At 36.7% G+C, this 57,671-nt stretch carries 53 protein-coding genes, 1 pseudogene and 1 riboswitch (1 of these 55 running past the window's edge); of the genes and pseudogenes, 11 read left to right on the top strand and 43 right to left on the bottom strand.

What is annotated here, in order from left to right; translation table 11 throughout:
- Positions 1 to 258: 258 nt before the first annotated feature.
- Positions 259 to 513 (top strand): 30S ribosomal protein S20, encoded by a 255-nt coding sequence (gene rpsT / locus IGJ55_RS09170; RefSeq protein ID WP_010764753.1) that lies wholly within the window; start codon positions 259 to 261, stop codon positions 511 to 513.
- Between the two features lie 184 nt (positions 514 to 697).
- Here the strand turns inward: rpsT and IGJ55_RS09175 are convergent, their stop codons facing one another.
- The 5 genes from IGJ55_RS09175 to IGJ55_RS09195 form a co-directional block, all read right to left on the bottom strand.
- The gene (locus tag IGJ55_RS09175; protein WP_207121583.1) at positions 698 to 955 is read right to left on the bottom strand and encodes a hypothetical protein; all 258 of its coding nucleotides are present in this window, start codon (positions 953 to 955) and stop codon (positions 698 to 700) included.
- A gap of 82 nt (positions 956 to 1,037) precedes the next feature.
- Complete coding sequence (holA, locus tag IGJ55_RS09180) at positions 1,038 to 2,069, bottom strand: DNA polymerase III subunit delta (protein ID WP_207121584.1); 1,032 nt, start codon at positions 2,067 to 2,069, stop codon at positions 1,038 to 1,040.
- A gap of 49 nt (positions 2,070 to 2,118) precedes the next feature.
- Positions 2,119 to 4,461, bottom strand: a complete 2,343-nt coding sequence (locus IGJ55_RS09185) for a DNA internalization-related competence protein ComEC/Rec2 (protein WP_430606213.1) — start codon at positions 4,459 to 4,461, stop codon at positions 2,119 to 2,121.
- The gene (locus tag IGJ55_RS09190) at positions 4,424 to 4,933 is read right to left on the bottom strand and encodes a ComE operon protein 2 (protein ID WP_207121586.1); all 510 of its coding nucleotides are present in this window, start codon (positions 4,931 to 4,933) and stop codon (positions 4,424 to 4,426) included. The genes IGJ55_RS09185 and IGJ55_RS09190 overlap by 38 nt, the downstream gene beginning before the upstream one ends.
- A gap of 167 nt (positions 4,934 to 5,100) precedes the next feature.
- Positions 5,101 to 5,727 (bottom strand): helix-hairpin-helix domain-containing protein, encoded by a 627-nt coding sequence (locus IGJ55_RS09195; RefSeq protein WP_340689701.1) that lies wholly within the window; start codon positions 5,725 to 5,727, stop codon positions 5,101 to 5,103.
- 97 nt (positions 5,728 to 5,824) lie between these two features.
- Here IGJ55_RS09195 and IGJ55_RS09200 point away from each other — a divergent pair, with 97 nt between their 5' ends.
- The gene (locus tag IGJ55_RS09200; protein WP_430606216.1) at positions 5,825 to 6,337 is read left to right on the top strand and encodes a sigma-70 family RNA polymerase sigma factor; all 513 of its coding nucleotides are present in this window, start codon (positions 5,825 to 5,827) and stop codon (positions 6,335 to 6,337) included.
- 91 nt (positions 6,338 to 6,428) lie between these two features.
- Positions 6,429 to 7,253, top strand: coding sequence for a hypothetical protein (locus IGJ55_RS09205; protein ID WP_069640806.1), 825 nt, complete (start codon positions 6,429 to 6,431; stop codon positions 7,251 to 7,253).
- A 62-nt stretch (positions 7,254 to 7,315) separates the two neighbouring features.
- On the opposite strand, the gene IGJ55_RS09210 is transcribed toward IGJ55_RS09205, so the two are convergent.
- The 10 genes from IGJ55_RS09210 to IGJ55_RS09255 all read right to left on the bottom strand — a co-directional run bounded on the left by IGJ55_RS09210 (position 7,316) and on the right by IGJ55_RS09255 (position 16,803).
- Positions 7,316 to 8,377: a SepM family pheromone-processing serine protease gene (locus IGJ55_RS09210; protein ID WP_429949660.1), complete on the bottom strand. Its 1,062-nt coding sequence runs from the start codon at positions 8,375 to 8,377 to the stop codon at positions 7,316 to 7,318.
- Complete coding sequence (gene coaD / locus IGJ55_RS09215; protein WP_069640808.1) at positions 8,370 to 8,870, bottom strand: pantetheine-phosphate adenylyltransferase; 501 nt, start codon at positions 8,868 to 8,870, stop codon at positions 8,370 to 8,372. The genes IGJ55_RS09210 and coaD overlap by 8 nt, the downstream gene beginning before the upstream one ends.
- The gene (gene rsmD, locus IGJ55_RS09220) at positions 8,863 to 9,426 is read right to left on the bottom strand and encodes a 16S rRNA (guanine(966)-N(2))-methyltransferase RsmD (RefSeq protein WP_429949658.1); all 564 of its coding nucleotides are present in this window, start codon (positions 9,424 to 9,426) and stop codon (positions 8,863 to 8,865) included. The genes coaD and rsmD overlap by 8 nt, the downstream gene beginning before the upstream one ends.
- A 104-nt stretch (positions 9,427 to 9,530) precedes the next feature.
- Positions 9,531 to 9,881, bottom strand: coding sequence for a YlbG family protein (locus IGJ55_RS09225; protein ID WP_429949656.1), 351 nt, complete (start codon positions 9,879 to 9,881; stop codon positions 9,531 to 9,533).
- Positions 9,871 to 10,302: a YlbF family regulator gene (locus tag IGJ55_RS09230; RefSeq protein ID WP_069640811.1), complete on the bottom strand. Its 432-nt coding sequence runs from the start codon at positions 10,300 to 10,302 to the stop codon at positions 9,871 to 9,873. The genes IGJ55_RS09225 and IGJ55_RS09230 overlap by 11 nt, the downstream gene beginning before the upstream one ends.
- A gap of 2 nt (positions 10,303 to 10,304) precedes the next feature.
- Entirely contained in the window at positions 10,305 to 11,426 is a 1,122-nt protein-coding gene (locus IGJ55_RS09235) for a CAP-associated domain-containing protein (RefSeq protein ID WP_429949654.1), read from the bottom strand.
- Positions 11,427 to 11,445: 19 nt separating this feature from the next.
- Entirely contained in the window at positions 11,446 to 14,874 is a 3,429-nt protein-coding gene (locus IGJ55_RS09240) for a pyruvate carboxylase (RefSeq protein WP_207121870.1), read from the bottom strand.
- A gap of 62 nt (positions 14,875 to 14,936) precedes the next feature.
- Positions 14,937 to 16,127, bottom strand: a complete 1,191-nt coding sequence (locus IGJ55_RS09245; RefSeq protein ID WP_069640814.1) for an FtsW/RodA/SpoVE family cell cycle protein — start codon at positions 16,125 to 16,127, stop codon at positions 14,937 to 14,939.
- Between the two features lie 3 nt (positions 16,128 to 16,130).
- The gene (locus tag IGJ55_RS09250) at positions 16,131 to 16,433 is read right to left on the bottom strand and encodes a YlaN family protein (RefSeq protein WP_010772713.1); all 303 of its coding nucleotides are present in this window, start codon (positions 16,431 to 16,433) and stop codon (positions 16,131 to 16,133) included.
- Between the two features lie 214 nt (positions 16,434 to 16,647).
- Complete coding sequence (locus IGJ55_RS09255) at positions 16,648 to 16,803, bottom strand: hypothetical protein (RefSeq protein ID WP_167351682.1); 156 nt, start codon at positions 16,801 to 16,803, stop codon at positions 16,648 to 16,650.
- Positions 16,804 to 17,010: 207 nt separating this feature from the next.
- Here IGJ55_RS09255 and IGJ55_RS09260 point away from each other — a divergent pair.
- Positions 17,011 to 18,413 (top strand): annotated as a pseudogene (locus IGJ55_RS09260) (IS3 family transposase).
- Positions 18,414 to 18,526: 113 nt separating this feature from the next.
- On the opposite strand, the gene adhP reads toward IGJ55_RS09260, so the two are convergent.
- The 4 genes from adhP to dnaE form a co-directional block, all read right to left on the bottom strand.
- Complete coding sequence (adhP, locus tag IGJ55_RS09265) at positions 18,527 to 19,546, bottom strand: alcohol dehydrogenase AdhP (protein ID WP_207120520.1); 1,020 nt, start codon at positions 19,544 to 19,546, stop codon at positions 18,527 to 18,529.
- Positions 19,547 to 19,734: 188 nt separating this feature from the next.
- Positions 19,735 to 21,492 carry a pyruvate kinase gene (gene pyk, locus IGJ55_RS09270; protein ID WP_207120521.1) on the bottom strand — a complete coding sequence of 586 codons (1,758 nt, stop codon included), beginning with the start codon at positions 21,490 to 21,492 and terminating at the stop codon, positions 19,735 to 19,737.
- 97 nt (positions 21,493 to 21,589) lie between these two features.
- Positions 21,590 to 22,552, bottom strand: a complete 963-nt coding sequence (pfkA, locus tag IGJ55_RS09275; RefSeq protein ID WP_010772717.1) for a 6-phosphofructokinase — start codon at positions 22,550 to 22,552, stop codon at positions 21,590 to 21,592.
- A gap of 172 nt (positions 22,553 to 22,724) precedes the next feature.
- Entirely contained in the window at positions 22,725 to 26,057 is a 3,333-nt protein-coding gene (gene dnaE / locus IGJ55_RS09280) for a DNA polymerase III subunit alpha (protein WP_430606219.1), read from the bottom strand.
- 109 nt (positions 26,058 to 26,166) lie between these two features.
- On the opposite strand from dnaE, the gene IGJ55_RS09285 reads away from it, so the two are divergent.
- Positions 26,167 to 26,358: a YjzD family protein gene (locus IGJ55_RS09285; RefSeq protein WP_069640818.1), complete on the top strand. Its 192-nt coding sequence runs from the start codon at positions 26,167 to 26,169 to the stop codon at positions 26,356 to 26,358.
- 97 nt (positions 26,359 to 26,455) lie between these two features.
- Here IGJ55_RS09285 and IGJ55_RS09290 read toward each other — a convergent pair whose 3' ends face one another.
- The 4 genes from IGJ55_RS09290 to IGJ55_RS09305 all read right to left on the bottom strand — a co-directional run bounded on the left by IGJ55_RS09290 (position 26,456) and on the right by IGJ55_RS09305 (position 32,448).
- Positions 26,456 to 27,652, bottom strand: a complete 1,197-nt coding sequence (locus IGJ55_RS09290) for a multidrug efflux MFS transporter (RefSeq protein WP_069640819.1) — start codon at positions 27,650 to 27,652, stop codon at positions 26,456 to 26,458.
- Positions 27,653 to 27,782: 130 nt separating this feature from the next.
- Positions 27,783 to 29,189 carry an NCS2 family permease gene (locus tag IGJ55_RS09295; RefSeq protein WP_069640820.1) on the bottom strand — a complete coding sequence of 469 codons (1,407 nt, stop codon included), beginning with the start codon at positions 29,187 to 29,189 and terminating at the stop codon, positions 27,783 to 27,785.
- A gap of 242 nt (positions 29,190 to 29,431) precedes the next feature.
- A complete protein-coding gene (locus tag IGJ55_RS09300) occupies positions 29,432 to 31,708 on the bottom strand; it encodes a 5'-nucleotidase C-terminal domain-containing protein (RefSeq protein WP_430606221.1) in 2,277 nt (758 codons plus the stop codon).
- Positions 31,709 to 31,776: 68 nt separating this feature from the next.
- Positions 31,777 to 32,448: a DUF1361 domain-containing protein gene (locus IGJ55_RS09305; RefSeq protein WP_379896848.1), complete on the bottom strand. Its 672-nt coding sequence runs from the start codon at positions 32,446 to 32,448 to the stop codon at positions 31,777 to 31,779.
- A gap of 118 nt (positions 32,449 to 32,566) precedes the next feature.
- Between IGJ55_RS09305 and IGJ55_RS09310 the strand changes: the two genes are divergently transcribed.
- From IGJ55_RS09310 to IGJ55_RS09320, 3 genes are all read left to right on the top strand, one after another.
- The gene (locus tag IGJ55_RS09310; RefSeq protein WP_069640823.1) at positions 32,567 to 33,379 is read left to right on the top strand and encodes a Cof-type HAD-IIB family hydrolase; all 813 of its coding nucleotides are present in this window, start codon (positions 32,567 to 32,569) and stop codon (positions 33,377 to 33,379) included.
- A gap of 134 nt (positions 33,380 to 33,513) precedes the next feature.
- Positions 33,514 to 34,827: a putative DNA modification/repair radical SAM protein gene (locus IGJ55_RS09315; protein WP_429949639.1), complete on the top strand. Its 1,314-nt coding sequence runs from the start codon at positions 33,514 to 33,516 to the stop codon at positions 34,825 to 34,827.
- Positions 34,817 to 35,566 (top strand): TIGR03915 family putative DNA repair protein, encoded by a 750-nt coding sequence (locus IGJ55_RS09320; RefSeq protein ID WP_069640825.1) that lies wholly within the window; start codon positions 34,817 to 34,819, stop codon positions 35,564 to 35,566. Before IGJ55_RS09315 ends, IGJ55_RS09320 begins: the two co-directional genes overlap by 11 nt.
- Before the next feature lie 114 nt (positions 35,567 to 35,680).
- Here the strand turns inward: IGJ55_RS09320 and IGJ55_RS09325 are convergent, their stop codons facing one another.
- The 10 genes from IGJ55_RS09325 to purC all read right to left on the bottom strand — a co-directional run bounded on the left by IGJ55_RS09325 (position 35,681) and on the right by purC (position 46,152).
- A complete protein-coding gene (locus IGJ55_RS09325) occupies positions 35,681 to 36,175 on the bottom strand; it encodes a prevent-host-death protein (RefSeq protein WP_069640826.1) in 495 nt (164 codons plus the stop codon).
- A 134-nt stretch (positions 36,176 to 36,309) separates the two neighbouring features.
- The gene (gene purD / locus IGJ55_RS09330; protein ID WP_207120526.1) at positions 36,310 to 37,581 is read right to left on the bottom strand and encodes a phosphoribosylamine--glycine ligase; all 1,272 of its coding nucleotides are present in this window, start codon (positions 37,579 to 37,581) and stop codon (positions 36,310 to 36,312) included.
- A gap of 12 nt (positions 37,582 to 37,593) precedes the next feature.
- Entirely contained in the window at positions 37,594 to 39,135 is a 1,542-nt protein-coding gene (purH, locus tag IGJ55_RS09335) for a bifunctional phosphoribosylaminoimidazolecarboxamide formyltransferase/IMP cyclohydrolase (RefSeq protein ID WP_430606222.1), read from the bottom strand.
- Positions 39,132 to 39,716, bottom strand: coding sequence for a phosphoribosylglycinamide formyltransferase (gene purN, locus IGJ55_RS09340; protein ID WP_207120528.1), 585 nt, complete (start codon positions 39,714 to 39,716; stop codon positions 39,132 to 39,134). Before purN ends, purH begins: the two co-directional genes overlap by 4 nt.
- Before the next feature lie 2 nt (positions 39,717 to 39,718).
- Positions 39,719 to 40,759, bottom strand: coding sequence for a phosphoribosylformylglycinamidine cyclo-ligase (gene purM, locus IGJ55_RS09345; RefSeq protein ID WP_430606224.1), 1,041 nt, complete (start codon positions 40,757 to 40,759; stop codon positions 39,719 to 39,721).
- 77 nt (positions 40,760 to 40,836) lie between these two features.
- Complete coding sequence (gene purF, locus IGJ55_RS09350) at positions 40,837 to 42,276, bottom strand: amidophosphoribosyltransferase (RefSeq protein ID WP_430606226.1); 1,440 nt, start codon at positions 42,274 to 42,276, stop codon at positions 40,837 to 40,839.
- On the bottom strand, positions 42,261 to 44,483 hold the full coding sequence (gene purL / locus IGJ55_RS09355; protein ID WP_430606227.1) for a phosphoribosylformylglycinamidine synthase subunit PurL: 2,223 nt from the start codon (positions 44,481 to 44,483) through the stop codon (positions 42,261 to 42,263). The genes purF and purL overlap by 16 nt, the downstream gene beginning before the upstream one ends.
- Positions 44,480 to 45,163: a phosphoribosylformylglycinamidine synthase subunit PurQ gene (purQ, locus tag IGJ55_RS09360; protein ID WP_069640833.1), complete on the bottom strand. Its 684-nt coding sequence runs from the start codon at positions 45,161 to 45,163 to the stop codon at positions 44,480 to 44,482. Before purQ ends, purL begins: the two co-directional genes overlap by 4 nt.
- A 1-nt stretch (position 45,164) precedes the next feature.
- Positions 45,165 to 45,413 (bottom strand): phosphoribosylformylglycinamidine synthase subunit PurS, encoded by a 249-nt coding sequence (gene purS / locus IGJ55_RS09365; RefSeq protein WP_207120555.1) that lies wholly within the window; start codon positions 45,411 to 45,413, stop codon positions 45,165 to 45,167.
- A 22-nt stretch (positions 45,414 to 45,435) separates the two neighbouring features.
- Positions 45,436 to 46,152 carry a phosphoribosylaminoimidazolesuccinocarboxamide synthase gene (purC, locus tag IGJ55_RS09370; protein WP_069640834.1) on the bottom strand — a complete coding sequence of 239 codons (717 nt, stop codon included), beginning with the start codon at positions 46,150 to 46,152 and terminating at the stop codon, positions 45,436 to 45,438.
- 296 nt (positions 46,153 to 46,448) lie between these two features.
- On the opposite strand from purC, the gene IGJ55_RS09375 reads away from it, so the two are divergent.
- A complete protein-coding gene (locus IGJ55_RS09375; RefSeq protein WP_069640835.1) occupies positions 46,449 to 46,835 on the top strand; it encodes a hypothetical protein in 387 nt (128 codons plus the stop codon).
- Positions 46,836 to 46,914: 79 nt separating this feature from the next.
- A complete protein-coding gene (locus tag IGJ55_RS09380; protein WP_069640836.1) occupies positions 46,915 to 47,238 on the top strand; it encodes an inorganic pyrophosphatase in 324 nt (107 codons plus the stop codon).
- A 54-nt stretch (positions 47,239 to 47,292) separates the two neighbouring features.
- On the opposite strand, the gene purB is transcribed toward IGJ55_RS09380, so the two are convergent.
- The 9 genes from purB to IGJ55_RS09425 form a co-directional block, all read right to left on the bottom strand.
- The gene (gene purB / locus IGJ55_RS09385) at positions 47,293 to 48,588 is read right to left on the bottom strand and encodes an adenylosuccinate lyase (RefSeq protein WP_069640837.1); all 1,296 of its coding nucleotides are present in this window, start codon (positions 48,586 to 48,588) and stop codon (positions 47,293 to 47,295) included.
- An 18-nt stretch (positions 48,589 to 48,606) separates the two neighbouring features.
- Positions 48,607 to 49,737, bottom strand: coding sequence for a 5-(carboxyamino)imidazole ribonucleotide synthase (gene purK, locus IGJ55_RS09390; protein ID WP_069640838.1), 1,131 nt, complete (start codon positions 49,735 to 49,737; stop codon positions 48,607 to 48,609).
- On the bottom strand, positions 49,721 to 50,209 hold the full coding sequence (gene purE, locus IGJ55_RS09395; RefSeq protein ID WP_069640839.1) for a 5-(carboxyamino)imidazole ribonucleotide mutase: 489 nt from the start codon (positions 50,207 to 50,209) through the stop codon (positions 49,721 to 49,723). The genes purK and purE overlap by 17 nt, the downstream gene beginning before the upstream one ends.
- Positions 50,210 to 50,376: 167 nt before the next feature.
- The gene (locus IGJ55_RS09400; RefSeq protein ID WP_429949627.1) at positions 50,377 to 51,690 is read right to left on the bottom strand and encodes a nucleobase:cation symporter-2 family protein; all 1,314 of its coding nucleotides are present in this window, start codon (positions 51,688 to 51,690) and stop codon (positions 50,377 to 50,379) included.
- Between the two features lie 2 nt (positions 51,691 to 51,692).
- The gene (locus IGJ55_RS09405) at positions 51,693 to 52,274 is read right to left on the bottom strand and encodes a xanthine phosphoribosyltransferase (protein WP_069640841.1); all 582 of its coding nucleotides are present in this window, start codon (positions 52,272 to 52,274) and stop codon (positions 51,693 to 51,695) included.
- Positions 52,275 to 52,357: 83 nt separating this feature from the next.
- Positions 52,358 to 52,455, bottom strand: a riboswitch (purine riboswitch).
- 124 nt (positions 52,456 to 52,579) lie between these two features.
- The gene (locus IGJ55_RS09410) at positions 52,580 to 53,263 is read right to left on the bottom strand and encodes a hydrolase (RefSeq protein WP_069640842.1); all 684 of its coding nucleotides are present in this window, start codon (positions 53,261 to 53,263) and stop codon (positions 52,580 to 52,582) included.
- 27 nt (positions 53,264 to 53,290) lie between these two features.
- Positions 53,291 to 53,914 carry a glycoside hydrolase family 73 protein gene (locus IGJ55_RS09415; protein WP_069640843.1) on the bottom strand — a complete coding sequence of 208 codons (624 nt, stop codon included), beginning with the start codon at positions 53,912 to 53,914 and terminating at the stop codon, positions 53,291 to 53,293.
- 93 nt (positions 53,915 to 54,007) lie between these two features.
- Positions 54,008 to 54,214, bottom strand: a complete 207-nt coding sequence (locus IGJ55_RS09420; RefSeq protein WP_069640844.1) for a hypothetical protein — start codon at positions 54,212 to 54,214, stop codon at positions 54,008 to 54,010.
- Between the two features lie 20 nt (positions 54,215 to 54,234).
- Entirely contained in the window at positions 54,235 to 54,756 is a 522-nt protein-coding gene (locus IGJ55_RS09425) for a hypothetical protein (protein ID WP_069640845.1), read from the bottom strand.
- Positions 54,757 to 55,032: 276 nt separating this feature from the next.
- Here IGJ55_RS09425 and IGJ55_RS09430 point away from each other — a divergent pair, with 276 nt between their 5' ends.
- A complete protein-coding gene (locus IGJ55_RS09430; protein ID WP_430606229.1) occupies positions 55,033 to 55,986 on the top strand; it encodes a Gfo/Idh/MocA family protein in 954 nt (317 codons plus the stop codon).
- 82 nt (positions 55,987 to 56,068) lie between these two features.
- Here IGJ55_RS09430 and argS read toward each other — a convergent pair whose 3' ends face one another.
- Positions 56,069 to 57,671: the 3' portion of an arginine--tRNA ligase gene (argS, locus tag IGJ55_RS09435; RefSeq protein WP_069640847.1), read on the bottom strand. Its footprint extends 89 nt past the window's final position; the window shows 1,603 of its 1,692 coding nt (coding positions 90-1,692); the start codon falls outside the window, past its right edge — the gene reads right to left on this strand; it ends in the stop codon at positions 56,069 to 56,071.

The raw sequence follows: 57,671 nt of genomic DNA on the forward strand, positions 1-57,671 counted from the left end.
AAAGCAATATTCACATTGACACCACCATTTCATTTTTCCCCTGCTATGATAGCATATTTTTTATAAAAAGTATCTAGTTTTCTGATCAAACTTAAAGTCATTAAAGTTTTTCACATAAAGAAAACCGTAATTTCACTGTTAAGGAAAAAAACTTGTCATCTTTTATTGCAATGCCTGTTTGGATTAGGTATAATGATTAGTGTTGAATTACATATGGATTTTCCTGTGTAAGACCTTAATTTATCGGAGGTGAAAGAAATGCCAAATATTGAATCTGCAATTAAACGTGTACGTACTAACGCTAATAAGAATGCTCAAAATTCATCTCAAAAAAATGCTATGCGTACAGCTATCAAGAAATTTGAAGATGCTGTAGCTGCTGGTGCTGACAATGTTGATGCGTTATATACAGAAGCTATCAAAGCTGTTGATATGGCTGAAACAAAAGGATTAATCCATAAAAACAAAGCAGGCCGTGACAAATCTCGTTTAAGCAAAAAATTAGCAAAATAATGATTTGTAGAAGTTAACATTCGTGTTAACTTCTTTTTTATTAAAAAAGACTGAATTATAAAGCTTAGCATTTTATCATCCAGTCCTTTAAAGCCGAAATTCACAATGGTGCGCACTTTTGTTTCAGTCACATTTCTATAAATTAAAACAGGTCAAAATTTCGTTTGACTCGTTTAAACTACTGCTACTCAATTAGATAAACCGCACTAGCTGATTGAATGATTGTTTCGTTTTTACTTGTTTGACCTGTCTGTCCCCCTCTAACGTAAACCTTTTGATCGTCAGCCAGAATTTCTTGAATTTCTAATCCAAATTGTCCATAAAGTTCAAGTATATCCTTTACATGTTCAATATAATCTTGAGGAGATTTTGTTATGATATACTCATTTTCCGATTGAACTTGATGTGCAATAACCTGTACACGCATAAGATCATACACCACTTAAAGATTGCTCCCTGATCGAACCTCTCTGAAAAATATTTCAATGATTTTCTTCGATTCATTCATAATAAATCCTCCTATTTTAGCGAGTCACTTGCCCAGATAATTTGAGAATAAACAATTCAAAGAGCAACTCTTTGTCCATCTGACCTGTTTTCATTCTAAAATCATTTTCTACTAATTCGTCATAAATTGCTTCTAGACGATCTAACTCAAAGCGTCGCACTTGCTGTAAAGCAAGTTTAATACGATAAGGGTGAATTTTTAAGGTTTCCGCAATATTTGCTTGTTGATACCCTAATTTGGCTAAGATTTTTGTTTGTAAAAATAGGCGGATTTGATTTAATAAAATAGCATTTAATTTAATGGTCTCTTCCCCCTGAAGAAGTAGATCTTCATACAATTGAATTGCTTTCTCACTAGACCCAGATAAGACCTCGTTTGTTAAATCAAAGACATTATGTTCTAAAGATTTTGGTACGAGTTCTTTGACTCCATATAAAGAAATTATTTTATTTTCAGAAGCATATAAAAATAACTTTTGCAATTCACCCATTATTTTTGAAAGATTTAGATCTGTCAGCTGTACTAATAAATCAAATGCTTCAGGTCGTATTTCATACCCCTCACTTTGAATTGTTTGTTCTACATACTGCCTTACTTCACGCTCTCCCATGGGATTTACATCAATGACTTCTGCCTGTTTTTTGATTGCTTTCGTTATTTTTTTACGTTCGTCTAATTTTTCGACATTTGCAATAAAAACTAAGATAGTTGTTGGTGAAGGCTGTTCCAAATACTTAAGCAAACTCTCGATATCATGATCAAGTCCGTTCGTTCTTCTTTCCGCCGTTAAAAAATAAGGATTTTCTATAAATACCAAGCGATAGTCTCCAAAAAAAGGAATCGTCTCAGCTTCCTCTATGGCTATAGATAGGGGAACCTCCTCCATATCAAAAGAAGAATAATTGAACTGATCATCTTCTGTTTTGATTAATTGATCCATCAATTCTGTCTTAAATAACTCGCCCAAATAACTCTCTGTTCCTTGAACTAAATAGACAGAAGCAAACTGCTGTTGTCTTACCTGTTTCAATGCCTCTTGTAAATTCATAAATTCCCTCATTTCTCTTTTCAATCCTATCATGTCATTTTAAGAATTGCTAGTCTTCTTTCAGGATTGTTTTAGCTGGAGACATATCTGAAAACGGAGTCCATTCATAATAAATCATGCCATTTTTATTTGTTTGAAACTGTTTGATTTTAAATTGCTTTAATGTTTCTATAGTTTCTTTATGAGGATGATTAAATCTATTATTACGCCCGCAAGAAATAATGCTCTCCTTTGGCTCAATACTTTGAATAAACAAAGGAGTAGATGACGTTTTACTGCCATGATGTCCAACTTTAAGTACATCAACCTTCAAGGCTGGAAATTGTTTTACTAACTGTTCCTCTCCCTCTTTTTCTAAATCTCCTGTAAATAGGAAACCTCGCCCAGCAACTTTTGTATAAACTACAATTGAGTCTTTATTTTCTCCAGTGCCTAAATGATCTGGGGCAAGGGTTTTCAGTGGAATATGATCACTAACTGAATCTCCAATTAAAATTGGATAACATTTCGTTCCACTCTTTTTTAAGTACTCAATCATAGAGAAAAAAGCTATTTTCTTATCTGTGCCAACAGGAAAATAAATGGAACGAATTGGAATTTTCTCATTAATTGCTACTAAATCACCAAAATGATCGATGTGTCCATGAGTAATCAATACTTTATCTAGATACTTAACACCTTTACTTTTCAAATACGGAATTACTGAATAATCTGCATTGCTTGTTTGCTTTGTTTTAGTCGCCCACTTTTCCTTTTTATAGTCCAATTTCCCACCAGTATCAATCAATATATTTTCTTGATGAAAGGGGGTCTGTATAAATATGCTGTCTCCTTGTCCAACATCAATAAAGGCAATTGTACCATTTGGTGATACATATTTGCTATACATCAACAAGAATAGCGCAATTCCAACCAAATATACTTGTTTGGATTGGTTTAACAACATATGCAAAAATAGAAGCATCAGCGAAAGCATTACGAGAAAAAGTATAGGTGAAAATACCCCTGTAACAATGGTGTGAGTAGTATTTTGACTTAACCATTCAAAAAATGATTGTTGGACAGAAAAATAAATTTCCAAGGTATCAATGATAAAAGTAGCTTTCAGTAGGAATGAACTAAGTAAACTAATACTTAATACTGGCAACATAAATCGTTCAAAAACAGGCACTAATAAAAATGTATATACACTGCTCGTTACCTGCCATTCAAAAAATGTTAACCCCACCAACGGAATGATCGTCAGATTTAACAATAGAGAAAAATAATACGTTTGCAAATAACGATTGCTGACTTTTCTTACAATAGGATAGACAAATAAAATAAAAAAAGATAAACCATAACTTAATTGACCAGCTGCGGAAAAAAGAAGATACGGTTGAAAAAATAAACATAGCATCAAGGTTAAACTCCAACAATCCAATGCAGATAGCTGCCATTTAAATTCTCGATTACTCAAAACCAGCATACACTGAAGCAATGCTCTAACAACACTAGTTGAAAAGCCAGCGAAGCCTGCATACACAATTGAAAATAGTAATTGTAACCAAAATAATTGTTCTAAGGTAAGTCCACATTTTAAAAATATATACCGAAAACGTCCAATAAAAAAAGTTACATGCATTCCAGATAAACTGAATAAATGAAGAATACCTAAATTTGAAAACATTCCTTCTTTTTGAGAAAATTCACTTGATTTAAACCCAAAAATCAATGTTTTAAGATATAAGGTCGTCTCTTTTAAAAATGTTTTATCACAGTGATCGATTCCTTTTTTTCGATAGCTACTTAACCAAGCTAAGAGTTCATAAAATTTTGGTCTCTCTTCTTGAATTTTATGTATCTTCTCAATCGTCAATGTTTGATAGATCCCATTTTCTTTTAAATAGTTTCGATAATCAAACCCATTCAAATTTGTTTTTGACATAGGGGTTTCAAATTCACCTGAAATATTGACTTTCAATGGCTGATTTACTTTTTGCCAACTTTGCTTTTCTTGTTCAGAGGTCAATCGATAAAATGCGACAATCTTCCGCTTTTCTTTATTAGATATCGTAATATTCCCCTCTAATTGGAGGCGATCACCATCGATTTTAACTTGATCGGGTAATACAGATAAGTCTCCAATTATTTGGTGTGTTTCTGGAAATTTCTCTAGTTCTTCTTTTCTCAAAATCCTTACACAGGAAACGATCATAATACACATACATAAAAAACTAGCACCAATAATCCATTTGTTTCCAGTATAGAGGACTCGACTAATTATATAAAACCAAACAATTCCTGTTAATAGAGTTGGTTCTAAAACTAAAAAAACAGTTCCTATTATTACTAAGACTGGAAAAATCCAGTAATTATTGATCAGCTTGAGGTGCTTCTTCCACTGAAGCAATCTCATCTTCTCCTAATTGTAATTCAGCAAAATACTTCTTAGATAAACTGACTTGATCTACTGTAGCTCCTACTTGTTTGATCAAAGCTAAAGCATATTCATCATTGCGATAATCCTTTAAGTAATGAATTTTTTTGATTCCTGCTTGTAAAATCATCTTAGTGCATTGTAGACAAGGAAAATGCGTTACATAAATCTCAGCTCCCTCTGTCGGGATACCAAATTTAGCACACTGTAAAACGGCATTCATCTCTGCATGGATTGTCCTGACACAATGGCCATCAACAATATAACAGCCATCATCGATACAATGAACATCACCACTAACTGAACCATTATATCCGCCAGCAATAATTCGTTTATCTCTAACAATGGTTGCGCCTACTTCTAATCTTGTGCACGTACTTCTTAACGACAACAAAACACTTTGTGCCATAAAATATTGATCCCAAGGGATTCTCTCTAATGTCATATTTTACTCCTTTTTAATGATTATTTATTTTCTAAAATTCATTTTGCTGATTTCAATTTAATATTAGGTTATACAAATAGTAAATTATAGAAAAAGTCTCGTCAAGAACCTATACATGATATTTGTAAAATAATTATTTTCTCTTTTTTGAAAATCGTTATCAATTTTTATAAAGTAATCAAATCTTTTAGTTTTTCAAACGTTTTTTCACCAAAACCTGAAATGTTTTTTAAATCTTCGATCTTTTTAAAACCTCCATTTTCTTCCCGATAGCGAATGATTTCCTGCGCTTTTTTTTGACCAATACCTGGTAAATTTTGTAGTTCACTTTCGCTAGCTTGATTAAGATTGACTTTGCTTGTATCGTTCATTGCTCCATTTTGAGAGTCAGCTTTGCTTGTACTACTTTGAACTTCTTCCCCTACTTTTGGAACGTAAATCACCATCTGGTCAACAACCCGTTCAGAAAAATTGACGTACTTTGTATCAGCTTCATCACTGACCCCTCCTGCAAGCATTACCGCGTCCCAGACTCGCATATTTGCGTTCCCTTCGTACATCCCTGGTTTTTTAACAGCGCCCTTTATATCGACGTATAGTTGCTGAGAAGACGATTCAGCTTCTGATGAATGAGTTGAAATTATTGAGGTCATGGTTCGTTCAGCTTCGGAAACTTCTTTTTGATTTTTTTGAACAAACAAAAATAAAAAAACAACGCTAACAATAATAACAATCATGCTAACAGCAATTGTATAATACTTATCTTTATCTAATAACCTACGAAAATCCATCATTTCCTCCCTTCAAAATTAATATACGCGTTATTTCTATTTTTTCATGATAGAAAAGAACAAATTTGATCGTATAATAGAGTAAGAAGGTGATAAAGAGATGGAGAAGGAAATTGTAGCGTTATTAATTGGTAAAGATTTTTTGGGGTTAGAAAAATTGATTGATCTTTTAGGTACAGATATCGTTAAATGCATCCGCGCAATTTTGAATCATTCTGATGAGATAACTTATCGTAAAGAAGTTGAAAATGAGGTGTTTTATCGTATTTGGCAAAAAATTGATCACTATGACGCACAAAAAAGTAGTCTAAAAACATGGTGTCTGACCCTAACACGCAACATTTGTTTAGATAAAAAACGTGTGATCATCCGTGAACGAAATATTATTCCGATGGAGCAGCTACCAGAAAACACTTTAGTCGAAGACTATTTTGAGAAAGAAAATTTCTTAGATTTATTAAAACATCTAACGGAAGAGGATCAATTGATTTTTCTAAAATACTATTATTATCAAGATAGTCCTAATGATATTGCCAAAGATTTAAAAATGGAGGTTTCACAGGTTTATAATCATCTGTCACGTGGGAGAAAAAAGATTAAAGAATTATTTTGATCCGCCCATCGGACTATCTGGCTTAAAAAAAGATAAAATCCGATTGTGGCAAAAGCACCTGCTACACTTTTATTTTAAGGAGGAATTTAAAATGGTTAATCCATTCAAAACAGTCATTAATCAGTTTAATAATGAAATAAATAATCGTTCAACAAAGGAGCTTAATGCTCAACAAAAAAGGAATTTATTCAATCAAACCAAAATGTATATATTTCTTCAAAGCTTTATTGAGAAAATCAAGCCCTACCTTGAGGAAGGAGAGGAAATCCATGCGTACTTGCCAATGACAAATGATGGACAAAATGCTTCTGTCGTAGGCCTGGGTCTAATGGGAATGTATCATCCTGAATCGCCCGAAGCAAAAGCGTATGTAAAAGATTTTAATGATCTTAGGGGCAACAGGTTGTTGATTTTTACGAATAAAAAAATGATTTTTACAACAATCATTGAATTTTTAGATCAACGAACTTTTTTTAGCTATCCCTATTCAACGATCAAAGCCATCACACTTAAAGAAAATAAAATGACCTATTTTGATTGGGACGAGTCTTTTCCACCTAAACGTGTTGCTCTTTATACCTACACTTTCGACTTTGAATCTGAAAACCATATTTTTTCAGAGTTGTTAGGCCAACGTGATGCAGATATTTTAAAACGGCAATTGCTGGAAATTCCAGCACTGCAAACCATTCTGGTTACGGAGAAAATATATCGCAAACGAACATTTGATAGAGTTGTTAACAACCCTATCTTGGCGTATAAAGTCACTTTTTACTTTTTTAACATTTTAGCTGCAATCGTTTTACTGCTCTTTGCTTTAGGTGGCTTTTTTCATATTGGTCCGTTTAAATTTATCTTTGACCTTTCCACAGCTATTGTTATAAAAAGTAGCATGTTGTTTCATTTAATCTCATAGGCTAGTGTCAACATAAAAATAAGTAGTATTAGCTAGAATAGATTCTAGCTAATACTACTTATTTATTTTTCTTTTAATGTGGCTAGGTAATCTAGTGCATCTTGTACATTTTTTACAGGAACGATTTTCATTTTTGTGCCAATTTTCTCAGCAGCAGCTTTCGCCTCTTCATAGTTCGTTTTGATACCTGGTTCTGCTTTTTTCATTTCTTTAGTAATTTCATCGTCTGGAGCAAAGAAGATTTCTGTCTCGTTTTTGCTAGCAGTGACTACTTTCTTATCAATGCCACCAATCCGTCCGACAACGCCGTCAGTATTAATTGTGCCGGTTCCAGCAATCTTGTGTCCCTTACGAATTCCTTTTTGCGTTAGTTGCTCATATGTTTCCAAAGTGAACATCAGACCAGCTGAAGGACCGCCAATATCCCCAGCATCGATTTCAACCGGAATAGAAGAATTGATCTCAGTATGATCTGTCAAGCCAATGCCGATTCCAGCTTTTTTATCTGTCGACAGTTCGATCAATTTTCCTGTTGCTTCTTTAGACACACCATCTTGCGAATAGTTTACAGTAACTTCTTGCCCGATTTTCTGTTTCTTTACGTAATCGACAAACTCTTCACTGCTTTTAAATGTTTTTCCATCGATTCCTGTGACTGTATCTCCGACAGAAATTTTTCCTTTAAAACTTGAATTGTCATCAACTGCTAAAACATAAACTCCTTTAAATGCCATTTCATAAGGAACTTTAGCAAGTTTCAACGCTTGCTCGATTGCCGCATTTTTAGAAGAGTCCATATAATATTGCTGAATTCGTTCATATTCACTATTTGTACTTGATCCCATCAATTCCTCTTTACTGACCAGCTCTTGAAAATCTGAAAACTTTGCTTTTAAGGCAGAAGCCAACGTTGCTTTACGAACCCCAACGGTCGTTAAATAAAACGCACCCGGTTCTGAATCTTTTTTATTATCCACCGTCACAAACTCTTTTAAATTCTCAGTTGTACCAGGTCCTTCAATATAATAAGGAATTGGGAAAATCATAACAATAATTAATAAAATGATTGCTACAAAAGGTAGCATCGACTTGATTGATAATTTTTTTTCATGCGTATTATTCATCTAGGTTCATCTCACGATTCTTTTGATTTAGTGCTTGATTAACAGACTTAGGTAGATACTGCGAAACATCTCCACCAAATTTCAGCACTTCTTTGATTAAGCTTGAGCTCACGTGTGCATAGGGTTCATCTGCTAACAAAAAAACAGTCTCCAATTCAGGGGCTAAGTGACGGTTCATTATAGCAATATCTTTCTCATATTCATAATCTTTCACATTTCTTATCCCTCGAATTAAAAAAGCCGCGCCTAATTCGGTAGCACTTTCAACAGTGAGTTTGCTTTCTTGGACGATCACTTCAACATTTTTTAAATGTGCTACTGCTTCTTTTATCAGAATCAATTTTTCATCTAATGTAAACAGCGCTGTTTTATTTGTGTTGACAAAAACACCAACAATGACCTTATCAAACATCTTAGTACTGCGTTCAATCATATTGAGATGACCATTTGTCAAAGGATCAAAGCTTCCAGGAAAAAGAGCAATTCTAGTCATGTCTTACCTCCTGTTTGTAAATCGTTATCTGAGTAATCCCATAGGTTGTTTCTCGTGCTTTTTTCAGTATACTGATTCTTTCAGGAAGCTCAATAGATTTATCTGTCTCACATACAATGACTGCCTCTTGCTTTAGTAATCCACCGACAATCATTCGATCAATTTGTTTTTCAATTTCTTGTTTAGCATATGGTGGGTCTAGCAAAACTAAATCAAACGTTATTTTTTCTTCTTTCAAAAAATCTATTGCCTTATTCGCATCCATCTTTTTGACCATAAATTTTTCAGGTTCCTTTGTTACTTCAATGTTTTCTTTAATGATTTTAAGCGCCGCAAAGTTTTTTTCAATACAAACCCCTAGGTCCATTCCTCTGGATACAGCTTCAATTGCAAGTCCACCACTCCCTGCATACAAATCTAAGACTGTTCCACCCTCAAAATATGGTCCTATCATGTTAAAAATTGATTCTTTTACCTTATCAGTTGTTGGACGAGTGTTGTCACCATCTAACGCTTTTAAGCGTCGTCCGCCATATTCTCCAGAAATAACTCGCATCTTTTAACGCCCCTTCACTTGTTTCAATCTATTTTAACCATATAACAAATATACAGAAAAAAGATGAAAAATGTTTGAAGTTCGTTCACATTTTCCATCTCAATTTACACATTTTCAGCTAAACGAATTTTAGTACTTAATTCTTCTACTTCAAAACCTTCTTCTTTTTCATACTGATAGGCTTCTTTTGTACCGATCTTTTCAGCAAAGTTCATTTCTACATCTGGACGATACGAGCGTTCTACCTTACGAACAAAATGCAAGCCATTTATTTTAGCTTCTGAGCTTTCGATTGCTTCTTCATCCATATATATCACAACATATTTCATTCGACGAGAAACATAATGTATCAGTCCATAACGCTTTAATGTTTTTAATTGTTTTAGGCTGTATACCCAGACAATTAAACAACGACGTTTTTGGATGGTGAGTTCTTTTTCTTCACTAACTTGCATGACAACTACCCCCACATCCTGAATGTTTTCCTTTTTCAAAGAAAGGATTTCCAGCATCTACTTTGATATCATCTGAGATTGTTTTAGCGACAGCCATACCAACTAAATCAAGAATTGTCTGAATCTCTGTTTCAGCAAATCGAAACTCAGCAACTTCTTCGCTCATATCCAATGCTCTTTTAGCTTGGCGAACTGCTCGTTGCTTTGTTCGAAAATCCGGTGCATGATTACCATAGGCTTCAATCCGTTCAAAAGAATCTTTTGCATCTAAAAAAGCCTTTTGCTTTTCTCGAACATCTTTTGACTCGTACATTGACATACGATTCTTTTTATAAGAATCCATACTCTCACTTGTTAAAATCGCTTGAACAAGCTTTTCTGTCTGATCTTCTATTTCAAATAGTTTTTCTGTCACTATCATACTTATTCACTTTCCTCTGTTTGAGATATTTCTTTTTCAGTTTCTTGCATTAAGACTAACATACTTGCTTTAGAGAATGCAACGCCAATATTTTCCTTCTCTTCATGAGAAAACCTAGAGTGGTACAAAGAATCTGAAAACCAAGAAAGTACTGTGAATGTTGGATCATAGATGGGTTCAGCATACATACCTGTAGCCTTTTTCTTGTCTAATTGTCCAACTTTCAATAATTTTTGATACTCCTCATTTGTTAGTGTAAAAATAGCCGTTGTGGCCATTTGTTCTTTGCTGAATTGCCAACTTTCTGCTCTCTCAGATGATAGAATATTTTTCTGATTTTTGTTTAAAACTTCAAAAAGTTTTTGAGCATTTTTTTGACTTTCAGTGTTCACTCGATAGGTTGGCAGGCCTTCTTTGATTCTTAATAAATTGATGATTCGAATCACTTGATTGCTTTTAACTGCATCAAATCCCATTATTTGTTCCTCTGTAGAAAATGGGATTACTTCACCTTCAAGTAATTGATATGGCATCAAGGTCAATAAAGTTTCTTTATTTAAATAAGTCACTGCTGCAAGCTTACTTGTGCCATGGTTAAAAAATAATAATGCAAAAGTTTTATTATCAAAAGCAATCAATGGACGATAGTTCATATCTTCTTCCATCAGTTCAATGTTATACTTATTTTCTTTATATGTAAATGCAAAATTTGAATAGATCGTCATTAATTCTGATACATCTGATAATTTCATCCCAATTGAGAATGGTGCCGTTTCTTTTGAGTCATTGAAGGCTTTGATCATAGAAATTTTTTCATCTTTTACAGTTATCTCTAGATAGTCAGCATCTTTTTTTCCATATATCAGTACTTCATAACCCATACCAGATTTTTGTTGCTCAATTGGTTCCCCAAAATCAGCTGTAAAATCAACAGCCTTCTTACCTATGTATTCAGCATATCCTGATGTTGGAATTTCTTCATAAGGTAAAGCAGTATGGGAGACAGCATGCCTCCCACCCTCTACTTCTTGCCGTGTTTTTTCAGCAGGGAAAAAGACCGGTTGTAAATAACCAACTAGTAAGACTACTAAGAAAACACCTAGAAAAGCTAATACTCGCTTCATCTTCTTCCCCACTTTTCGTTTAATTTTCTTTAACTTCGATCAAGAGATCGCCTGACCGAATTGGCTCCTCTTCAAAAACATAAATATGTTCAACGATTCCATCAAAGCGCGCCTCAATCGTTGTTTCCATCTTCATTGCTTCTGTTACTAATAATGCATCCCCTTTTTTAACTTTATCTCCTTTATTCACTAACACTTGGAGAACAGAGCCCGACATTGTTGCACCAATTTGCTCTTTGTTTGTTGGTTCTGCTTTACGTTTAGCTTGAACAGATGATTTGATAGAAGTATCTTTGATAACAATTTCTCGACGTTGCCCATTTAAATTAAAGAACAATACTCTGTTCCCTTCAATATCAGGATCACCAACTTCATCTAAACGAATAATCAAAGTCTTTCCTTTTTCAATTTGGACTTCAACCGACTCGCCTTGACGAATCCCTTGGAAGAATGTTGGGGTATCTAATAATGTAACATCCCCAAAATTTTGATAAGATTGGCGGTAATCTAGAAAGACTTGTGGATACATCAAGTAGCTTAGTATTTCTTCAAGTTTCGGCTCATAGCCGATTTTTTCAGCTAATTCTACTTTTACTTTATCAAATTTTACTGGCGCTGCCAAACTTCCAGGTCTTTCGGTAAATGCTGGACGTCCTTTCAAGATGATTCTTTGCAAGTCTTTTGGAAATCCGCCAACTGGTTGACCCAAATCACCTTGGAAAAATGTCACAACAGATTCAGGGAAACTTAATTCGTCTCCCTTCTCATAGATGTCTGCTTCAGTTAAATTATTTTGGACCATAAAGAGTGCCATATCACCAACGACTTTTGAAGAAGGCGTTACTTTTACGATATCTCCAAACATCAAGTTTACTGTATGATACATTTTTTTGATGTCATCCCATTGGTGTCCTAAACCTACAGCTTTCGCTTGTTGTTGTAAGTTGGAATACTGACCACCTGGCATTTCATGCATGTAGACTTCTGTCTGAGGTGCGTTCAATCCATTTTCAAATGGTTGGTAATACATACGAACATCTTCCCAATAATGATTGATTTTTTGCGTATTATCAATATTAACATCCGGTGTACGATCACCATTAACTAGTGCATAATACAAACTACTCATACTAGGTTGGCTTGTCGCACCACTCATTGCACTGGTTGCTACGTCTACGATATCAACCCCCGCTTTTGTAGCAGCAGAGTAAGTAATGATGCCGTTTCCGCTAGTATCATGTGTATGCAGATGAATCGGTAAATCAATTGTATCTTTTAATTCACTGATCAATCGATAGGCTGCTTGGGGTTTTAATAACCCCGCCATATCTTTGATTGCAATGATATGCGCACCCATTTTTTCAAGCTCTTTGGCCATATTTTTATAGTATTCGACATTGTATTTTGCTCTTGAAGGATCATTGATATCTGCTGTGTAACAAATCGCGGCCTCTGCAATTTTCCCAGTATCTCGAACTGTTTGAATACTCTTTTCCATCTGTGGTAACCAGTTCAAGCTATCGAAAATACGGAAAACATCAATTCCTTGCCTTGCTGATTCTTTGATGAATTCCTCAATGACATTATCCGGATAATTTTGGTACCCAACAGCATTTGAGCCTCTAAATAACATCTGTAGTAAAGTATTTGGCATCAATTTACGAATTTTGCGAAGTCTTTGCCATGGATCTTCATTTAAGAAGCGATAGGCAACATCAAACGTTGCGCCACCCCACATTTCACTAGAGAATAACTCAGGTAATCCTTCGCCTGTTAAACGAGCGATTTCTTTGAAATCTTGTGTTCTGACACGAGTTGCTAATAAACTCTGATGGGCATCACGGAAAGTAGTGTCAGTCAGTAGAACATTTTCTTGTTTTTTGACCCAATCAACTACGCCGTGAGCTCCGTCTTTATCTAGAATATTTTTTGCCGTCACATACTCACTACGTAATTCTAAATCGGTTGGAATACGTGGTGCATCAAAATATTTTTTCGTTGATTTTTCAATACCTGGAAACCCATTAACGGTTACTTCCCCAATATATTTCATGGTTTTATTGCCGCGGTCTCTTAATTTTGGAAATTCAAATAATTGCGGTGTATTGTCAATAAACGTTGTTTTCGCTTCACCTGATTGAAATTCAGGATGACCGATTACTTTGTGTAGAAATGGAATATTGGTTTTTACTCCACGTATTCTAAATTCTCTCAAGCTACGTTCCATTTTTTGGATTGCTTTTTCGAAAGTAAAGCCATGCGTACAAACTTTTACTAATAGCGAATCAAAATAAGGAGTGACAACAGCCCCAGAGTACGCATTCCCTACATCAAGACGTACACCAAAACCACCTGGTGAACGATAAGTATCAATTTTTCCTGTATCTGGCATAAAATTGTTCAAAGGATCTTCAGTGGTGATCCGACACTGAATCGCAGCACCGTTCAATGCAATATTCTCCTGTTGTGGGATCTTCATATCTTTATGTAGATCAAGGCCTTGAGCAATTTGCAATTGTGATACGACAATATCGATATCTGTGATCATTTCAGTAATGGTATGTTCTACTTGAACACGTGGATTCACTTCAATAAAGTAGAAGTTTTCTCCTTCAACTAAAAATTCAACTGTTCCCGCATTAATGTATTTAACATGTTTCATTAATTGAACTGCAGCCTCACAAATTTCTTTACGTTTTCCATCATTCATTGATACACAAGGTGCTACTTCGACTACTTTTTGGTGACGGCGTTGAACAGAGCAATCTCTTTCGAATAAATGAATAACATTTCCATGTGTATCTCCTAATACTTGTACTTCAATATGTTTCGGATTAGAAATATATTTTTCGACATAAACTTCATCAGAACCAAAGGCCGCTTTTGCCTCACTTTTTGCGCGGTCATACCCTTCTTTCGCTTCTTTTTCATCATGGGCTACTCGCATTCCGCGACCACCGCCGCCAAGAGCTGCTTTGATCATGATTGGAAAACCATGTGTCCGGCCAAATTCTAAAACGCCTTCGACAGAGTCGACCGGACCATCAGAACCCGGTATTGAAGCAATACCTGCAGCAACAGCAGCTTCTTTAGCTTTGATCTTGTCTCCAAAAATATCCAAATGGTGTAGCGAAGGTCCCACAAAAATAAGTCCTTCTTCTTCACATAGACGGGCAAATTCTAAATTTTCTGAAAGAAACCCATAACCAGGATGAATGGCATCAGCACCAGATTTTTTAGCGATTCGAATAATATCCTCCATATCAAGGTAAGCTTCGATCGGCTTTTTCCCTTTACCAACTAAATAGGCTTCATCTGCTTTAAAACGATGAACCGAATACTCATCTTCTGCTGCATAGATTGCCACTGTCCCGATGTGCATCTCTGTACAGGCTCTAAAAATTCGAATTGCAATTTCTCCACGATTTGCTACTAAAACTTTTTTCATTTTTTCACTCCTACCTGTTTATTAAAATTCTGTTTGATCGATTGTTCCCCTTCATTTATCGATTAATTACCAAGTACTTGGTATTCTTGGTCCATTTTTTGTTTCTTCTCATCTGCGCTGATATTCAATACAAATGCTACAGAGATTGAAATAATCAAAACACTATTTCCTCCTTGACTTAGAAATGGAAACGTTACGCCAGTCAAAGGAATGACCCCAGTAATTCCACCCAAATTGATAAACACTTGTAATAACAACATTGAACCAATTCCAATACACATTAATGAGTTGAATGGTTTCTTCGAGCGTACCCCGACTAAGATGATCCTAGCAATCATAAACATTAAAATCGCCAATATGATCAATGATACTAATAACCCTAATTCTTCAATGGTAATCGCAAAAATAAAATCTGAATGGGCTTCGGGTAAAAAACCTTTTTTCTGAATACTATTACCCAATCCTTTTCCAAACCAGCCACCATTGTTGATTGCGTAGTAAGAATTTGCTAATTGGTGCCCAGCATTTCGCTCATCTTTAAATGGGTTCAAAAAAATAGCAAAACGTTGATAAACATATTGATATCTTTCTGGGATGAAGCTGCCACCCGTTAAAAGTAACGCTTGGATAACTGCTATACTTCCTAAAATCCCAGCACCACCAACTAAATAGGTATACATATAATTAACGCCACTAGCAAGTACCATGATAATCACTAATAAAGTCAAAATTGCTGCATTCCCCAAGTCGGGCTGAATTGCTACAAGAAAAATTAAAAAACCAACCAAAAGCATTGGTCTAAATACAGCTTTCTTAAATTCTTTATCAATATATTTCTGTCTTCGTCCTAAAATATACGCCAAATACCAAATCACCATGATCTTTAGGTATTCCGCTGGCTGCATTGAAAAAGAACCGATTTGGATCCAGCCCTTTGCACCATTGATTTCTGCTCCTAATTTTGTGAATCTAACAGCTAAAAGTAGCACGGAAATGACAACGATCGCAAACATAATAAATCCTTTGATTTGAAACACGGATGTTTTCATCTTATAGATGAAAAACATTGCTACTAAACTCAAAAGCCAAAATTGTAGCTGTGTGATGACCATGCCTGTTGGCGGTTCACCTTTTGATACGAGCAAAGAAGAGGTTGAGCTGTACACCATGATCAAACCCACCGCACTAAGGACTAAGTAGGGGATCAAAATACTATAGTCTAACAAATGCCTCTTTTTTATCTTGTTCGGCAAAGTTTAAACCTCCTTGCCAATCTCTTTTTTTTCTTGAGTTTCCTCATAAACGTCACTATATAATTGATTGAGTTCTTTTTCTAGATCGCTTAACAATTGATGTCCTTGTTTTGAACTTAAAATGCCTAGACGAATAGCATAAGTCACTTGGCGAGAAAAACCATACATTTGTGTATCTACGACTTCCTCAAAAGCCTTACACTGGGAAATACATAGGCTATTTTTTTGATTGCGGATCAACATCATGATCCGTTGTGCATCATCGTTTAACAGCTGAACGGCAAAATCTTTTGAAATGGATTCCATTTGCACTAAACCTCCCATCTTAATTATGTAATTATAGCATAATTTGTCCAGTTATTAACAGAAATTTTCTGAAAATCTATTGTTTAAAATTTTTTTTAATTTTCAATAAACAGGAATGAATAAAAATCTCATTATTATAGCTCTAATCTCAAAAAAATATTCTTCTGGTTCCAGAGGCATGCCTTGTAAATTATAATCAAAGATCAATTGTTCTTTAACTTAAGCCATAGACAATCACGTAATAAATCACATAAACCCAACTTAGGACTCCATGAAATACTGCCCAAAGAATACTATGCCAATTCACATACGAAATGACTAATGCTAATGCACACCCAAATGAAATTCCTGCTTTTGCACTTTCTTTCATCACGTTTCCTCCTAAATAAATCTAAATCACGCTACGATTGTTGCTATTTTAATATTAATAGTAACAGAATCCATTTTAAGAAGCTATCAAAGCACTTATTCAAAATTCTAAAAATATTTATTATAAAAAAAGACCCTTAAAAAGTTAGATTCTGAGCCGACCCCCAAAAGTTAGACCCAAAAATCTAACTTTTGGAGGTCTTTTTGTATGGCAAAATATCGTTTAGAATTCAAATTAAAAATTGTTCAAGAGCATCTTGAAGAAAAAAGAGGAATAAATTGCTTAGCAAAAAAATATGGATTTAATTCTAACACTCAAATAAGAAAGTGGATCCATGCGTATAATGAATTAGGCGAAGAAGGACTACTTCGTAGTCGGAAATGTAGGAATTACTCTGTTCAATTTAAGTTAGATGCGATAGAGTTGTATTTAACTACAGAGTTGTCCTACCAAGAAGTAGCCAATCTTCTCAAAATGAACAATCCATCATTGATTGCGAATTGGCTTAAAACCTATCGTAAGCTTGGTATAGATGGACTCTCTAAACAGAAAGGACGTCCACCTACAATGTTTAAGAAGAAACGAAATGAAATCCAACCATTACCAAGTGAACAATCTCAATTAGATAAACTAGAAAAAGAAAATAGAATGTTAAAAATTGAGAATGCCTATTTAAAAGAATTGAGGAGGCTGCGTATATAGGACGAACAAAAAATGAACGAATCGCGCGAATCATTCACAGCCTCCGAGGATACTTTCGATTAAAAGATATTCTGGAAACCCTAAGGTTTCCAAAATCCACTTACATGTACTGGCAAAAACGCCTCGACAGAACAACTTCAACACAAATGATTGAAGAAGAAATTCAAGCAATTCGTAAAGAACATCAACATTATGGCTATAGAAGAATGACACAAGAATTAAAACGACGTGGATACCAAGTAAATAAAAAGAAAGTACAGCGATTAATTCAAAAGCTACAGTTACAAGTCAAAGCATTTACCAAGAAATCTAGGAAATATAATTCATATAAGGGAACCGTTGGGAAAGTAGCTAAAAACTTGATTCATCGAAGATTCAACACTTCGGTCTCTCATCAAAAAATCACGACGGATACAACTGAATTTAAATACTATGAAACAGATGACGCGGGCATTCTTCGACTGAAAAAACTATATTTAGATCCGTTTATGGATATGTATAACAGTGAAATTCTTAGCTACAGCCTTTCTACTCAACCAAACGGTAAAACAGTTATGGCAGGGTTAGCAGAAGCAATTTCTCAAACAAATGATTGTCCTTATCGCCGCACCTTCCACTCTGATCAAGGCTGGGCTTATCAAATGAATACCTATGTACAGACATTAAAGGACAACCGTACCTTTCAAAGTATGTCTCGGAAAGGAACCTGTTTAGATAATTCTCCTATGGAGAATTTCTTCAGTATTCTAAAGCAAGAATTGTATTATGGCAAAGTCTATCGGAGTCAAAATGAGTTAAGACGAGCAATTGAAAACTATATTTATTATTATAATAATCATCGAATCAAAGAAAAACTTAACTGGAAAAGTCCAGTAGAGTTTCGACAGTTCGATCAAAAAACTGCATAAAAAATAGAGTAGAAAAATCCACTCTATAAAAAGTCTAACTTTTTGGGGTCACTACATTCACGCTTCCTTTTAAGGGTCTGTTCTATTTAATTTATTTTCACTTCATACTAACTTTATTTTTTTAGATCGACAACCATTCTGCCTTTGATTTTTCCTTGTTCCATTTCTTCAAAAATATCATTGACTTCATGTAAACAGCGTGTTTCTACGACAGGTACTACTTTTCCTTCTGCTCCAAATTGGAATGCTTCTTCTAAATCTTTACGTGTTCCAACTAAGGAACCAACGATTTGAATGCCATCTAAAACAGTCTTTACAATTGCTAAATCCATCGTTTCTGGCGGCAGACCAACTGCAACCACTTTTCCAGCAGCTCTCACTGAATCAACGGCTTGATTAAAGGCAACTTTTGACACTGCTGTAACGACTGCTGCATGTGCACCACCTACTTTTTCTTGAATCCAAGCGCCTGCATCACCATCAGTTAACGGGTTACAAACTAAATCAGCTCCTAATTCCTTAGCAAACGCTAACTTATCATCATTGATATCAACTGCAATTACTTTCGCATTAAAAACATTTTTAGCATATTGAATCGCTAGATTACCTAATCCGCCGATACCGTAGATAGCAACCCATTGCCCAGGTTTTACTTCTGAAACCTTGATTGCTTTATAACAAGTAACACCGGCACATGAGATACTACTTGCTTGCGCTGGGTCTAATCCCTCTGGCACTTTAACAGCATAATCCGCTTTGACAATACATTGTTCAGCCATCGCTCCATCTACTGAAAAGCCAGCATTTTTCACTTGACGGCAGAACGTTTCACGACCAGTAATACAATACTCACATGTTCCACAGCCCTCAAAAAACCAAGCAATGCTAACACGATCTCCTACTTTTAAACTCTCAACACCTGGAGCGATTTCTTTAACAATTCCGATGCCTTCATGACCAATCACACGCCCAGGAACTTCACCAAAATCGCCATGAGCAACATGTAAATCTGTATGACAAACACCACAGTATTCAACATCTACTAAAGCTTCACCAGCCTCAAGTGGTCTAATATCTACATCCTTAATTTCTACTTTTCCGTTATTTTCATTTGTTACAACAGCTGCTTTCATTCTATCACTCCTGTATTCAATATAATTTGGTAACATTTACATTCTACCATGTACGAAATCGTTTTGATAGCCCTTTCAGATAAATCGTTCTTAAATAAAGAAATTTTGTTCACATTCTATAAAAAAGAGTAGAAATGAATCACTTTGCATGATTCATTTCTACTCTCTTAACTGTATAATTAGTTGTTTTAGATTGCTGTTGTGGCACCACGATAAACAATGCCGCGACGAGGATCAACAGTAATTAGCTCATCATTGGTAATCAAGTTTGTTGCATCAGCTGCACCAACAATTACTGGAATATCTTTGGCAATTGCAACGACTGCTGCATGTGAAGTCAACCCGCCTTCTTCAACGACCAAAGCAATTGCTTTATCGATTGCAGGCATATAATCTTTATCCGTTGTTTTAACAACTAAGATAGAACCTTCCGTTGCGTTGGCAACTGCTTCTTCAGCTGTATTCGCTACAACTGCTTTAGCAATTACTGAAGCTTCACCAATCCCTTGACCTTGAACTAATTTTGAACCGATCATTTGGATCTTCATTAGGTTCGTTGTTCCTTTTTCGCCGACTGGTACACCTGCTGTAATGATGATCAAATCACCTTCACTTGCAAACCCTTCTTCTTGAGAAGTGTGTGTTGCTAAATTGAACATTTCATCTGTGCTTGATGGTTTCTCAGCAACTGTTGCATAAACACCCCAAGATAATGATAAGCTACGCGCTTTTTGTTCGGTGAACGTAATAGCAACGATGTGTGATTTTGGACGATATTTAGAAATCATACGTGCAGTGTGTCCAGATTCAGTTGCTGCAACAATAGTTTGGATACCCAAGTTACGAGCAGTGTGCCCAACTGATTGACCAATTGCTTCGGCCATATCTGTTTTGCTGTATAATTTCAATGCAAATGAATCTTGGTTGATCAATGCTTCTTCAGTACGAACAGCAATGCGAGCCATTGTTTGAACCGCTTCTAATGGGTAATCTCCAGCAGCTGTTTCACCAGAAAGCATTACTGCATCTGTTCCGTCATAGATTGCATTGGCAACGTCATTTGCTTCCGCACGTGTTGGACGTGGGTTGCGTTGCATAGAATCTAGCATTTGAGTTGCAGTGATTACTGGTTTTCCTAAAGCGTTACATTTTTTGATCAATTCTTTTTGAACAACAGGAACATCTTCAGTTGGAATTTCAACACCCATGTCGCCACGAGCAACCATCAAACCATCAGAAACTTTTAGGATTTCGTCAATATTGTCGATTCCTTCTTGGTTTTCAATTTTAGGAATGATTTGGATATGTGTTGCGTTTTCTTCTTCTAAAATTCTAGTAATTTCTAAAACGTCAGTTGCACGACGAACAAAACTTGCAGCGATGAAATCGACACCTTGTTCAATCCCAAAACGGATATCAGCAGCATCTTTATCAGTGATACCAGGAAGATTGACAGAGACACCTGGAACGTTTACGCCTTTTTTATTTTTTAATACGCCTTCGTTTTTCACTTCAGTAACGATTTCGTTAGCATTGCGGTCAATATCTGTTACTTCTAAATCAATCAAGCCATCATCTAAAAGAATATGAGAACCAACGTTTACATCGTTAATTAATTCTGGGTAAGTAATTGAAAATTTTTCGTTTGTTCCTAAAACTTCTGTCATAGAAAGACGTACTGAATCACCCGTTCTTAAAGTAATTGCGCCATTTTCCATCTCATTAGTTCGGATTTCAGGACCTTTCGTATCAAGCAAGATCGCTACACGTTTACCTGTAATTTTTGCAGCTTCGCGAATATTTTTGATGCGGTTGCCATGTTCTTCAAAATCACCATGTGAGAAGTTCAAACGGCAAACATTCATTCCTGCATTCATTAAGTTTACTAGCATATCTACCGTTTCGCTAGCTGGTCCGATCGTACATACGATTTTCGTTTTTTTCATTACCAAACGCTCCTATTCCATTTTTGTTTATACGTCATGAAGATTATCTATTTTCCTCAAGAGCTTCTTTAAATAACACTCAATTTCAAGTGTATTCTTAAAAAGAAATCTCTTGATTTAAATCATAAAGTGATAAATCTGGTTTGTGTTTGTGGTTTTCTAATGTATCAACGATATCAGCTGAAACGACTTGATTGTCAAGCATCCCAATACATTGTCCACCTTTTCCAGCTTTTAATAATTCGACAGCATAAGAACCAAATTTACTTGCCAATACACGGTCACGGGCACTTGGTGAGCCACCGCGGACAACATGTCCTAAGATAGAAACACGTGTATGGAAGTCGCCATGTTCAGAAAGTTTATCGGCAAACTCGTTTCCACCCATAACACCTTCGGCTAAAATGATCAAACAATGTTTTTTACCGCGATCACGGCCTTCTCTAATTCGTTGTGCTACATTGACCATATCAAAATCATGCTCTGGAATGATGATTTCATCCGCACCACCTGCTACACCAGACCAAAGAGCAATATCGCCTGCTCCACGTCCCATTACTTCAATAACGAATGTACGTACATGTGAAGTAGCAGTATCACGAATACGGTCAATTGATTCTAATACGGTATTGATCGCTGTATCAAAACCGATAGTAAAATCAGTCCCTGGGATATCATTATCGATTGTTCCTGGAATACCTACGGCTGGAAATCCACGTTTAGTAAGTGCCATTGCGCCATGGTAAGAACCATCACCGCCAATAACAACTAAGCCTTCGATACCAAATTTTTTCAATTGTTCGATTCCTTTTAATTGTCCTTCTTCTGTTGCGAATTCTGGATAACGGGCAGAGTATAAGAAAGTTCCTCCACGTTGAATTTTGTCGCCAACATCTGCAATGTCTAAACGGCGGATATCGCCTGCTACTAGACCTGCAAAACCGTAGTTAATGCCGTACACTTCGATTCCGTCAAAAATCCCTTTACGTACCACTGCACGAATAGCAGCGTTCATTCCTGGGGCGTCTCCCCCACTGGTTAAAATACCGATACGTTTCATTCGTTCTTTCACCTCATAATAATATACTTTTAAGCTGCAACAAGATTTGCTACAGTTATTCATTACTCAAAAATATTACGTCACTCATTTTACCATTAATAGTGCAAAATGTCTTGATTTAAGAAGAAATAATTGAAAAAAGATGAAAACAATTAGTAGTTTTTACCGTAAATCATTTGAAAACAACATTTTGACTACCCAATATTGCCTCTAATTGTTCTTTTACATCTATTGTTTCACTTAACCAGTTCTCTTCACCTAAGACTAATTTCTTGTTGCTTTTTTCAAAGTAAATGATTACTGGCGTATTTCCTTTATGCTTTTGCAGCACTTCATGAATACTGTGTAAAACTTCTTTTTGGTCTCTTGCTTCTGAAATTTTTAAGTAACACGTTGTTGCACTAATACTAGTTTCAATGTCACTCGCTTTTTCTATTTGATTGACTAGTAATTGCAACTCTTGATTATAGTTACTTTTTTCTACTTTACCTTCGACGAAATAAACCTGATTTTTTTCAACAGTTTGACGAAGTGTTCTGAAAACTGCTGGAAAAAGTGTCAAAGATAACGAACCTGTTAGATCATCCCCTTCTACGAAGGCCATTTGTTCTCCTTTTTTGGTACGAATCACTCGGACATCTTTCACATAAATTAATAAACGCGCCGTTTGATTTTCAACCACATCGCTGACTAACATTACTTGTTTAGCTAAACGAGTTTTCTTAAACTCTTCAGTCGGATGCCCAGATAAATAGACACCTAAATATTGCTCTTCCTGTTCTAGTTTCTCTTCTAACGAATAATCAGCTACCTCTACTTCTTTTAGTTTCAAAGTATCTTCTAAAAGGTTCATACTACCACCACTGTAAATAATGTTTTGAATCTCACTATCTAAACCGACTGCTAATTGCCGGCGATTCGCTTGTAATTCATCGAAAGCACCGATGGCAATCAGTGGCTGAATATTTTCTGCTTTTAACCATTTGCGGTCAATACGCAATAAAAATTGATTGAACGTTTTAAACGGACCATGTTCTCTACGTTCATCTAAAATATTCTGGATAAAATCTCTACGTATTCCTTTCAACGAGCTAAAGCCAAACATGATTTGATCATCATTATTTAGGTAAAAACTATACTGACTAGAATTGATCGCAGGTTGCATGATTACCATCTTATTTTTGCGAGCTTCACCGATGTATTCCTTGATTTTAGTAGGATTATGTCGAACAGAATGGAGTATAGCAGCATAAAAAGCTCCTGGGAAATGAACTTTTAGATAGGCCATTTGGAATCCAATAAAAGAATAGGCAAATGCATGTGAACGGTTAAAACCATAATTCGCAAAGCGTTCGATATAATCGTAGATCGTGGTTGCGACTTCCTCACTATGCCCTTGTTTCATTGCTCCCTCAACAAAGTGTTTACGTTCTTCATCTAGCACATCTTTTTTCTTTTTACTGACGGCTCGTCTTAAAATATCTGCTTGCCCTAAGCTAAAGCCTGCCATCGTTGAAGCAACTTGAATGATTTGTTCCTGATAGACAATAACGCCGTAGGTATTGTTTAAAATTGGTTCTAAAACAGCATCTGGATACTCAATTGATTCTTGTCCTTTTTTTCTACGAATAAACAAATCAATATTTTGCATAGGTCCTGGTCGATACAATGCATTGACTGCTGCGATATCTTCAATACTAGTTGGACCTAATTTTCTTAAAACATTTCTGATGCCCGCCGATTCAAACTGGAAAACACCGCTTGTTTCACCTCTTCTAAATAAAGCCAATGTTTGTTCATCACCTAGTGGAATTTGGTTTAAAATCACTTCTTTTTTATAGACTCGTTTAACCGATTTGATCGTATCATCAATAATTGATAAATTTCTCAAACCTAGAAAATCCATCTTCAACAAACCGATTTTTTCAACATCATTCATCGTAAATTGCGTAAGAAAGATATCATTTGATCCAGGTTGCAACGGAACAATATCAATCAAATCAAGATCACTAATCACCACACCTGCTGCATGTGTCGATACGTGACGTGGCAATCCTTCTAGGCGAACTGCTGTATCATATAATAAACGGTTAGTATCAGAAGAGTTTACTAATTCAACGAGTTTTTTCGAATCGTTATAAGCCGTTTCCAGTGTCATTTTCAGAGCACTTGGTACCGAATTTGACCATCGATTGGATTCACTTTGTGATAATCCAAAGACTCTTGCCACGTCTCTTAGAACCATTTTAGCTGCCATCGTTCCAAATGTCGCAATTTGAGCCATATGATAATGACCATATTTCTCTCGAACATACTGCAATACTTCTTCTCGGCGATTATCAGGAATATCTAAATCGATATCAGGCATCGAATGTCTTTCGGGATTTAAAAAACGTTCGAAAAGCAAATCATACTTAATTGGATCGACATCAGTGATTGACAAGACATAAGAAACTAATGAACCTGCAGCAGAACCACGACCAGCGCCTGTCACGATTTTTCGATCATGAGCAAAAGCCATCACGTCCCACACAATCAAAAAATAATCATCAAAGCCCATCGTATGGATAATCGTGAGTTCCTTTTCCAGTCGTTGCTCATACTCAATTGAAGCATCAGGTATTCGCTCAGGTAATTTCTGCAGACACAGTTCTTTTAAGAATACACCTGCTTGCTTCCCATCTGGAATGGGAAAATGCGGCAACAGACGCTGATGTAAGGGGATTTCTACAGTACAAGCAGCAGCCATATTTTCTGCATTTGAAATAGCTTGTTGGCTGACCTTTACTGTTAGTTGATCGACAGCATCATTTTGACTTCTTAGATAAAAAGGGCCTTCGATTTCCGTTTCTTCAGCATTCAAAGTCATCTGCTGGCCTTCATCGATATGTCTTAGCACTTTCAACGCAAAACCATCTTGTCGATTTAAATAACGTGTTTCTTGTAATGCAATCAATGGTTGGTTTTGGCTTTCATAAAATTGAAAAAGTAATGGATCTGTTTCTTGATTACAGGTAAAAGAAGCACTGGCAAAAAAGGAAGCTGGATCAAAATAATCGGTTAAGCGGTTTAAGCTCTCTGACGCTTCCTCCACACTTCTTTTCAAGGCAAAAGTAACTTCTCCTTTGTCAGAAGGCATTACAGCGAACAAATGACTCAAGTAGTTTTTCACTTCATCTAGATAGAAAATTTTTTCACTATTCATCTTAGCCGTTGAAATTCGCATCAAGTTTTGGTACCCTTCTAAATCTTTTGCATACAACAATAGTTGAGCAGATTGTTCAGACTTGTGAGGTGTATATTCTACTGTTAAGCCAATAATCGGTTTGAGCCCTTCCTTCATACAGGTTTCAAAAAACTCGATTGCGCCATGAAGTACGTTGATATCCGTGATTCCAACGGTTTGGTAGCCCAGCTTTTTAGCTTGCTGAACAAATTGTTGAATTCGTATTGTACTGGAAAGTAACGAGTAGGAAGTGATTGTATATAATTGTGGAAAAGACATAGGACATCTCCTTACTTACATAATGGTTTTAAATCAAAAAATGTAACTTTCAATTCCTTTACATTTAGAAAAATTGTGCTAAACTATAGCTAGAAAAGAGGTGCAATCCATGCGTTACATTCTTGTATTGTTGTGGTCTTTTTTACTTGGACAAGTCGTTGGCTATATCGGTGGTGCCTTAAATGGCGGAACTTATGATTTTATGCTGACAACCGTTATATCATTGATTACCGGCGTGATTATCTTATTGATTGGTCAATTTGCATTACCAAAAAAAGAAACCACTAAAAGTGTTCAATAACTAAAAGTAGTATTTAGCTTTTAACCTTAAAAAGCATCCTTATAAAAAAACCAGTTACTACAAACATTGTAACTGGTTTTTTTATGTTTTCAACCGTTTAAAGTCTTTTATTTAAAATTTTGCGGAAATTAAACAACGATAAACAGATATTTCCTAGTACAAAACAAGCTGTCACAATAAATACAGCACTATAGCCCATTCCGTGTGCGACAGTTGAGCCAATCATAGGACCTAAAACTTGTCCGAAATTGCTAAACATCTGATTATAACTGTATATTCGGCTGACGCCTTCGGTTGGCGTGATCTTACTGATCAATGTATTAATCGAAGGCATTAAAGCACCTGTTGAAAAACCTAGGAAGAAACGTAATAGTCCTAATTGAAACGGTGTTTTAACAAAAGCCATCGGAATATAACAAATCATCGATAAAATCAATCCCGCTAGTAACACTTTATGATTGCCAATTCGATCTCCAAGTTTTCCTAGTATCGGAGAAGAGATCACTGCTGAAACCCCTGCAACAGAAACAATCAACCCACTAATAAATAATATATTTCCCGTATCTTGACTCAATGAGCGGATATACAACGTTAGAATTGGACTAATACTTGTCACACCAATTTGTAAAATCAACGTGGTTACAAATAAACCAATGAGAATTGAGACATGTTCCATTTTTGAAAAAATCTCTTTGGTACTTAATAAGTCTTTTTTCTCAACAGGCTGAAAATCTTCTTTCACCATAAAAATGGTCAATAATGTTGTGATCAGCAAGACGATTCCCGTAATAATGAAAACATTCTCCATGCCAAACCATTGAGCTAGGGCACCGCCGATCGAAGGTCCAATCAAATTTCCTGCAATAGCCCCTGTTGATAACGTACCTAATGCCCAACCACTTTTTTCCTTAGGTGCTTGTGAGGCGATCATTGCTGTTGCATTCGGAATATATCCTGAAAGAATCCCATTAAAAAAACGCATGATTAACAACCAGTATACATTAGGCACAAAAGCCAATGAACCCATCGTGATCGTCATTCCGGCAGCAGCCCGGATCATCATGACTTTGCGTCCTTTTCTATCTGCTAAATTCCCCCAGATTGGTGCTACGATCGCCGCTGCAAATGCAGTAACCGCGATTGCAAGACCTGAAAACAGCTCAACTTGACTTTTTGGCGTTCCTAATTGTTCAACATAAACAGGAATAAACGGCATCACCAAGCTAATACTGGCTCCTGTGAAGAAACAACCTAACCAAGCAACCATCAAATTCTTTTTCCAATCAATTTTCATTTTCACGCACACCTCACAAATTCTTCACTATTAACTATACTCCAAAATATGCAATCTCTCAAAAAATAATTGTCAAAAATGAAAAAAGCTCAACTATCAATCGATAGCCAAGCTTTAAAATCAAGTCATTTTATAAAATTGCTAAAATAATAAAGTTTAAAATAAACAAAGCATTGACCACCCAGAGAATCGGCGAAACTTCTTTGATTTTTCCTTTTGCAACTTTAACTACTGCGTAAAAAATAAATCCTGCAGCAATTCCGTATGAAATACTATAGCATAATCCCATAAAGATCGATGCAAAAAATGCTGGTACTGCTTCTTCTAGATTAGTCCAGTCAATATCTTTGAACGATGCTAACATCATCACACCAACTAAAATCAGTGCAGGAGCTGTTGCTTGTGCCGGGACAATTGCAATCAGCGGAGACAACAAACTGCTCAATGCGAATAAGGCAGCAACAACAACAGACGTTAAACCAGTCCGACCACCAGCACCAATCCCTGCAGCACTTTCTACATAAGTCGTGGTATTAGATGTTCCAAATACCGCACCGATCGATGTTGCAATCGCATCTGCAAATAATGCCTTATCCATTTTTGTAGAAAAACCTTTACTATCCTCTAAAGCCAATTCATCTTCTTTCGAGAAGATCCCCGTGCGACGGCCAGTACCAATAAATGTACCGATCGTATCAAATGTATCGGATAAACTAAAGGCAATGACTGTCATCAACACCTGAGGGATTTTCGAAGCATCACTAAACAGTGATTGCATACCATCAGCACCAAAAGCGGCACCAAAAGTCGTTCCTAAAGCACCAATAGAGTTTCCTAAAGAATTTTCCTGCCAGTTAATCGATGAAACATTGACCACACCCATTGGGATTGCAATGATTGTCGTTACAACGATACCGATTAGAATCGCTCCGCGAATATTTAAAACGACTAAAATCGTTGTAATCACTAAACCTATCACCGCTAATATAATTTCAGGATTATTAAAATTCCCCAAAGCAGGAACAATACTATCCCCATTAACAGCGCCATTTTTTGGCTCAGCTTGAACTGTAAAATCTAATAATTTTGCATTTTTGATCCCCACATACGCAACAAAAATACCGATACCTCCGCCGATGGCATGCTGCATACTCTCAGGTATTGCATTAATGATCAATTTACGAATTTTTGTAACAGTAATCAAAACATTGATCAAACCACAGATAAAGACCATTGCTAATGCCTGTTGCCATGTATAACCCAAACCAAAAACTACTGTAAAAGTGAAAAAAGCATTTAGTCCCATTCCTGGAGCTTGTGCATAAGGAACATTTGCAAAAAGTCCCATAATCAATGTTCCAATGATCGATGCGATAATCGTTGCTAGAAATACTGCTTGAAAAGGCATTCCTGTTTGAGATAAAATTGATGGATTAACGAATAAAATGTAGCTCATCGCAAAAAATGTGGTTACCCCTGCCATCATTTCAGTTGAGACGTTTGTTTTATTTTCCTTTAATTTGAAAAACTTTTCCATGAAATTGTTTCTCTCCTCTTTACTAAAATTTCATCAGAATACTAATACGTTCGTTAAAATAATAAGTGCATCTTGCTTTTCCTGATGAATACTTTTAAAGTATAAGTTAGAGTTTAGTCTATTTCAACAAAATATTAACTTTAATCACATTAATTGTTTTTAATGTTCGTGTTTGTGTCTGTAGATGTAAAAAAAGCGATATAATCGCCAGTTCTCTCCAACGACTATAACGCTTTTTACTATTATAAAATTTTTCTTTTTATTAGATGAGTCCCACATATTCCCAAAATCACTATACCACTTAACATAATAGAAGCGGCTTCTTTTTCACCAGTCTTCGGTAATTCTTTTCCAGTGCTCGTTTTGGCAAGCTCTTTAGTGTTCGTTGTCTCTAGAGTCACTTCTCTTTTTGGTAAAATAGCTAATGAGAAAATTGCTTTATTTTGTTCTTCATCTAACACTATTACAGTCAATTTCTTTTTATCTTTGATTTTTAACGAAGTAACGTTGAGCTTGATCCGTCCTTCTGAATCCGCTTGTCCAACTAAATCACCTTCAGGCAGTGCGGTGGTTCTAGTTTTTGTCTCTGAAAGTTCGCCAACATAAAGAACGATTTTTGCATTCGGCAACGTCACGCCTCTTAAAAGCTCATCATCTTCGTACAAAGGATCGAAAATCGTTGCTTTCTTGATTCTTTCTTCCGCCTCATTGGGCTCAATAATTGGTGGATCAACTGGATCTGTGGGATCAGCTAATTTTTTTCGATTTTCAATCGATGCTGCAATCAATTCCCATGTAGCTTCCTGACTTTCAATATATCCAATAAAAGTCTCTGTATCTGGTTGCATCGCATTGACTAACGTTGCTTGTGTAAACCCAGCAAAACCGTCTCCTCCACCATATAAAAAGTCATTGATGACGACCTGATACGCTTGTTCTGCTTGCATTCGTGTACCGTCTTTTTCATACATTTCTTGTACTTTGAACGGTTGTTCCTTGTTATCAGTTGCTACATAGGTATACGTTAAACCAGAAATCTGTAAGAAGTAGCGTTCCTCTTCATCATATTGCTCATTTAAGACTTGTTCAATCTGAGAACCAGTCATTTCAACGACTTGCAGGATATTCCCAAATGGCTGAACAGCTTGAGCAGCGCCCCAAGTAATTGTGCGATCTTCGCCAACCACTAAATCAGCACGAATTCCGCCATTATTAGTCATGGCAAAATCAGCATTGATCCCTTGTGCATGAGCCATTGCAACTTGACTGTCCGTAATCAGATTTCCCAAAGGAGATTCTTTCGATCCATTAACCTCTCGTGTAATTGCAGAAGCTTCTTTCGCCGTTCCAATTTTTTTATTTGTTACCATGGCAACACGTTCTTCCGCATCTTTCACCACAGCATCTACTTTTTTATCTATTTTCGGAGCCGTTTTATTAGCTGGATCAACTGGTAAAACTCTCGCATTCGGTGTCTCTACAAAATCATTAGTCTTTGGATCAAGTGTTCCTTGTAAATCGATATATCCTTTTCCTTGAGAGGTGGACTGGACTACTCTCGTTTTATTGACTACACCGTTTGTATACTGGTGATTATGTCCCGCAAAAAAAGCATCTACACTGTTATCAGGATATAATTTATCGACTTGTTTGATGATTTCAGCTGCTTCACCATCAACCTTATTAGCCTTACTTGTTGCAGGTACATGAGCTAAAACAACAATGGCATTCACGCCAAGCTTCCTTAATTGACTTGAGTAATAAGCAATTGTTTCAGCTTCATCTAAAAAATCATACGCTTCATAATGTTCTTTTAAAACTAGGTTAGGAATTTCAGTTGTTACCACACCAATAAAGCCAACCTTCACCTTATTATTTGCTGTCCCTACCTCTTTGATCGCATATGGTTTCCACCCAAAAGGAATTTCTTCTGTTCCTTTTTTAACAACATTGCCAATCACGATCTGGGTTTTGGATGCTTCTCTTGGATACGCTGTCAGAATACCATATGGATCATTTTGCGGATTTTCTCCAAGCATAATTCGATTAAACTCTTGTAAACCTTCATCAAATTCATGATTACCTAATGTTCCTATGGAAAAATCCATTTGGTTCAATACCTTTATCGTCGGCTCATCTTGAAGCAGACCTGAACTTGCAGGACTTGCACCAACCATATCTCCTGCTTGCACGCGTATAGTTTGTCCCCCAGTATTTGCTATAGAAAATTGTTCCTGTGCATGATTCAAATAGGCAGCTAGTAACGGAGCGGTTCCTGTGTTTACCGTTTTTTTACCTTCATCGTCAAAAAACGAACCTGATGTATTCAAAGCACCATGAAAATCATTGATACCCAAAATTTGAAAGGGAATTTCTTCAGTTTGCGTCGGTTGTTGTTGCATCGATGTATTTGTCCCATTTTCTGTTTGGGCAACAGCAACTTCAGCCCCAACTGTAGTACTGCTAACGATACCAATCATCAATAAACTAGTTAATAAAGAGCTTTGCCACTTTTTCATTTATGTAACTCCTCTTCAATTATTTCCAAATATACTTAGTTAAAGAGTAACAATTTCCAAACACACTGTCAATATAGCTTTTCACCATCTACTTCTGAGTCTAACGCTCTTACTCCAATAATAGAAGCGAATAAAATAAGCTGCAATCCTGTCAATAAAATAATGAATAACCCTTTATCCACCGACCACTGAAGAAAAATAATTTGGATTGTTTGAATAGGTTTCGTCAATAAATGGACACTGTGCAAACGATCAAAACGTCCAACAAATATAGCCAAGCTAGATAATGCATTAATAACTATGACAAAAATAACACCGTGCCATCGGCTTTTAAATAGTCCTCTGCGATAACATTCCTTTATTATTGTAATCAATGTCGCCATACCTAAATAACCGTACACACAAATTCCGATAGTCAGCAAACTGAAAGATAACCACGCCGACAATGATTGCCCGAACAACTGATTCATCCCATGGTAAATAGGTAATTGTTCTAAATGAAAAAAATCAGTAAATAAGTATGGTGCATTGGGATAAAATAATAGCCAGAACATTCCTAACAGAAAAAAGAGTTGCTTGGTCGCTTTTTTAAAATGAAAGCTTAGCTCTAATGGAATATAGGCTAACAAAACATTCAGCGCCATAAAATGATACACCTTAGCAAAGAACAGCATATACAAGCAGTAGAACACCGTCCCTATTCTTACTAACCAACGATATCTTTGATTCAAATGATTCACCGTCCTTTTTTATCTAGTGTATCATATAGACATTATTTTCAAAAATTTTCTTGAAAACTTGTCATTCTGCTATTTTGTGCTAGACTAAGTGAAAGAAAACTTTCCGGGAGGAACGACTTTGAAAAAATTAATTGCAATCGATTTAGATGGTACAACGTTAAATGGACAGTCACTGATTAGTGACACGACTGAACAAGCCTTAAAAAACGCAATGCAACACGGGCACTATGTCAGCATTGTTACTGGTCGCCCTTATCGAATGAGCGGTCAATTCTATCGTCAACTGGGGTTATCAACTCCGATGGTCAATTTCAACGGTGCTCTTGTTCATATGCCAGAAAAACAATGGTCTGACGAAAAAGAAACTGGAATCCAAAGAGATTTAGTTTTTGATATTTTAGCTCAAAAGAAAGCCTTAAATCTTGATTTTGTAGCGGCAGAAAATAAAGAAACATTTTATATTGATAGCTTAGATTACTTTGATTCAGGTTTCTTCGCCTCAGAAGCAACGCCTAGTAACCTTTTGACAACCAAAAATTTACTGACAGATCCAACTTCAATGATGGTTCGGACTTCCAAAGAGCAAGCAGAGCATGTTTCTGACTCTTTAATGAAACAATATGGTGATTATGTAGATGTTCGAACTTGGGGTGGACCCACACCGATTTTAGAGATCGTTTCAAAAGGCATCCAAAAAGCGAAAGGGGTCGAACAAGTCGCAAATTACTTAAACGTGAAACGTTCTGACATCATCGCATTTGGTGATGAACACAACGATGAAGAAATGCTCGATTACGTTGGTTGGGGTGTTGCAATGAAAAATGCAACAGATAAGATCAAATCTGTAGCCAATGATGTTACGGATAAAACGAATGATGAAGATGGTTTAGCTGATTATCTTGAACGATATCTAGACTTAAAAAAACAATAAAAAACGTGAGTGGAATGAAACTGATTTTTTAGTTTTATTCCACTCATATTTTTTATTTTCAGTTTTGACAAAATCAATACTTCTTGCTAAAATAAGAACATATGTTCCGTAAATTTTAGAGATGAGGGCTTGTAATGGATTTATCTAGAAAAATAGAAATTCTTGCTGAATCAGCAAAATACGACGTATCTTGTTCCAGTAGCGGGGTTACTGATAACTCGCGAAAAGGAACTGTAGGTAGTACTGCAACAGCTGGAATTTGTCATTCTTTCACGAGCGATGGCCGGTGCGTCTCGCTTTTAAAACTACTTTTTACAAATGCTTGTATTTTTGATTGTCATTATTGTATCAACAGAAAATCTAATACGATCCCTCGGGCCACCTTCACGCCAAAAGAAGTGGCTGATTTAACGATGGACTTTTACATGAGAAATTATATTGAGGGGCTTTTTCTAAGTTCGGCTATTATAAAAAATGTCGATTATACGAGTGAATTATTGATTAAAACATTGAAGATCTTACGCTACGAAAAAGGATTTAAAGGGTATATCCACGTGAAGGCCATTCCAGGTGCAGATGAAAAATTAATTGAAGAATTAGGCTTTTTAGCTGATCGTATGAGTGTGAATGTCGAATTGCCTTCAAAAGAAAGCCTGAAATTATTAGCACCTGACAAAGATCCTTTTGCTTTATATAAACCTATGAAACAAATCACGCATAAGAAGAAAGAACTTGTCCAAGTACCCGCTTTAAAAAAACAGTCCCCATTTGTTCCTGCTGGTCAATCGACACAAATGATTATCGGTGCTTCTCCCGAAAGCGATCATGCAATTGTTAAGATTGCCGAAAATTTATATAAAAAATATGAATTAAAAAGAGTTTATTATTCTGCATATATCCCTGTAAATCAAGATTCTTTACTACCAGCGATTACAACTGACCCCCCCTTATTAAGAGAGCATCGATTGTACCAAGCAGATTGGCTGTTACGCTTTTATCGATTTTCTGCCGATGAAATTTTATCCGAAGATAAACCGAATTTTAATTTATACTTAGACCCTAAAGCCAACTGGGCAGTCCAAAACTATGAGCAGTTTCCAATCGATGTACAATCGGCTTCTTATGAGCGTTTGCTAAGAATCCCTGGAATCGGACCAAAAAGTGCACAAAATATTTTAAAAGCTAGAAAGTATTATCAATTACATTTATCAGATTTAAAAAAATTAGGCGTTGTTATCAAGCGAGCGCAATATTTTATCAGTTGCAATGGTGTTCGCCAACCTGGATTGAACGACGATCCTGAATGGATCATTTCTTCTTTGATTTCTTCTCGCCAATACGAAACATTAAAAAAGAGCAACAGTCAATCACAGCAAGAACAATTATCCCTGTTTGATGTCGAACGTTTTGAGACAACCAAACGAAAGGAATCCCGTTATGCACATTGAAGAAACCACAGAAACTTGGGAATATGATGGTAGTTTTTATGGTTTTTTAACGATTATTTATCATGCCTTTAAAAAACGAGTATTTCCTGAAATCATTGTAACGTCAGATAATGCGATCGAAAATTTATTTGCTAGTCATTGGATCGCAACAGACGAAGTACTGGCTCAAAGAATTCAAGCTCGCCTGACCGAACGATTACGAAAAGAAAATTGGCAATTTATTATTGATGGTTTTTATTGTTCATTGAGAGATAAAGAACGCTGTTTGCTAGACGCTGTTAAAATCAGCTTGACAACTGATAGTTTATTGACTAATCACTTAGGACACCCGTCCATTTTAGCTCTTCAAAATGCTTTAAACGCTTTATTTAGTGAAGTCCATGCATTAACTGGTTTTATTCGATTTGAGTATGTAGGTGATTCACTTTACAGTACTATTGCTCCTAAACACTTTTCATTACCGTACCTTTGTCCCCATTTTGCCAAAAGGTACCCCAAAGAGACACTTATAATTTATGATGAAACACACCGCTTACTGGGAATTATCGAAAATGGACAAATTAAATTTATTGAAAATAGTGCGCCACCAACATTTGATTCCAACGAAACTGAACAAGGGATTCAAGAAAACTGGCGTTTCTTTCTTAAAGCCGTTACGATTGAAGAAAGAAAAAATGAACGAGCTCAACTTTCTCATTTACCAAAACGCTATCGTGGCCATATGGTTGATTTCCAATAGCTTGTTCTACATATTTGAAAATAAAAGGAAAACGTACAAACAGTGGGAGCAGAAGCAATCGCTTCTGTCCCACCTTGGTTTTTTCTGATTCATTTGTACAATCTGAATATTTGATTAATCCACTCTAAGATGAATTTTTTTCACAATTAATTTATCTGATAAATGAGATTGATTACTTTGTTCCCCAATCACTTCAGCTAAAATGCTTGTACGATCTTCTTTTTTCTGAAAATGATAGTCAATTTTACCAGTTTCATTTAATTCATTCATCATTTCACTATAATCTTCTATTTCAATTTTCTTCGTAATAAATCCTAATGAGACCAAATGGTCATCTAAAATTTTAGTTGATGTTAAGGAGCCAAAAGCAATTTTTTGGCGAATTGCTTGATTCAATTCTGCCACTTTTACGTCCTGTCCTTGCTCTTGCGTTTTTTGCTTAATTAGCGCTTCATATTGTTCAGCCGTTAACATCACTCCGGCGATTTTTTTTCTATTGTAAATGTAAACACCTGTATTTTTCTCTTTTGCTGTTTCAAAAATGCTCATTGGTGATTGTTTTACATCTGTAATAGAAACTGATACATGTTTATTTAGTTTATCTTCCATTAGTCAACTTCCCTTCAAACTGATTATATCACACAGCTCAGCGATGTGAAGGGGCTTTTAAGAAAACAAATCAAAAAGATCGAGTCTAAAACAACGGATAGACAACTAAAAGAGGAGGAAAAATCCCTCTTCTTTTAGTTGAACGTCACACCCTTAAAACCAATATCTCTACGGTAAAAAGTTCCTTCTGTATTGACCATATTTAGAATGCCATAAACAGCATTCTGTGCTGCTTTCAAGGTTTCCCCGCTAGCTTCTATAAGATAGATACGACCACCATCTGAAACTAATTGTCCAGCTTGCTCTTTTACACTTGCATAGTAAACTTGTCCTGTTTGTATCCGCGAAAAATCTGGAATTGGATAGTTTAATTCACTATTGCTTGGATAACCTTTCGCTGCAACAACTACTCCTAAGCTATAGCCATCTTTTTTCCACAGAACGGTTGGTTGTGTGCCTGTTAGTAAATCATCAATAATTTGAGCAAAATCACTTTCTAAACGTTGCAAGACAACCTGAGTTTCTGGATCCCCGAATCGTGCATTAAATTCAATTACTTTAGGACCTGTTTCTGTGGCAATCACCCCAGCATACAAAATCCCTGTGAACGGTCTGCCTTCATCCACTAGTCCTTGGGCAGCTGGTTTGATGATCGTCTCTATTGCTTCTTTGACGATTGCATCAGAAATTTGCGGAACTGGGGCATATGCGCCCATACCACCTGTGTTCGGACCTGTATCTCCTTCATATGCACGTTTATGGTCTTGTGAAATCACCATAGGAAAAACTTCATGATCACGAACAAACGCTAGTAACGAAAACTCTTCTCCGGAAAGGAATTCTTCCACCACGACTTTCGCACCGCTCAAGCCAAATTTATTTTCTTCCAGCATTGCTTTTAAAGCTTCTATTGCTTGTGCCTCACTATCTGCTACTACAACACCTTTTCCAGCCGCTAAACCATCTGCCTTAATCACAATAGGTGCACCTTTTTCTAATACATATGTTTTTGCCAATTCAAAATCAGCAAAGGTTTGATAATCGGCTGTTGGTATTTGATATTTATCCATAATTTTTTTTGCAAAATTTTTAGAACCTTCAATAAGTGCCGCAGCTTTAGTAGGACCAAACACTAGTAAACCCGCAGCCGTAAAATCATCAACTAAACCATTCAATAAAGGGACTTCTGGTCCAACGAAAGTCCAACTCACCTTCTTTTTCTTGGCAAATTGGATCAATTGTACATGATCATCTTCCGCAATATCGACTAATTGAATACCATCATTTATCATTCCAGCATTTCCCTTAGCACAATAAACTGTTGTAACTCTAGGACTTTGAATCAATTTTTGAGCAATCACATGTTCTCTGCCGCCACTTCCAATCACTAAAATAGTTAATCCCATCTGCTTCTCCTTTTAATGTCTAAAATGTCTATTATCAGTAAACACCATCGCAATACCATACTTGTCTGCCATGTCGATTGATTCTTGGTCTTTGATACTACCACCCGGCTGAATAATTGCTTTGATTCCCTGTTTGCCAGCATACTCTATGCTATCAGACATTGGGAAAAATGCATCACTCGCTAAAACAGCTTCCTCCACTTTTTCTCCTGCTTGTTTGATGGCTATTTGGACAGAACCAACGCGATTCATTTGGCCTGCACCAATCCCAAGCGTTTGCTGACTGTTGGCAACAACGATTGCATTGCTTTTAACATGTTTGACCGTTTTCCATGCAAATTCCAGCGCTGTTCGTTCAGCACTTGTTGGGTTTCTTTTCGTTACAACTTGCCATTTTTCGACATCTTCTTTCATAATATCTTGATCTTGGATTAGTAGTCCACCCAAGACTGAAACTTTTTCATCTTCTATCGCTTGAGATTTCTTAGAAAAATCAAGCGTCAACAATCGTAGATTTTTTTTACTACTTAAAATTGTAAGTGCTTCATCCGAGAAACTTGGGGCAATAATAATTTCTAGAAACAATTGGTGCAACTTTTCAGCTACTTTTAGATCAACTTCACGGTTTAAAACAACGATCCCTCCGAAAATTGAGAGTGGATCTGCTTGATAAGCATATTGATACGCTTCATCAAGCGTCTCACCAATTCCCACTCCACAAGGATTCATATGTTTAACAGCTACTACTGCAGGTTGGTCAAACTCCCTAGAGATACGAATAGCTGCATCTGCATCTTTGATGTTATTATAAGATAATTCTTTCCCATGCAATTGTTTCGCACTGGCAATCGAAAATGAAAGTGGCAGAGCATTTTGATAAAATGCCGCTTTTTGATGGCTATTTTCCCCATAACGCAAGCTCTGTTTTAAATCATATGTCAAAGTTAGTGTTTCTGGTTCTTTTTCTCCTACTGCTTCAGTTAAATATTCTGCAATCAAAGCATCATAAGCAGCTGTATGTCGAAAGACTTTTGCAGCCAACCTCTGTCTTGTAAGAAGGGTTGTTTCTCCTGCGCTGGCTAGTTCCGACAATACCTCATCATAATCATTTGGATCAACGACGACTGTGACAGATTGGTAATTTTTAGCGGCACTGCGTAACATACTTGGACCACCAATATCAATGTTTTCAATTGCTTCTTCTTGGGTGACATGCTCTTTTAAGATTGTTTTCTTAAACGGATAGAGATTGACACAAACAAAATCAATCGGCTGAATGTTATGTCTTTCCATAGCCTCCATATGCTCACTCAAATCACGACGACCAAGTAAACCACCATGAATCTTTGGATGTAAGGTTTTAACACGACCGTCCATCATTTCTGGAAAATCAGTCACTTCTTCAATCGAAATTGTTTGAATACCTGCTTGTTCAAGCATCGCTTTTGTACCACCTGTTGAAATAATTTCGATTCCCTGTTTCGCCAAGCCCTTGGCAAAATCTGCTACGCCTGTTTTATCTGACACACTGATTAATGCTCTTTTTTTTATCATTCAGATTTCTCTCCCTGTTTTGTTTGAATAAGCTGTGCTAGGACACTCGGATATAGCCTGTGCTCTACATTATGAATTTTTCTTTCTAAAGAATCAAGCGTGTCAGTTGGTTCAATCAAGATTTTTTCTTGTGCTATGATCGGACCTGTATCAACACCATCATCCACATAATGAATCGTCACACCTGTTTCAGAAACATTACCACAAAAAGCATCTTTGATCCCATGAAGACCAGGAAAACGAGGTAATAGTGAAGGGTGTATATTGATCAAGCGATTTGAAAAAGTTTCTAACAAAGTTGGGCCAATGATCCTCATGTAACCTGCTAAAACAACTAAATCGATTTGCTCTTCTTCAAGTAAATGAAGGATTTCAGCTTCATATAGTGCTTTTGATTCAAAATCGTTTGGTGAAAATGAAATAACTGGAATCAATAATTCTCTAGCTCTCTGAATCACATAAGCATCTTTTTTATCACAAAATAATAACGTAATTTCAGCAGCAATCAAGCCAGCTCTTGACGCTTCAACAATTGCTTGAAAGTTGCTGCCATTTCCTGAAGCAAATATTGCTAACTTCATTTTTACACCTCTTTAAACACAATCGATTGTTTCGATTTAGCCGTTATCTTGCCGAGAATATAACTTGGTTCATCGCATTTAGTTAACATCATTTGAACGGCATCAATTTTTTCTGGGGAAATAGCTAAAACCATGCCTATTCCCATATTGAAAATCTCATACATTTCCATAGCTGGAATTTCTCCGTATGTTTCCAATGCAGTAAAAATCGGCAACTGCGGCCAACTTCCTAATTTCACTTCTGCCGACAAATGATCTGGAAGCATTCTTGGAATATTTTCTATAAAACCGCCTCCTGTAATGTGGGCGATTCCATTCACTAGTTCCTGTTTGATCAGTGGGAGTAATGATTTTACATAAATTTTAGTTGGGATCAGTAATTCCTCTCCTAATACTTTCCCCATGAGTTCTGGTAGTGCGCTCTCTCCAGTCAATCGATGGCTTTCAAAGAAAATTTTACGTACAAGTGAATAACCGTTTGAATGAAGCCCACTTGAAGGTAATCCTAGAAGAACGTCTTCTTCTTGAATCTTGTTTCCCGTGATTAATTGATTTTTTTCAGCGACCCCTACAGCAAAACCAGCTAAATCATAATGATCATCCTGATACATCCCTGGCATTTCAGCTGTTTCACCGCCAATCAGCGCTGCACCTGCTTGGATGCATCCTTCAGAAATGCCTGCAACCACAGATTCCAAACGCTCTGGTACATTTTTTCCTGTCGCAATATAATCTAAAAAATAGAGTGGTTCCGCGCCCTGAGCAACGATGTCATTTACACACATTGCCACACAATCGATCCCAATCGTCTCATGTTTATTTTCTTGGATCGCAATCATTAATTTGGTTCCCACACCATCTGTTCCTGAAATCAATACGGGGTCCTTCACATCTACCACACTTAAATCAAAACAACCGCCAAAACCGCCAAGCGCGCCCATCATACCCGCACGTTCCGTTCGTTCGACATGTTTTTTGATTCTTTCCACCACTTCATAACCAGCTTGTATATCAACTCCAGCTTTTGCATAGGCATTTGCCATCATAGTTCCTCCTTATTTAGAAAACTGAGCAGGCTCGTTTTATCTTGATAAAGAATAGTTTTCTATCGTTTTTCTGACTAGACAAAACTGATCTTCTCTTTCAAAGATGCTTGGTATTTCTCCTCATAATCATATAATGGCGTTGGATAGTCTCCATTGAAATAAGCCATACACAGTCCTGAATAAGGCGCATCATAGTTCAATCCAATCGCCTCAATCAAGCCTTGTTCACTTAAAAAATTTAATGAATCAGCAGTAATCAACTTCTTGATTTCAGCTACCGAGTGATTAGCTGCAATCAATTCTTTTCTTGTCTGGATGTCAATACCATAAAAACAGGGAAACCTCAACGGCGGAGACGCAATTCGTACATGAACTTCTTTTGCTCCTGCATCTTTAAGTAACTGCACAATACGACGGCTTGTCGTGCCACGAACAATTGAATCATCTACCATGATCACTCTTTTACCTTCTACTACACCACGAACTGCAGATAGTTTCATCCTAACGCCTTGTTCTCTCAACTCCTGAGTAGGTTGGATAAAGGTGCGTGCAATGTATTGATTTTTCACTAAGCCCATCTCATAAGGAATACCGCTTGCCTCAGCGTAACCACTCGCAGCTGATAATGATGAGTTCGGTACTCCAACCACCATATCGGCTTCGATCGGTGCTTCTTTAGCCAAGCGTTTCCCCATATTTTTACGTGCTGTATGCACATTTATTCCGGCAATATTTGAATCTGGTCTAGCAAAATAAATATATTCCATTGAGCAAATCGCATACTGAGTATCATCAGTGTATTTCTCTATTTTATAACCCGTATCGTCGATAATGACCACTTCACCTGGTCCAACATCACAGACAAAGGCTGCCCCGCTAACTTCTAATGCACAAGTCTCACTAGCAATCACGTACGCTCCATTCTTCATTTGTCCGAGAGATAACGGTCGAAAAGCATTAGGGTCAAGCGCTGCGATCATAGCTGTTTCAGTCATCAGCAGGTAGGCAAAACCGCCTTTAACCGTTCGTAAACTTTCCTTTAGTTGTTCAATAAATGTTATTTGTTTGCTACGACGAATGAGATGCATCAAAATTTCGGTATCTGAGTTAGAATGAAAAATCGCACCTTCTTTTTCTAATTCTTTACGAAGGCTTTTCGCATTGGTCAGATTACCATTATGAGCTAAACCACATGCACCATCATAAAATTTAAACAAAAATGGTTGAATATTATCCACGCTTCCATTTCCAGAAGTTGCATATCGAACATGACCAATTGCAGAATTTCCGCTTAACGAAGCGAGTGAACGATCATCTTTAAAAACATCTGAAAGCAATCCTAGCCCTCGATAGCCATTCAATTTCCCTTCATTATTAGAAACAATTCCCGCACCTTCTTGGCCTCGATGCTGTAAACTATGCAAACCAAAGTATGTCACCCGTGCGGCATCTGGATGTCCCCAAATGCCAAAAATTCCGCATTCTTCATTTAAACTTTTCATTTCATAAGACATGGAATTGCTTCCTCCCATAGTTCTTTGGCCTTTTGCGTCATGATACTGATTTTTTGATCATTTGTTTGAATTTCAATTACGCCTGTATCTGTTACTTTTCCAAGGAACTGTGCATTTCTTTGACTCATTTCTTCAAACAACGCTTGATTATCCGGCCTGATCGATACAATAAATCTTGACTGCGTTTCAGAAAATAGTAGTGCTGTTGGCGTATCTACAGCAACATCCATACCAAATTCATTTTTAAAGGCCGATTCAACTAATGCGATTGCTAAACCGCCTTCTGAACAATCATGGGCACTTTCAATCACTCCAGCTTTGATTGCCGTTAATACAAACTGCTGAATATCTTTTTCAATCGATAAGTCAAAATCCATCAATTTACCTTCTATAAAACCCAACATCATTTTTTGTAGCTCACTGCCATTGAAATCGGCTTTTGTCTCACCTATCAGATAGATCAAATCACCTGCATGTTTAAATTCTTGCGTTGTTATATGTGATAAATCTGTGATCAAACCAACCATGCCAATTACTGGTGTTGGGTAAATAGCCTTACCATTGGTCTCATTGTATAAAGAAACATTTCCTGAAATTACTGGTGTTTCCAATACTTCACAAGCCTTAGCAATGCCATCAGCTGAAGTCCAAAGCTCCCAGAAACCTTCTGGCTTATCCGGTGATCCATAATTTAGACAGTCTGTGATAGCTAGGGGTTGTCCACCGCTAGCTACAATATTTCTTGCTGCTTCCGCCACAGCAATTTGCCCGCCGATTTCTGGATTTAAATAAAGGTATCTAGCATTACAATCCGTTGTCATCGCAAGCGCCTTTTTTGTTCCACGTACGCGTAAAACAGCTGCATCACTCCCTGGTAATACAACAGTATTGGTGCGTACTTGGGCATCGTAGGTTTCGTAGATCATTTTTTTAGACGCGATTGTCGGCTGCTGTAATAAACGTAATAATGTTTCTGTACCATTGAGAATGTTTGGATGAAAATCAGCCTGTTTCTCAAATTTTTCAATTCTTGCTGGTACTTTTCGCTCCTTATTGTACACAGGGGCATCCTCTGCTAATGCATCGACTGGTAAATTTGCGACTTCAACACCGTTATGATTTAAGCGATATAATCCATCATCTGTAACGATGCCAATTGAGACAGCATCTAATTCATATTTTTTAAAAAGCGCAACGACTTCTGCTTCATGTCCTTTTTCTACACAAATCAACATCCGTTCTTGTGATTCTGATAACATCATTTCATAAGGCGTCATTCCTGTTTCACGCTGAGGCACATTATCCAACTCTAAAATCAAACCAGAACCTGCTTTAGAAGCCATTTCCGCACTTGATGAGACTAATCCTGCAGCACCCATATCTTGAATGCCCACCAAAATATCCGCATGCTCTAAGATCAACTCTAAGCATGCTTCAAGCAATAGTTTTTCCATAAACGGATCACCGACTTGAACGGCCGAGCGCTGTTGTTCTTCGCCTGCTACAAATTCCTCTGAAGCGAATGTTGCGCCATGAATGCCGTCGCGTCCTGTTTTCGCACCAACATACATAACCACATTTCCAACTCCTTTGGCTTGGCCTTTTTGGATGTCTTTATAATCGATCAACCCGACACACATTGCATTTACCAAAGGATTATCTTCATAGCATGGATCAAAAGCTATTTCACCGCCCACTGTGGGAATGCCAATACAATTGCCATACCCACTGATCCCTGCTACAATTTCTTCTAAAAGATAGTTGGTTCGCTGGTTGGTTAGCTCCCCAAAACGTAGCGAATCTAAAATGGCAATCGGTCTAGCGCCCATACTAAAGATATCTCTGATGATGCCGCCAACACCCGTTGCTGCTCCTTCATACGGTTCAACAGCTGAAGGATGATTATGACTTTCCGCTTTGAAAACAACTGCTTGACCATCGCCAATATCTACAATTCCAGCACCTTCGCCAGGTCCTTGTATGACTTGAGGACCTGATGTAGGAAATTTTCTTAACACGGGCTTTGAGTTTTTATAGGAACAGTGTTCACTCCACATGACAGAAAAGAGTCCTGTTTCCGTATAATTTGGCATACGTTTTAAAATATCTTGTTCAATCATTCGATATTCTTCATCGGTCAATCCCCATTCAGCATAAATGCGTTGTTCTTTAATTTCTTGTGGTGTTGGCTCTTTTCCTTTCATCATGCATCTGCCCTACTCTTTCCATAATTTTTTACAATTGATTTGAAAAAGCGTAGCCCGTCATCCGATCCTAACAAACGTTCGACTGCGCGCTCTGGATGCGGCATCATCCCTAAAACATTCCCTTTTTCATTAATGATGCCTGCGATATTTGCAAGACTGCCATTAGGATTTTCATCCGCATAAGTAAAAACGATTTGCTGATTCTCTTTTAATTGCTTCAAAGTTGCGTCATCACAATAATAATTCCCTTCTCCATGAGACACAGGGAGTTCAATCACTTCATTTTCTTGGTATTCTGAGGTAAAGTTTGTTTGATTATTTGCGACTTTTAGACGCGTTGTCTTACAAACAAAATGAAGCGATTCATTGCGAAGTAAAGCTCCAGGTAAAAGTCCTGCTTCTGTCAATATTTGAAAGCCATTACAGGTACCAAAAATTGGTTTTCCTTCATCTGCTAAACGGATCACTTCACTAATGACTTTTGAGAATCGAGCAATCGCACCACATCTAAGATAATCTCCATACGAAAATCCACCTGGAATCAGCACGCCATCAAATCCAGCCAAGCTGTCTGCATCATGACGAACATATTCAGCATCTTCACCTAAAATATCCTTGACCGCCCATAGTAGATCCATGTCACAATTTGATCCTGGGAAAACGAGTACTGCAAATCTCATCTTATCTTTCCTCCTGGATTTCATATCGATAGGTTTCCATATTGACATTGGCCAACAACTTATCACAAATGGCTTCAATGACGCCTTCAATCGGTTGATCTGTTTTCATTACCTTCATTTCAAAATACTTACCAATCCGAACAGCATCAATCTCATCAAATCCTAGTCGATGAATAGCTCCTTTGACTGCTTCACCCTGTGGATCTAGTACTGAATCTTTGTACGTAACATAAATTTTCACATCATACATCATCGTCGATTCTCCTTTATTTTTAATCAAACCTTTTGTTTAAACGATTAAGAACTTCTTGATAGACTGGAACAAGATCTCCTAAATTTCTGCGATAAACGTCTTTGTCTAGATGTTCATCTGTTTGTTTATCCCACAAACGACAAGTATCAGGTGTAATTTCATCTGCCAATAAAACTGTCCCATCTGCTCGTCTGCCAAACTCTATTTTAAAGTCCACCAACCGGATATCAATTGCTTCAAACAAAATGCTCAGTGCTTTATTTATCTTATAAGCTTCATTTTTTATTCTCTCAATTTCTTGATTCGATGCAAGGTTCAAAATTTTAACGTGGTCGTCATTGATAAATGGGTCATCTAAATCATCATCTTTGTAATAAAATTCTAAGACTGGAAATTCAAGAGGCTTACCTTCTGGTATTGCCAAACGTTTCGCAAAGCTGCCTGCGGAAATATTTCGAATTACCACTTCTAAAGGAATTATTTCTAGTTTCTCCACTAATTGTTCGCATTTTGATATTTTCTTAATAAAATGATTTTGAAGATTTGCTCGCTTTAGCTGTTCGAAAATGAGAGCGGTAATTTCATTATTCAAACTGGCTTTTCCATCCATAGCATCTTTTCTAGCGCCATTCAAAGCCGTTGCTTGATTTAGATATTCTACCCATAAAATCTGTGGATCATCTGTTTCAAACAATCGTTTCGCTTTCCCTTCGTATAACAAAGACTTTGGTTTCACGGTACACAACGCTCCTTACGTACATTTTTTAAAATAAAACTAAAATAGTTCGTATTTAACTTGTTTACAGTTTAACAAGAGTTAAACTATCAGTCAACTTTTCGTTAACATTAATTTGCATAAAAATAAAGAACGTTCGTATTTAGACCTTTTTTGGAAATCAGCTAACGAATGTGGAAAACAGAAAAAGCTTGTAAGCATTTACAACTATCAAGAAAAATGATATGCTAAACAAAAATAGATTAAAAAAACTATTTTAATTTTTCCAGTAACGATTTTTGGGAGGGAATACAAGGATGACTAGCGATTATGACAATTTGGCGCAGGAATTTTTGGCAGGACTGGTACCGGAAGAAAGAACAAAATTATATAACGATTTACTAGCATTAGAAGAAGTCCACAAATTAAATCAGTATAGTTCTTATTACACATTTAAAAATTTGAAACGAGCGCTACATCGACATTCAGAAAGACGGAAACGAACTTTCCGCTATCTGAATAAGTTTAATAACGAATTAGTGATCCACCAAATACATGAGCAACATTTTTTCAAAAACAATTACTGTATCCATGTCTATTTCAACTCACAAGAATGTAATTATCTTTTTATTGATCACTTACTTTCTATGTTGAAAGCTCCAGTAAAAGCACCAATGCGAAATTTTCAAGAACTTACAGTTTGATAATACTAGAAGTTATCTAGAGCAATGGCTAAAACGCTTAACGTTTTAGTCATTTTTCAACTAAAAAAAGGAAAACACTATGGAGAAATTAAAAGTTAACGTAACAATTGACCGACCAATCGGCTACAAAGATTCATTCGGGACGATCTATCCAATCAACTATGGCTATATTGCTGGTGTGATCGGCGGAGAGGAAGAGGAACAAGATGCCTATATTCTGAACGCAACGTCCGATCCATTGAGTCATTTTATCGGTGTGATAACAGCCGTGATTCATAGAAATGACAATAATGAAACAAAATGGGTCGTAATTCCTGAAAAATCATCAATCACTGAAAAAGAAATACTTGAGCAAACTCATTTTATAGAACAATATTTTGACAGCTACATAGAGATGCTTTGAGCAAAAAAATAGCAGCAGGATCACACTAATGTGACTCCGCTGCTATTTTTCAGTTTACGATAGACCAACGCGATCAAAAATAATATCAACATTCTTTAAATGATAATTATAGTCAAATGCGTCGTCTAATTCTTCTTTTGATAAAATTGACGTGATCTTTTCATCGGCTTCTAAAAGTGGTCGAAATGCTGTTTGATGATCCCAAGCATACGCCGTTTTCGGCTGAACTAGGTCATATGCCGCTTCTCTTGTCATGCCATGATCGATTAACTTCAACAAAACACGTTGGCTGTAAATCAAGCCATAGGTCGCTTCCATATTTCGTTTCATATTATCTGGAAATACGGTTAAATGTTTAACAATGTTCGAAAAACGGTTCAACATATAATCCAATAAGATCGTTGTATCAGGGATAATGATTCGCTCTGCAGAAGAATGAGAGATATCACGTTCATGCCACAACGTCACATTTTCATAGGCTGTCATCATATGCCCGCGAATTACACGAGCAAGACCAGTCATATTTTCTGAACCAATCGGGTTGCGCTTATGAGGCATCGCTGACGAGCCTTTTTGCCCTTTAGCAAAGAATTCTTCCACTTCGCGAGTTTCTGATTTTTGCAGTCCACGAATTTCAGTCGCAAATTTCTCAATACTTGTCGCCACTAAAGCCATAGCAGATAGATATTCTGCATGGAGGTCTCGTGGTAACACCTGGGTAGAAATTTCTTGCGCCCGAATCCCTAGATGTTCACAAACATACTCTTCTACAAACGGCGAGATGTTTGCAAATGTTCCTACTGCACCACTAATTTTCCCAGCTTCTACACCTTTGGCGGCATGTTCAAAACGTTCTACATTTCGTTTCATTTCAGAATACCATAAAGCTAATTTCAACCCAAAAGTTGTTGGCTCAGCATGAACACCATGAGTTCTTCCCATCATTACAGTATGTTTATGCTCTCTCGCTTTTTCACCTATAATTGCAGTAAACTTGTTTAAATCTTCTCGCAATATATCATTCGCTTGTTTTAATAAATAACCATAAGCAGTATCCACTACATCAGTGCTAGTTAGACCATAATGGACCCATTTGCGTTCTTCACCTAACGTTTCTGACACTGCACGAGTAAAGGCCACTACATCGTGTCTCGTTTCTGCTTCTATTTCTACTATGCGCGCTACATCAAAAGAGGCATTATCACGGATTTTTTGAACATCCTCTTTCGGAATATCCCCTAATTCAGCCCAGGCTTCATCTGCTAATATTTCTACTTCTAGCCAAGCATTGTAGCGATTCTCATCTGTCCAAATAGCACCCATTTCAGGTCGTGTATAACGATCGATCATTCGATTTTTTGCTCCTTTTTAATCCCAAATATTGGTTTGATATACCTCTTCTAGTGTTTCAAAAATATCCTCGGTCAAAATAGTGATATGTCCCATTTTTCGCCCTTTTTTCGCCTCTGCTTTGCCGTAATAATGAAAATGCCAATCCGGCTTTTCAGAAATCACATCCATCGTTTCATAAATCTCATTGCCTAAAATATTGACCATCACTGCCTCAGACAATAGCTCAACTTCTGGTAACGGCCAACCGCAAATCCCACGAATATGGGCATCAAATTGACTCATAGAACAAGCTTCAATCGAGTAATGTCCCGAATTATGTGGTCTTGGTGCTAACTCATTTACATATATACCGCCGTTACTTGTCAGAAACATTTCGACAGCCAATGTACCAGCTAAATCGATCGACTCTGCAATCACACGTGCAATTCGTTGAGCTTCCTCAATAACTTCTTCATCGACTCTTGCCGGAGCAATCGTTTCATGTAGAATATTATTCCGATGAATATTTTCAACAACAGGAAATACAGTATACTCTCCAAGGCCATTTCCGCTAACTAAAACTGAAATTTCCTTTTCAAAAGGAATCCAAGCTTCTAATACACAAGTCCCTTCTCTAAGAATATTCATCGAAGGGGCCAAGTCAGAAGTGCTATATAAAACAAACTGCCCTTTACCATCATACCCACCACGAGTTGTTTTCAACACACAAGGATAGCCAATACCATCAATGGCATCTTGGATATCTGTCGGACTTACAATTGTAGCAAATGGTGCAATAACGATGTTGTTTGATTCTAAAAAAGATTTTTCTAGTAAGCGATCTTGTGTAATAGCCAAAAGATCCGTCCCTTGAGGAATGCTTACTAGATCCTGAACATGAACTAATGCTCCTACATCAACATTTTCAAATTCATACGTTAAGACTTGGGAACGATTAGCCAGCTCTTCTAAAGCCTCGATGTCATCATAATCAGCTAATAAATGCCAATCAGCGACTTGAGCAGCAGGACAGTCGACAGTTGGATCTAAGACGCCCACACGAAAACCCATTTCTCGTGCACTTAAAGCCATCATTCTACCTAATTGTCCGCCACCGATAATACCGATCATTTGTCCCGGTAGTAAAGGTTTATTCAAGTTCATCACTACTTTCCATCACAGTTTCTTCAAGAAATTGACGTTTTGCATCTAATTTCCCTGCTAACTCTACATCATACATGGAAAGCATCTGAACTGCAAGTAGTCCGCTATTAAGTGCCCCAGCTTTTCCTATCGCAGTCGTTGCAACAGGTACTCCACCTGGCATTTGAACGATCGACAGTAATGAATCTAATCCATTCAATGTTTTAGATTGAATTGGAACACCAATTACTGGTAAAGTTGTTTTAGCTGCAATCATTCCAGGCAAATGTGCCGCACCGCCAGCACCTGCAATGACCACTTTAACACCTCGTCCACGTGCCTGTTCAGCAAATTTAAACATATAATCTGGTGTACGGTGTGCCGATATTACTTTCTTTTCATAAGGAATACCAAACTCTTCTAAACAATCACAGGCATATTTCATTGTTGGCCAATCAGAAGTACTTCCCATAACAACTGAAACTATGACAGACATACTATTCCCCTCTCTTATTCTATTCTTCTTTATTTTAGCAATGGAATAAGAGCGTGTCAAAATAAAATCGAATATTAAATTTATTTTTAATATAAACGTTCGGAATAGAGCGACAAAAAAGAAAAACCGAAACAAACTCCGGTTTTTCTCTACACTCATTACTCGACTCACGTTTCACTTTTTAGACCGTTGAACAATAAATTTAAAATAATTGCTGTCAAACTACTCATCACGATCCCATTTCCAGTAAACATTCTTACCGTTTCTGGCATATGTTGGAATAATGTCGGTATCATATTAAAGCCTAGTCCAAAACCAATTGAAATCGCAATGATCAATAAATTTTTGTCGTTATTATAATCTACCTTCGATAACATCCGCATCCCCTGAACGGCTACCATACCGAACATCACTAACATTCCGCCACCCAATACTGGTTCTGGGATGATTTGAGCAACTGCGCCAACCTTAGGCAGCAACCCTAAAGCGATCAGAAAAAATGCCGAATAGTAGATGGGGCGTCGTGTTTTGATTCCTGAAAGCTGTACTAATCCAACATTCTGAGAAAATCCGGTATAAGGGAACGTGTTAAAGATACCGCCTAAAATAACAGCTAAACCTTCTGCACGATAGCCTTTTTTCAATTCTTCTTCCCCGATTCGCTTGCCGGTGATATCACCTAAAGCAAAATAGACACCTGTTGATTCCACCATGCTAACAATCGAAATAATGATCATCAAGATGATTGAAGAAATATCAAAAGTCGGTGTACCAAAATAAAAAGGTTGAGGGAAATGAAACCATGTTGCTTCTCCAACTGGTGCTAAATCAACTTGACCTAAAATTGCCGCAAGGACAGTCCCAGCAACTAAACCAACTAAAACCGCAATTGATTTGATGAAGCCTTTACCCCAAACCTGAATCACAATGATCAAAGCAATTGTTACAAAAGCTAAAAGTAAGCTCGTACTATCTCCAAAAGCAGGATCAGTAGCTAATCCTCCCCCCATCTTTTCAACAGCAACAGGTATCAGCGTTAAACCGATAACAGTAATCACAGTTCCAGTTACTAAAGGCGGAAACAATTTTTTGATTTTTGAAAATATACCTGATACTAAGACCACAAAAATACCAGAAGCAATGATCGAGCCGTAAATCGCTCCAATTCCTTTATCGCTACCGATCATGATCAATGGCGCTACTGCTTGTATAGCACAACCAAGCACTACTGGTAAGCCGATACCGAAGAATTTATTTACAGTCAGCTGCAGCAATGTTGCAATACCACACATAAAAATATCGATTGAAATCAAATAGGTCATTTGTTCGGAATTAAAATTTAAACCTGTTCCAATCAATAACGGTACTGCTACGGCTCCAGCATACATGGCTAATAAATGCTGCAATCCTAAAACAGCTGCTTTTCCATTTCCAGTTTCACTTTGCTGGATTTGTCCTTTTTGATTCTCTTTACTTTCCAAGTTTATGCATCCCCTTCAAGAAATTCAACTGCACCATTATTCAATGAGGCAATACGTGCTAACGACACAACACGTAAGTCCATTTTTTCTAATAAATCTCGTCCATCTTGGAAAGATTTCTCAATGACAATCCCGATCCCATCAACTGTTGCACCAGCTTGTTGGCACAATTCGACTAAGCCCTTCGCCGCTTGACCGTTCGCTAAAAAGTCATCAATGATCAACACATTATCTTCGCTTGATAAAAATTTTCTTGAAATAGAAATTTGGCTAGTTACTTGTTTAGTAAACGAATAAACAGAAGAAGTCAATAATTCTTCATCCATTGTTAAGCTTTTTGCTTTGCGGGCAAAAATCATTGGCACTTCTAATTTTTTAGCTGCAAAAAGCGCAGGTGCAATCCCCGATGCTTCGATCGTCACAACTTTTGTAATACCCGATTTTGCAAATACCTCTGCAAAGCGATAGCCGATTGCTTCCATTAGATTAGGATCGACTTGATGGGTAACAAAACTATCTACCTTTAAGACACCTTCTCCTAAAACTCGACCATCTTCTTTGATTCGTTGTACTAATTCTTCCACTTTTTCCGACTCCTTCATCAATTTTTATAGGGTTGATGCTTATAAAAAAACAAAAAGACCTTTTCTGCATAAGCAAAAAAGGTCAAAGACTCTTTTTCACTTATAGACCAACGTTTACGGTGTTGGGTAGAAACGGTCAACCATATTATGACCATATATAAGCTTCTTGTATTAGTATACAATAGTACAAAACTCTGAAAATTTCAATGAAAAAAATGAATTCCGTTGAAATTCTCAGAGTATCTATCGAATCCTTATTTGTAATCAATTTCATTTCCTACATTTTTATCACAATACGAACAATCTTAATGATCATTCTTTTTTTCCAAACTGCGATATTTGTCCATTTTATGACTGAAAAGCTCACCATTACTAGGCGGCGTATATGTAATTGCATTCGCTCCGGCAGCAATTGTTTCAGTGATTGATTCATCTGTTGGCCCGCCTGTTGCAATAATTGGTAATTCAGGATATTTATCTCGGAAAAACTTAACTGTTTTAGCAGTGTCTTTACCAGCACTAATATTGATCATCGTAACACCCGCTGTTATTTTTTCATCAATAGGCGTATGAATCGAAGTGACTGTACTGACCACTGGAATATCTACGACCTCACAAACCATCTCTACGGTCTCAATAGGTGTGGGGCCGTTTAACACGACGCCGATCGATCCTTGTGCTTCTGCAAACAAGCTCATATATGCAGAGCGTTGTCCTTGTGTCAGTCCACCACCTACACCTGAAAAAACAGGGATGTCTGCGGCTTCAATAATACTTTTAGTAATCGCTGGATGCGGTGTAAAAGGATACACAGCGATTACTGCGTTTGCATCTGTGTTTCGAATAATAGCAATATCAGTCGTAAAAATAATTGATTTGATTTTTTTCCCAAAAATCCGAATACCACTGGCCTTTTTGATTACTTTCGGTACTTGTACAATATCTTGTTTCAAAGGTGTAACAATTTCTGGTACCCACTTTTCATCCATTCCCACCACTCCTTTTTACTTCATTGATCAATGATCATATTGATTGAGATCATAACTCTCGATCACGTGAATCACCTTATCTGCATACGTAGGATCTGTTGCATAGCCGGCCTCTTGTAATGCGCGTGCAGCCTGTTTATAGTTTTTCGCTAAAAGGACATTTTCATACAGTCGGGGATTCCATGTCACACCATTAACAAATAAACGCGTGTGATCGTCCATTGATTCTTCCCAGGTATTGTAAACTCTAAAATCTCCCTGAATCACAATCCATTCTTCATTGATGTATTCTCTAGTCTCAAGATTGATTTTTTTTTGGTCTCCATACGCTTTGATCCCAAATAAGTTGTTATACTTTGAAGCAAGAGTACTCTGTCCCCAATTTGATTCTAAAATGCCTTGACCTATAATAATACTGGGTAAAACACCATAAGACGCTTGCAATTCTTTCGCATGAGGGCTTATTCGATCGATAAACTGTTCTTTTGATACTTCTTCTTTTTGCTGAGCAGTTTCTTCTATTGTTTTTGAGCTGTCTGATAATACATTGATTGAAAAAACAAACGCTATACCAACGATCAGTAATCCTGCAAAAAGCATTGGTAAATTAGTTTTTCTTATTTTTTTCTTCTTATACCTTTGACTATTCATACATTCCCTACTTTGTTTTGTATTCATTTCCGTATTAATCCTTCTTAGTTTAGGATAATGGCTGACTGATTATATCAGTTTTTTTTCATACAATCAATCAATAGCTGTTGTAGTCATAGTTGTCGATGTTTTCATTTGTATTTCAGACGTAGATATACTGGTTGAAACGGTTGTACTTGTTTCTTCGGTGCTCTCATTTGTATTATTATTTTTATCTTTTGAGGCTGGATGACCAAATAAGACAAAAATTACAGCACCTAGTACTATGATAACCGATAAAATACCTAAAATTTGTTTCAAAAAAAAACTCCCTTACTTCCTTATTCACCAACGTAAGTACCCATCAAATTTTCATTTACCCAATCAAGCAATTCTACTTTTGAGCCTTCTAATTGTCCTTGTAAGGTAGCTGGCAATCGGAAAGTGACAATATCATCAAATCCCCATTCACCGTAAGACAGCGTGACTTTTAAATCAATGAATGCTTGTTCTTTTTCTTCATGGTTTGCTTTTGATGGAATCAACTCAGCAATACCAGCTCCTGATTGCAGCCATTTTTTAGCGATTAGTGTTTTTAAACGTTTGTATTCTGAAACAGCAATATTTCTTTTTTCTGGGAACAGAACGGTTTGACGTAATATTTTTTGTGTCAACATCCATTCATAATCAGAAAATAAGTTTTTTACTTTTTGCATTTGCTCACTCGTTAAATTGACTCTACCTTTTTTCCAGTTATCCCAATTTTCTTTTGAGGTTTGGAGATAGTCTGTATAAAATTTTTCTTCTGTTTCAAATTGCTCAATAATTGCATCAATAAGAATATCTATATACATTTGGTGCATGACTTTCGCCTCCTTTCCTTATTTTACTGAAAATATCCGAAAAATGCATCTCTTTGGATCACTTATTTCTATTTTTTTAAGAAACATTCAATTTTTCCCGATAAATAATCAAACATCTTCAGGCTTCTAATCAAAATATCCCTTCATTTCCAACTTCTCATGTATAATAAAATTACTGAGTTTCCCAACCTGATACGTTTGTTCAGCATCAACCAAAAATTACTTTACTCAGTAGCTGGATTAAACCATCCGCTTCTAAAATTAGGAGGAATCATTATGAAACAATACAACTGGGGCATCATTGGACTTGGAGATATCGCAGCCAGCTTTGCGAATAGTTTCCACCAAGAGAACAGCCGTATCGCTGCGGTTGCATCTAGAACCTTAACAAAAGCGCAAACATTTGCTAAGGAACATGCTATTTCTACAGCCTATGGATCATTTGAAGAATTATTAGCTGACGACTTGATCGATATTATCTATATTGCTGTACCTAATCGACAACATATTTCACATATTTTAAAAGCATTGGAAGCTGGTAAACACGTTCTTTGCGAGAAAGCCATCACGATGAACAGTGAAGAATTGACCGTAGCAATAAGATTGGCTGAAGAAAAAGGGTTGATACTGGCCGAGGCGATGACGATTTTCAATATGCCTTTATATCACGAATTAAAAAGCCTGATTGATGCGAATCGTTTTGGTAAATTAAAAATGATTCAAGCACCTTTTGGTAGCTATAAAGAGCCTGACCCTAACAATCGCTTCTTTAATCCAGATTTAGCTGGCGGTGCTCTTTTGGATATTGGAACATATGCAGTATCTTTTGTTCGTTGGTTCTTCACTGCTCAGCCTAAGGTCATAGCTTCAGTTATGCAGCCATTTTCAACTGGTGTAGATGAGCAATCAGCAACGATTCTACAAAATGACGTACAGGAAATGGCAACTGTTTCCTTAAGTTTTCAAGCAAAAATGCCTAAGCAAGGGATTGTAGCTTTTGAAGAAGCGTATATTGTGATCAACGAATACCCACGCGCAGATGAAGCAAAAGTCTATTTTAATGATGGAACGGTTGAAACAATCATTTCAGGTGATACTAACGAAGCATTGAATTATGAAATTACAAACATGATCAAAATAATCGAAGGAACATTACCGAACCAATCACTTTTTTTAACCAAAGACGTCATCGATCTATTAGATCAAATGCAACAAACTTGGATAAATTAATATAATCGCCTCTAATTGTTGTATTCATTTACGACAATTAGAGGCGATTATTCTTAAATCAATCTTTAATCAATAGATCAGATTACATTTCATTTGGCGCATGTAAACCAAGCAATCTTAAATCTTCCTTGATAATTGTTGCCATGGCATAAACTAAAGCTAAACGTGATTCTTTTTGTTCATCGTCAGCTAAAATTTTAACATGAGCATAGTATTTGTTAAAGGCTTGTGCAACTTGGATCGCATGTTTTGCAATCACTGATGGTTCATATTTATCAGCTGCTTGGATAACAACTTCTGGGAATTTTTGCAATAACTTGATCACTTCCCAGCTCTCTTTATCATCTAAGGCATATTCTTTTGTCTCATCAATCGTAAAATCAGCTTTCCTTAATATACTCATTGCACGTGCATGAGTATATTGCACATAGGGGCCTGTTTCCCCTTCAAAACGAACAACTTCCTCTAAGGCGAAGTCAAAATTATTCAAGCGATCATTTTTCAAATCATGGAAAATAACTGAACCGATCCCCACTTGTCTAGCCACTTCTTCGCGATTTGGCAAATCAGGATTTTTTTCCATAATTTGCTGATTTGCTAGTTCAACTGCTTCGTTTAATACCTCTTCTAATAAAACAATTTTCCCTTTACGAGTTGATAATTTTTTACCACCTTGAGTAATCAATCCAAATGGAATATGATGCATATCTTTAGACCAATCAAATCCAAGTTCGTTTAAAACAGCTTTCAATTGTTTGAAGTGATTACTTTGCTCATTCCCTACAACGTAGACTGCTTTTGCAAAATCATATGTCCGTTTGCGATAAACAGCCGCAGCTAAATCCCGTGTAATATAAAGCGTGGCCCCATCTGATTTTTTGATCAATGCTGGATTCAAATCATAAGCAGATAAATCAACGATTTCTGCTCCTTGATTTTCTTGTAATAAATGTTTTTCTTCTAACATTGTAACGATTTCAGTCATTTTATCATTGTAGAAAGCTTCTCCATTATAAGAATCAAACGAAACTTCCAGCATTGCATATATTTTGTCAAACTCTTTCAACGATTCTGTACGGAACCATTGCCATAGTTCTGTTGCTTGTGCATCGCCTTCTTCTAGTCGTTTAAACCAAGCACGAGCTTGTTCATCTAGTTCAGGTTGTGTTTCAGCTTCTTCATGAAAGTGCACATATAGACGTAATAATTCAGTGATAGGTGCCGTTCTAACAGCCTCTTCAGAACCCCATTTTTTGTAAGCCACGATCAACTTACCAAATTGAGTGCCCCAATCGCCTAAGTGATTGATGCGAATCGGGGTGTAGCCGATTTTTTCAAGAATAAAAGCAATCGAATTCCCAATAACAGTCGAGCGCAGATGTCCCATCGAAATTGGTTTAGCGATATTAGGTGACGACATATCAATCGGGACGTTTCCCTTTTCACCGATCGAACTATCTCCGTAATGTCCTTTTTCTTTTGCAATTTGGCCGATGACTGTTTGACTGACCATTTTTTTATTCATGAAAAAGTTCAAATAAGGTCCAACTACTTCAATTTTTTCAAAGTCTGTTCCACCAATTTTCTCTGCTAGATCAGCCGCAATTTGTTGCGGTGCTTTGCGGTATACTTTAGCTAATGAAAAGGCTGGAAAAGCAACGTCTCCATGATCGGCAGATTTAGGA

Origin of the sequence: Enterococcus sp. AZ170, from assembly GCF_050545135.1 — a bacterium.
In the GTDB taxonomy this organism is placed as follows: Bacteria; Bacillota; Bacilli; order Lactobacillales; family Enterococcaceae; genus Enterococcus_L; species Enterococcus_L ureilyticus.

Bases quoted from the DNA above. Each gene is read 5' to 3' on its own strand.
- rsmD (WP_429949658.1), bottom strand. From the start codon at position 9,426: ATGCGAGTTATTTCTGGAGAATATGGCGGACGACGCTTAAAAGCGTTA.
- IGJ55_RS09195 (WP_340689701.1), bottom strand. From the start codon at position 5,727: ATGATGGATTTTCGTAGGTTATTAGATAAAGATAAGTATTATACAATT.
- IGJ55_RS09225 (WP_429949656.1), bottom strand. From the start codon at position 9,881: ATGCAAGTTAGTGAAGAAAAAGAACTCACCATCCAAAAACGTCGTTGT.
- pyk (WP_207120521.1), bottom strand. From the start codon at position 21,492: ATGAAAAAAACGAAAATCGTATGTACGATCGGACCAGCTAGCGAAACG.
- purQ (WP_069640833.1), bottom strand. From the start codon at position 45,163: ATGAGATTTGCAGTACTCGTTTTCCCAGGATCAAATTGTGACATGGAT.
- IGJ55_RS09290 (WP_069640819.1), bottom strand. From the start codon at position 27,652: ATGAAAATTGATTGGAAAAAGAATTTGATGGTTGCTTGGTTAGGTTGT.
- IGJ55_RS09300 (WP_430606221.1), bottom strand. From the start codon at position 31,708: ATGAAAAAGTGGCAAAGCTCTTTATTAACTAGTTTATTGATGATTGGT.
- IGJ55_RS09425 (WP_069640845.1), bottom strand. From the start codon at position 54,756: ATGCACCAAATGTATATAGATATTCTTATTGATGCAATTATTGAGCAA.
- rpsT (WP_010764753.1), top strand. From the start codon at position 259: ATGCCAAATATTGAATCTGCAATTAAACGTGTACGTACTAACGCTAAT.
- IGJ55_RS09240 (WP_207121870.1), bottom strand. From the start codon at position 14,874: ATGAAAAAAGTTTTAGTAGCAAATCGTGGAGAAATTGCAATTCGAATT.
- IGJ55_RS09375 (WP_069640835.1), top strand. From the start codon at position 46,449: ATGACTAGCGATTATGACAATTTGGCGCAGGAATTTTTGGCAGGACTG.
- purE (WP_069640839.1), bottom strand. From the start codon at position 50,209: ATGTCTGTCATAGTTTCAGTTGTTATGGGAAGTACTTCTGATTGGCCA.
- purD (WP_207120526.1), bottom strand. From the start codon at position 37,581: ATGGGATTAACTATTTTAGTGATTGGAAGTGGCGGCAGAGAACATGTG.
- purL (WP_430606227.1), bottom strand. From the start codon at position 44,483: ATGATGAAAGGAAAAGAGCCAACACCACAAGAAATTAAAGAACAACGC.
- IGJ55_RS09190 (WP_207121586.1), bottom strand. From the start codon at position 4,933: ATGACATTAGAGAGAATCCCTTGGGATCAATATTTTATGGCACAAAGT.
- IGJ55_RS09230 (WP_069640811.1), bottom strand. From the start codon at position 10,302: ATGATAGTGACAGAAAAACTATTTGAAATAGAAGATCAGACAGAAAAG.
- IGJ55_RS09295 (WP_069640820.1), bottom strand. From the start codon at position 29,189: ATGGAAAAGTTTTTCAAATTAAAGGAAAATAAAACAAACGTCTCAACT.
- IGJ55_RS09200 (WP_430606216.1), top strand. From the start codon at position 5,825: ATGGAGAAGGAAATTGTAGCGTTATTAATTGGTAAAGATTTTTTGGGG.
- purM (WP_430606224.1), bottom strand. From the start codon at position 40,759: ATGGCAAATGCCTATGCAAAAGCTGGAGTTGATATACAAGCTGGTTAT.
- purS (WP_207120555.1), bottom strand. From the start codon at position 45,413: ATGTATGATGTGAAAATTTATGTTACGTACAAAGATTCAGTACTAGAT.
- IGJ55_RS09415 (WP_069640843.1), bottom strand. From the start codon at position 53,914: ATGAATAGTCAAAGGTATAAGAAGAAAAAAATAAGAAAAACTAATTTA.
- purF (WP_430606226.1), bottom strand. From the start codon at position 42,276: ATGTCTTATGAAATGAAAAGTTTAAATGAAGAATGCGGAATTTTTGGC.
- IGJ55_RS09285 (WP_069640818.1), top strand. From the start codon at position 26,167: ATGCGTTACATTCTTGTATTGTTGTGGTCTTTTTTACTTGGACAAGTC.
- IGJ55_RS09315 (WP_429949639.1), top strand. From the start codon at position 33,514: ATGGATTTATCTAGAAAAATAGAAATTCTTGCTGAATCAGCAAAATAC.
- coaD (WP_069640808.1), bottom strand. From the start codon at position 8,870: ATGACTAGAATTGCTCTTTTTCCTGGAAGCTTTGATCCTTTGACAAAT.
- IGJ55_RS09430 (WP_430606229.1), top strand. From the start codon at position 55,033: ATGAAACAATACAACTGGGGCATCATTGGACTTGGAGATATCGCAGCC.
- IGJ55_RS09205 (WP_069640806.1), top strand. From the start codon at position 6,429: ATGGTTAATCCATTCAAAACAGTCATTAATCAGTTTAATAATGAAATA.
- pfkA (WP_010772717.1), bottom strand. From the start codon at position 22,552: ATGAAACGTATCGGTATTTTAACCAGTGGGGGAGACGCCCCAGGAATG.
- IGJ55_RS09210 (WP_429949660.1), bottom strand. From the start codon at position 8,377: ATGAATAATACGCATGAAAAAAAATTATCAATCAAGTCGATGCTACCT.
- IGJ55_RS09235 (WP_429949654.1), bottom strand. From the start codon at position 11,426: ATGAAGCGAGTATTAGCTTTTCTAGGTGTTTTCTTAGTAGTCTTACTA.
- IGJ55_RS09255 (WP_167351682.1), bottom strand. From the start codon at position 16,803: ATGAAAGAAAGTGCAAAAGCAGGAATTTCATTTGGGTGTGCATTAGCA.
- IGJ55_RS09380 (WP_069640836.1), top strand. From the start codon at position 46,915: ATGGAGAAATTAAAAGTTAACGTAACAATTGACCGACCAATCGGCTAC.
- adhP (WP_207120520.1), bottom strand. From the start codon at position 19,546: ATGAAAGCAGCTGTTGTAACAAATGAAAATAACGGAAAAGTAGAAATT.
- holA (WP_207121584.1), bottom strand. From the start codon at position 2,069: ATGAATTTACAAGAGGCATTGAAACAGGTAAGACAACAGCAGTTTGCT.
- purH (WP_430606222.1), bottom strand. From the start codon at position 39,135: ATGATAAAAAAAAGAGCATTAATCAGTGTGTCAGATAAAACAGGCGTA.
- purN (WP_207120528.1), bottom strand. From the start codon at position 39,716: ATGAAGTTAGCAATATTTGCTTCAGGAAATGGCAGCAACTTTCAAGCA.
- IGJ55_RS09320 (WP_069640825.1), top strand. From the start codon at position 34,817: ATGCACATTGAAGAAACCACAGAAACTTGGGAATATGATGGTAGTTTT.
- dnaE (WP_430606219.1), bottom strand. From the start codon at position 26,057: ATGTCTTTTCCACAATTATATACAATCACTTCCTACTCGTTACTTTCC.
- IGJ55_RS09250 (WP_010772713.1), bottom strand. From the start codon at position 16,433: ATGGAATCCATTTCAAAAGATTTTGCCGTTCAGCTGTTAAACGATGAT.
- purB (WP_069640837.1), bottom strand. From the start codon at position 48,588: ATGATCGATCGTTATACACGACCTGAAATGGGTGCTATTTGGACAGAT.
- IGJ55_RS09325 (WP_069640826.1), bottom strand. From the start codon at position 36,175: ATGGAAGATAAACTAAATAAACATGTATCAGTTTCTATTACAGATGTA.
- IGJ55_RS09410 (WP_069640842.1), bottom strand. From the start codon at position 53,263: ATGGATGAAAAGTGGGTACCAGAAATTGTTACACCTTTGAAACAAGAT.